Below are 42,917 nucleotides of genomic sequence, written 5' to 3'. Positions count from 1 at the left end.
TCCGAACAGAGCCGTTAAGCCCCGCACTGCCGATGGTACTGGTGTCACGACCGGGAGAGTAGGCGGTCGCCACCCCTAGACAACAGAGAGCTGCTTCGCAAGAGGCAGCTCTTTTTGTTGATATATACTGTAGCTAAGAGTTTTTTGAATTTATACAATGCTCTGACAATGAGTTAATTAATTATTTGCTAAGAAAAATATAACTTAGTTGAGTACCTGCTCTTTTGGGCAAAAATAGGTCGTACGACCACCCACTTCAATTACCTCTATTTCAGTACCGCAGCGAGGACAGAATTTATACGCTTGGGGATCTTCGTAGGGTGAGGTATCCCATTGCCGGGCATGAATCAGAAACGAAGGTGGAAAATCGCGGTAGTTGGCTTCTTTGCTAATAGCTGTTTCAAGAACAAGATGAATAGCATCGTGAATAGCCTGAGTTTGATCGTCTGACAAATCTGCACTGATGCTTGACGGATGCACTCTTGCCTGGAAAAGTACTTCGTCCACAATCCAGTTGCCTAGTCCTGCTGTGGTAGACTGGTCAAGTAATACAGGCTTAATCGGAGAGCGACGCTTTCTAAGTTTGTTGGCTAGCGTACCTACGTCAATTGATAGAGCATCAGGGGCTATCTTTTTCAGTTTTAGGTAAGCATCTATGTCTGAAACTAGTCCAACGCGTTCAAATTTGCGAGGGCATACGAATCCCAAACAGAAGCCATTCTTAAAGTAAAAAACGATGCGTGCGTGCCTAGGACGGTCGATGGAGTTGTGATAATATATCAAATCGCCGGTCATACCGAAATGCATGCGGACGATTACTGAGGGATCATCCGTGTAAACGAAGAGATTTTTTCCAACCCGTTTTGTGCCTAATAAGCGGCGATTGTGGAGGCTTTCTTGTAACGTATTGAAATCCGTCGTCAACAGCTTCTTATCTTCTACAGTGATTGAGTCGATTGGCTGATCAAATGAAGTTGCTTCCAAGTAAAGCCGACGCATCTCGACCTCTGGTAATTCAGGCATATAGATTAGTTGAATGTCAGATATATAACCAATCTGTTAGCGTTTGTTCGTAAAAAGTTGCGGTTACAGTTTCAAAATCAGACTGAATAACTATTTTTGTGCTCCAAACCAGGGTGTAGCGCATCTTGGAAGCGATCTACATTCGGGACGTAGAGATCGTGGACGGTCCGCTGCAGTGGTTCAAACCTTGCTACCCCGACATTGATAAAAGAGAACATGAATCTGATTACGAACAAAGCATGGTGGTGGCACTTTTCCTGCAAAGGATGAGGGTTGCCCTGTTGTGTTCTGTATAACACTATATCAAAAGGCTCACCGTCATCCCGGTGAGCCTTTTTTATTGTCCGAACTTCCGTCTAACGCCTTTCTAGAATGACTATTTCGCCTCAATCAATCCAACAGTATTCTGTTCATACCACGCATCGTCGTATGCTGGCTGATATCATCACGCCTGTAAGCAGCTATTTGCGTATTCGGGATAAGTATCCCAATAGCATTTTGCTCGAAAGTGCCGACTACCATGGCAACGACAACAGCTTTTCGTATATCGCGTTTGATCCTGTTGCGCGGTTTACGTACGATGAAGGCATCATCAGCACGGTATTTCCTGGCCAGGAGGAGACACGTAGAAAAGCTGATCCAGACGAGTTAATGCCAGCGCTACGCAATTTCAAAGACCAATTTGCGGCTCCGTCCTCGGGATACTCGTTTATCTCAAATGGTTTGTTTGGCTACTTCGGCTTTCCGGCAGTCGAAGGGTTTGAGGACATTCACCTGACAGCTCCGGTTCCTGAAGAGAATCGTATTCCCGCAGCGGTTTTTCAGGTGTACAGGTACGTTGTGGCGATCAACCATTTCAAAGACGAACTACACCTATTCGAGCATCAATACTTGCAGAATGGCCAGGAACCGGGCAATAGCAGCATTGATGAAGTAGCCTCGTTCTTGACAAGTCGTAACTACGCGCTGTATTCATTTACGACAACGGGTAAAGAAACCTCTAACTTTAGCGACGACGAATTTCGGGGCGTTATTCAGCATGGAATCGATCATTGCCGTCGGGGAGATGTATTTCAGATTGTGTTATCACGGCGCTTTCAAACGCCATTCAGAGGCGATGAATTCAATGTATACCGCGCACTGCGGTCGTTGAATCCATCGCCTTATCTGTTCTATTTCGACTATGGTAATTTCAAGTTGTTTGGCTCATCGCCTGAGTCGCAGATCGTGGTGAAGAAGGGCGAGGCTACCATTTATCCGATTGCAGGTACATTCCGCCGGACGGGAGATGATTTAAAAGATGCTGAACTGGCTCAAAAGCTATACGACGACCCGAAAGAATCGGCCGAGCATGTGATGCTGGTCGATCTGGCCCGTAATGACCTCAGCCGGAACTGCGATGTGGTGAAGGTGGAAACCTTTAAAGAAGTGCAATACTATTCGCACGTGATTCACCTGGTGTCGAAGGTAGTCGGTCAATTGAATGAGGGCGCTGATCCGTTGCAGATTGTGGCTGAGACGTTCCCCGCAGGTACGTTGTCGGGGGCGCCGAAACACATGGCGATGAAGTTGATTGACCGCTATGAAAACCAGAGTCGCGGTTTCTATTCGGGAAGCATTGGCTACATGGGCTTCGACGGTGAGTTCAACCACGCCATCATGATTCGCACGTTCATGAGCCAGAACAATTCGCTCTATTACCAAGCAGGGGCCGGTGTTGTAGCTAAATCAGTGGTCGAAAGCGAACTACAGGAAGTACATAACAAGTTGGGCGCACTACGGGCCGCTATTCAACAGGCAGAAGGAATTTGAAAAACCAAACCTATAAGGTTTCCAAACAACCTTATAGGTTTAAAATGCAATCTCATGAAAATTCTCGTTTTAGATAATTACGATTCGTTTACCTATAACCTCGTCTATATCCTGCGCGAACTGGGTTATCGTCCCGATGTGATTCGGAATGATAAATTAACGGTTGAGGACGCTTCGGATTACGACAAAATCTTACTGTCGCCGGGGCCTGGTATTCCCGATGAGGCTGGTATTCTGAAGCCTTTGATAGCCGAATATGCCCCAACAAAGTCCATTATGGGGGTATGTCTGGGACATCAGGCAATCGGTGAGGTGTTTGGGGCAACGCTCGAAAATCTGGGCGATGTGCTGCACGGGGTTGCCCATTCGGCTTATGTGCTGGATCGGGACGAACCGTTGTTCAACCAATTACCCGATGATATGACCGTTGGTCGCTATCATTCGTGGTCGGTGGTTCGGGATAGTTTACCCGCAGATCTGCTAATTACTGCCGAAGATGAAAACGGCCGGATAATGGGCCTCCGCCACGCCCGGTTCGACGTTCGAGGTGTTCAATTTCACCCCGAATCGGTACTAACAGTTGGCGGCGTCCAAATGATGAAAAACTGGCTGGTATCGTAGAGCCGCAACATCTTGCGGCTCTACATTAATAGACATATTCTTATGAAAGCAATCCTGAATCACCTTTTTGAATATAAAACCCTAACCACAGCGCAGGCGAAAGAAGTGCTGTTGGGCATTACGCAGGGGCAGTACAACCAGTCGCAGGTAGCAGCGTTCCTGACGGTTTATATGATGCGGAGTATTCGCGTGGAGGAACTGGAAGGTTTCCGTGACGCGATGCTGGAACTCTGTTTACCCGTTGACCTGTCGGGCTTCGACGCTATGGATGTTTGCGGCACGGGCGGCGATGGAAAAGACACATTCAATATCTCTACGTTATCAGCGTTTGTCGTGGCGGGGGCGGGCCAGCGTGTAGCCAAGCATGGTAACCACGGCGTATCGTCGTTGACCGGGTCAAGCACGGTGATGGAGCGGTTGGGCTATAAATTCACCAACGATATCGGTGAGCTACAGCGTAAGATCGAAACGGCGGGCATCTGTTTTCTGCATGCGCCCCTATTCCACCCGGCTATGAAAAACGTGGGTCCGATCCGGAAGGAATTAGGCGTGAAAACGTTCTTCAACGTGTTGGGTCCGATGGTTAATCCGTCGCGGCCAAACAAGCAGTTGGTGGGCGTCTACAGCCTTGAATTGGCCCGGCTTTATGCGTACCTTTATCAACAGACAGACAAGCAGTTTATGGTGCTTCATTCGCTGGATGGCTACGATGAAATATCGCTCACGGGCCCTTTTAAGGCTATCACGAACAAAACCGAGCTGATGTTAAATCCAGTCGACATTGGGTTCGAGCGGTTATCAGCCGAAGCGCTGTCGGGTGGCAAAACGGCGGAAGAATCAGCTCAGATTTTTATGAACGTGCTGAACAACGAAGCAACCCCGGCCCAGACGCAGGCCGTACTGGCCAACGCCGCTATGGCACTACTAGCCGCCGGAAAAGCGCCAACCAATGAAGAAGCCGTAGCGATGGCCCGCGAGTCATTAGTAAGCGGCCGCGCCAGACAATCGTTTGATAGATTGATGAACTAGAGAGATGACCATTTTAGATACCATAGTTACCCGGAAGTGGGAGGAAGTTGCTGAGCGGAAAGCGGCGGTTTCAGAAGATGATCTACGGAAGATGCCCCTCTTCGGCCGCACGGTGAATTCGGCGCGGGCCGCGATTTTGGCCCCTGACTCAACGGGTGTGATTTCGGAGTTCAAGCGTAAGTCGCCATCGAAGGGAGTTATCAACGACCGGGTCGATGTGGCAGAGACTACGCGTGGGTACGTTGCTGCGGGTGCAGCTGTATTATCCGTGTTGACAGATGAGCCGTTTTTCGGTGGAACACCGGCCGATTTGCAGGCAGCGCGCGCTGCTAATCCACAAACGCCAATTCTGCGTAAAGACTTCGTTGTCGACGCGTACCAACTTTTAGAAGCTAAAGCGTGGGGAGCCGACCTGGTGTTGTTGATTGCCTCATGCCTGAGTCCCGATCAGATACGTTCATTGAGCGAATATGCGCACGAACTTGGGATGGAGGTGTTACTAGAAGTACACGACGCCGACGAATTGCAACGTTCTCTCTGCGAAAGTGTTGATCTAGTAGGCGTGAATAACCGAAATCTGAAAACCTTCGTCACGGATATTGATACATCGGTTCAACTGGCCAGTCAAATTCCCGATCAGTACGTGAAAGTAACAGAGAGCGGACTGCACGATGCCGAAACAATGGTGCGGTTGCATGAAGTTGGCTACCAAGCGTTCCTAATTGGTGAGGCATTTATGAAAACAGACGATCCGGCAACGGCTTTGCGTCATTTAGTGACCGATTATAAAGAACAACTTGTTACGTCTAAAAACAGTCATCAAATCGTATGAAGATTAAAGTATGCGGCCTACGTGATGCGGCCAATCTGGAACAAGTGGCGGCCCTGAATCCGGATTTTGTCGGCTTTATCTTCTACGATCAATCGCCCCGGTTTGTCGGCGACGATCTGAATGCAGATGTGGTGAAAGCGCTGCCCCGGTCAATCCGGAAAGTGGGTGTGTTTGTGAATGCCAATCCGGAATACATTCTGCGGTCGGTTAAAAAGTATGACCTACAGTACGTACAGCTTCACGGTAACGAAGCACCTGACTATTGCCGGAGCCTTCAGAATCGGGGGGTTAACATCATCAAGGCCTTCCGGGTCGATGGTGCGTTCAACTTCTCGATGGTGAACAACTACAAGGCCTACGCCGATCTGTTTCTGTTCGATGCCAAAGGTGATCAGCCCGGCGGTAACGGACATACCTTCGACTGGAACGTTCTGAAAAATTACGATAACGAGAAGCCGTTCTTCATCAGCGGTGGAATCGGCCTCGACAACCTCGATCAGCTCGACCAACTGAAAGGCATGAAGCTATACGGCGTTGATGTGAACAGCCAGGTCGAAGTATCGCCGGGCGTGAAAGACGTAGCGAAAGTGAAGGAACTCATCGACCGCCTGCGGCCTATTGAAGAGGAGGAAGAAGCGTAGAGAATGATGTTGATTCTAAATGAGAATGGCTTATTGATTCCGGGTGGCTTGATTGATACCTCATTGCATGAAGTTGAAGAAGCGTTTGTTTTTAGTATGCCATTGTCGTCAAATAGATCACAGCTTTTTGATCAACTGTCGAGTTACATAAATGAGGTAAAAGTTATAATTGGAGAGACATTCACGTACTGGCTGGATGGTAGTTTTACTACGAGTAAACTGAATCCGAAAGATGTTGATATCGTTCTATTTGTAGACTACCGAAAGCATCAACAATTCAATAGAGAACTTGATCAGTTACGGTCGGTGCGAAAACCAGTGATAGACAGTTATTTCGTTCCTGTTTATCCATCAGGCCATCGGAATTACAGACTGTATGAGTTGAGTCAAACAGAGTGGTTGTATGTTTTTGGAACGACAAGAGACTACAAAAACAAAGGAATTCTTTCTTTACAGGTACAGTAATATGGAAATGCAGCCATCAACACAGGAACAAGCTTTACGGTTAACCCGGGTGTTGGAGTTAATTGAGCGTAATCGACGGTTGGTAGATGCGTACAAAGCGCAGGCTCCTGATGACCAACTGTCCATTAATCAGTATACAGCATTACACGATTCATATCTGGCTGAATTAGAAGAGTTAATGAAACCATATGGCGTAACGGTACATTACTCAGCAACAGCTTAAAAATCATGCAAACGACACTTGAACCCCAAACCTCCTTTGAGGTGACCGACAAAGGCTTCTACGGCCATTTTGGTGGTGCATTCATCCCCGAGATGCTGTACCCCAATGTTGAAGAGCTACGCCAAAACTATCTGGACATTATTGCCGATCCGTCGTTTCAGGCTGAATTCTGGCAGTTGCTCACCGATTATGTAGGTCGTCCCACGCCGTTGTTTCTGGCTAAACGGCTGTCGGCGCAGGTGGGCGCAACGATCTACCTGAAGCGGGAAGACCTGTGCCATACGGGTGCGCACAAGATCAACAACACCATCGGACAGATTCTGGTGGCGCAACGGCTCGGAAAGAAGCGTATCGTAGCCGAAACCGGCGCGGGGCAGCATGGCGTGGCTACGGCTACTGTTTGCGCTCTGATGGGCCTGGAATGCATCATCTACATGGGTTCGATCGATATCGAGCGGCAGAAGCCGAACGTCGACCGCATGCGGATGCTGGGCGCTGAGGTACGTCCCGCCAAATCGGGCAGTCAGACGTTGAAAGATGCGACCAACGAAGCCATGCGTCACTGGATTAATAACCCGGTCGATACGCATTATATCATTGGCTCGGTGGTTGGTCCGCACCCGTACCCGGATATGGTGGCGCGTTTCCAGTCGGTAATTTCAGAAGAGATTCGGAAGCAGTTGCTGGAAAAAGAAGGCCGCGAAACACCTGATTATGTAGTAGCCTGCGTAGGTGGCGGCAGTAACGCGGCTGGGGCATTCTTCCATTTTCTGGATGAGCCTCAGGTACGTCTGGTTGCCGCCGAAGCCGCTGGGCAGGGCGTGAATACGGGTCATTCGGCCGCTACAACGGCGTTGGGTAAGCCCGGCGTATTGCACGGCTCGCGCACGATTTTGATGCAGACAGAAGATGGTCAGGTAACCGAGCCCTATTCAATCTCGGCAGGGCTCGACTACCCCGGTATTGGTCCGCTGCACGCTCACCTGTTCGATTCGGGACGGGGCGATTTCTACAGCGTGACCGACGATGATGCCCTGAAGGCAGGTTTTAACCTCAGCAAGCTGGAAGGTATTATTCCTGCCCTCGAAACAGCCCACGCACTGGCCGTATTGAACGAAATGCCGCTTAAGAAAGACGACGTCGTTGTCGTTTGCCTGTCAGGCCGGGGTGATAAAGATTTGAGCACGTATACGAAGTATTTATAGTCGAAATGTCATTATGCTTCGCGTCATTCAGTGGTCATTTGCCTACGGCGTCATTAGATAGTTATTGATTGTCTTTACAACGAATGACTACTGATGACGCCGTAGGCAAATGACCACTGAATGACAGCGTAGCGAATGACCACTTAATGACAGCGAAGCATAATGACAATTCTACAAAACCGCATCACCGACCTGTTTTCTACGAAGAGCGATCGGTTGCTCAACGTTTATTTTACCGCAGGTTTTCCCCAATTAAATGACACGCGGACGGTGCTTCGTGGCTTGCAACAGGCAGGCGTCGATCTGGTTGAGATCGGTATGCCCTACTCTGACCCGGTAGCCGACGGTGAAGTAATTCAGCAGAGCAACGGGGTTTCGCTGGAACATGGCATGACCCTGCGCATCCTGTTTGAGCAACTAGCTGACTGCCGTGATGAGATTAGCGTGCCTATTCTGTTAATGGGCTACATCAACCCGGTGCTGCAATTTGGCGTTGAGGCGTTCTGTCAGAAATGCCAGGAAGTAGGCGTCGACGGTGTGATTCTGCCCGACCTACCGTTCGATCTGTACGTGGCTGAATACAAAGAAACGTTTGAACGCTACGGTATTCTGAACATCTTCCTAATCACGCCGCAAACAACAGACGAACGCATACGCTTCATTGACGAGGCTTCGGAAGGGTTCATCTACATGGTGTCGTCAGCGAGCATTACCGGTTCTGTATCAGGCATCAGCGATACTATGAAGGCATACTTTGAGCGAATAGCGGGCATGAATCTGCGGAATCCTCGTCTAATCGGCTTTGGTATCAACAACCAGGAAACGTTCGACACCGCCAGTGAACACGCCAACGGAGCGATTATCGGTAGTGCGTTCGTTAAACATCTGCAGAAAAACGGACCAGGCGCTGAAGGTATAGATGCCTTCGTGAAAGCGATTAGACCATAGTTAAGGGTAAAAGGCCACGTCATAAGCCGGTAACTGTTTGTTAACACGAGCAGCTACCGGCTTTTTTTTACATTTGATCTTAACGTACCTGATAACCGATGCGCGCTTTACTGTTCATACTTTGTATGCTGACAACCTCTTCTCTTGCTGCCCAGCCAGCACGTAGCTACGACTTGCAGGGCCATCGCGGTTGCCGGGGCCTAATGCCCGAAAACACAATTCCTGCTTTTCTGAAGGCACTCGATTTAGGTGTAAATACGCTTGAACTCGACGTGGTGATTAGTCAGGATGGGCAGGTTGTTGTCTCACACGAACCCTATTTCAATTCGGCGTTTAGTACTAAACCAGATGGTGAGCCGGTAACTAAGGCTGAGGAAAAAAATCTGGTTTTGTATAAGATGCTCTATGCCGAAATCAGGCGGTATGATGTAGGATCAAACGGGAACCCGCGCTTTCCGGAGCAACAAAAACAGAAGGTATTCAAGCCATTGTTGAGCGACATGCTAGCAGCAACAGAAGCTTACCGCACCGAAAAGAACCTACCTGCTTTTGCGTACAACATAGAACTGAAAAGCGAAGAATCAGAATATGACCAGAGCCAGCCCCGCCCGGCAGAGTTCTGTAAGCTGGTCAATGAGGTGTTAGTAAAGGCCAACGTACCTGCCAGTCGCATCATCATTCAAAGCTTCGATTTCGCCATCTTACAAGAGTGGAATCGGCAACTTAAGGGGCAAACGGTGCTGCCTGTTCGGCTGGCGGCGCTGGTCGAAAACGTTCGGGGTGTAGACCATAACCTAAAAAAGCTTGGGTTTAAACCCGCTATTTATAGCCCCAATTACAAGCTTATCGGGCGAGAAAGCGTGCAGAAACTGCATCGGCAAGGTATTCAGGTTGTGCCCTGGACAGTGAATAATGTGGTCGATATGCGTAAGATGATCAATATTGGTGTAGATGGTATCATTACTGATTATCCTAACCGTGCAGATGAACTCTAAACCAAGGAGGCAAGGCCCGTGTTTGTACTTAGACTAACAAACGGTTAAGTTTATAATCTAATAGCCTGATCGTACTGCTTGTATGACCTTTCTAAACACGACGCTCAGTTGGCTGCTCAGCCGACGCCTGCCCCGAATCGAGGGGTTAAAGGCCCGGCCCGGCGACGCGCAACAAATCGTATTCCGATCATTGATCGGGCGGGGGCGGCGTACCGAATGGGGGCGAAAACATGGGTACGAAGACATACACTCAGTTCGTGCTTTTCAGCAACAAGTGCCCGTTTCCAGTTACGAAGACCTGTTTCCGTACATTGAACGGATCATGAAAGGTGAGCAAAACGTACTGTGGTCGTCGCCCATCCATTGGTTCTCGAAATCGTCGGGAACAACCAACGCCCGTAGTAAATACATTCCTGTTTCGTCGGAAGCCCTTGATGATTGCCACATCAAAGGTGGTAAAGACATGATGGCGCTTTACATCGCCAACCGGCCCGAGACTCGTGTTTTTGAAGGCAAAGGTTTATCGATTGGTGGAAGCCTGCATGCCAATCCGTATGGTCGTGATAGCGCAACGGGTGATATTTCGGCGGTGGTCATGAAAAACCTGCCTGTCTGGGCTCAGGTTGTGAGAACACCTTCGCTGGATGTGGCCCTGATGGACGAGTGGGAGGCCAAAATCGACCGGATGGCCCAAATTACTGCTCAGGAAAACGTAACCAGCATTTTGGGCGTACCTACCTGGACAATGGTGCTTATTCAGAAAGTGCTTGCCCAAACTGGTAAAGAAAACATTCTGGATGTATGGCCTAACTTCGAAGTATTCGTGCACGGCGCTGTTGCCTTTCAGCCGTACCGAACCCTGTTCAGTGATCAAATTTTTGGTGGTCAAAACGTTGGCTTTCAGGAAGTTTACAACGCGTCGGAAGGGTATTTTGCCATTCAGGACGATATGACCCGGGCCAATGAGATGATGCTTATGCCTGACTATGGCATCTTTTATGAATTTGTGCCCGTAGAAGACGCCGACAAATCATTCCCGAAAGCATACACGATTGAAGAAGTAGAACTGAACCGGAACTACGCGCTCATTATCTCCACCAATGCCGGTTTATGGCGTTACCGGATCGGCGATACCGTTCGGTTCACGTCGTTATATCCGCACCGCATTCGGGTAAGCGGGCGGACCAAGCATTTTATCAATGCGTTTGGTGAAGAGGTGATTGTAGAAAATGCCGAAATGGCCATTACGCAGGCCTGCAAAGTAACCGGCGCAGTAATCTCTGATTATACCGCCGGGCCTATTTACATGCAGCATAACCGTGTGAGCGGGCATCAACAGGGAGGGCACGAGTGGGTGATTGAGTTTGCCCGTGAACCAGGTAGTCTCAGCCATTTTACACAGGTGCTCGACGATACCCTCCGGCAGGTCAATTCAGATTATGATGCCAAGCGCTACCATGATCTGGCGCTAGTGGCACCGGTTGTTCACTCGGTACCCGCAGGTACGTTCTATGCCTGGATGAGGCAACGCGGTAAGGTGGGCGGACAACATAAAGTTCCTCGATTAAGCAATTCTCGCGAGTATGTCGATGATCTGTTGGGTGGTATGAGTTTCCGGTTACAATAGTAGCCCTAAGTTTCTTTATCAGTAGCCTTGTTGTTAGTTTAGCACTTTGGCTTTGATAACGAACTATGGCTGGCTTATTAACTCCACCTACACGCATTGAACAATTCGGTAATAGTAAGTTTTGGCTTGCGATCTTTTTGATCATACCATTCTTCACCTTTGTTTTCCTACTTGTCCGTTACTCCCAAAATATTCCGGCTACTGATGACTTTGTAGCTACGTTACAATTTATTTACAGTTACTTATATACAGATACATCTGACAGCCAGCATATCCGGCTTATTTTTTCGCAACATAACGAACACCGTATTGTCATTAGCCGCTTACTGACGGTTGCTTTTCATGCATTGACAGGCGAAGTAAACCTGGCGCATTTTCTGTTTGTTGATGCTCTTTTTCTGGCCGGCTTATTAAGTGTTCTGGTAATTATTTACAGATCTATCAGCCCATCATTATCCTGGTATCATTATCTGTTGCCCTTCTTGCTGTTGCTGAGTCCGCATTCGTACGAAACGTTTCTGTTCATTTCGGGAGGGTCACAATCATATCCGGTTCTTTTCTTTACAGCCCTGTCAATCTGGCTATTACACCGGGCATCATTGCCCAAATCAGTCGGCTGGTCGGGGCTATTTGGGCTGTCGGTTCTGGCGGCGGGACTAGCCACGTTTTCGTTCGGAAGCGGCTTTTTGGTATGGGCAGGCGGGGCGGCTTTTCTTTTCTTCAAACGCCGAAATAGCTGGCTGTTTATCTGGGGATTAATGGCGTTTCTGGCTATCAGCTATTACTTCATTGATTTTTACCGGCCCAGTAACAATCTGGCCATGACAGACCCATTTGGTACACAACTCATTGCCTTTCTGAAAGGGGTATTGCTCTTTCCAGGTGCTGCTTTCATTGTTCACTGGCCAAATTTTACGGTTGTCAGCATTCAGGTAGTTGTCTGTTATCTGATAGGCTTGGTAAGTTGGGGGTATGTTGCCTACTTGCTGATATCGGGATATGGCCGTCAGAACCCACTTTTGTTTTCGTTATTGGGTATCTCGCTGGCAGTGGGCGTTTTGCTCTCGTTGTCGCGAATCGGTGTGGGAAGCGGGTTTCTGTTTACATCGCGCTATATGGTATTCACCAGCATGACCCCAATTCTGCTGTATGCTATCGCCCTGGATCAGCGGCTTCGTTTGGTCAGAAATGCTAGCTGGTTGCCCATAGGGGCATTTCTGCTGTTTGTCGGTTCACTTTGGACTAATTTGCCCTTTATCGAAGCCATTTACGAAAAGCGACAAGCGGGATTCGCTGAATGGCAACGTACGGGAAAACTAACCCTATACATCGAAGACGACAAACAGGCCGAGGCAGATAAGACACTTAGGCAGGTAATACAGAAAGGGTTATTCCGACCCAACGAAGCGTTGCCATCAGAATAGCCGGTCAACCCCGCACCAGTTTTTTTTCCTTTAGATAATCGTTGGTCAGCACCGTTTTGCCGGGGTTCAATACGACTTGCTTCAGCACTTCACAGATAAAAACGTCGTGGTCACCGCCATCTACACTGGTCAGCACGCGGCACTGAACGTACCCAACCGCTTCGGTTAGGTAGGGACAGCCACGGTCATCAAAAGCATGCGGAAGCCGGGCAAACTTATCAATACTCCGTCCCGACTGACGGCCCAGTTTGCGAATCAGGCCGGTTTGGTCTTGAGCCAGCAGATTTACGTTCAGCAGTCCGCTTTCGCGTACCAGTTCAATGGTGTAATCTACTTTGTAAAGAGCTACCGCCAATCGACTACCACCCAGGGCTGTTTGCATCACCCAGGTGGCAATATTGGCGTTCTGGCGTTTGGTCAACGTACCTGGATCAGCAACCGAGGTGATCGAGTGCACGTCGTAATTTTTATATTTCAGCAGGCGTTTGGGCATGGGTTTGGCGATTGATGAGGTAACGGCGGGTATCTAGAATGAACAGCGCGAATACAGGTCCATATTCCAGGAGTAGCAGTGTTTGATCTTCGCTGACGGGCGTGGTGCGGTAAGCCGAGTAAGAGAGCCAGACCAGTGCTGACCACACCAGTACATACCGAATGCTGTATGCGCGTGAACTGGCAAACACAGAAACGGCTACCAATGATGTGATGTACCAGGGGTGAACTGTGGTGGCCATGATCAGATAAAGTGTCAGCATCCAGAGCGAACGTACCTGAACAGGAAACGATTTGGCAAAAGCCAGCACCGTTAATCCAATGGTGGTCAACAAAGACAGCCATAGTCCAACTCGACCCAGTACATTGTATCCCTGAAGCCAGTAGCCCGCCTGCCGGATCACATAATAGACACTGGCATTGAACTCAAATTTTCGAAAGTAAAGATCAATGCTTTCCAGCATGTTCATCAGCAGCGATACGTTGAAAAAGGGAATGAATAGTACGGCTAAAAATCCGCCGGTGATAAACGCGTAACGCAACCCTTTCTGCCAGCCTATATGCGCTATAACAAGCGGCAACAGCATGAGTGGCAACAGTTTGGTAGCAATAGCCAGTGAAAGCGCTAATGCCGATAACACCTGCTTGTGTTGCTGCCAGTAGTAAACGGCCAGCAGCGTAAAAAAAATCATGACTGCCTCGAAATGAACATTACCCGTCAATTCAAGAATAATCAACGGATTGAGGCCATACAGTAAAGCCAGATTTGGGTTGTGCCCGTTCTGAGTCAATAGCTTCGTCATCAGCCACAACGTCCCCATTTCGGCCAGCATAATGGGTAACCGCAGGGCTATTACACCGCCCGCTGCATTACCCGGCGATAGCCAGGCCGAGAAGGCAAAGAAAAGCTGATTGACAGGTGGATAAACGGTATAGTAATTCGGGGAGTTTAGCAGTTGATACAAGGCCGGGTCGACCTTAACGGCCGGCACGATGCCACCGGCCATCAGCTCAACGGGTAAATAGCGGAATGGGTTAATTCCCTGGAGAAGCAGTTGACCATCCCACATAAACCGCGCATAGTCGTCGGATAACCGGGGCATTGCCAATAACAGCAACAACCTGAAAACGAGCGCCGACCCAAACAAGAAACGATCCGGAGAGGCGGCATGGTCATTCATGCGGCGTAGTATTGGCTGCACGCGTAGGCTATAGCCCCACATCAGCAGCGTATACAGCCCAATCAGCATCGGAAACTGCCCGCGGGGCGTGGTGTAGCCAAGTAATACGAACAGGCAGGCAGAAAGAATAAGCCATCCCCAGCGCGTGGCCGAAGTAGCAAATAGGGTGGGAGTAGAGGTCATGCAACCGCACCAGCCGCGCGACGCTCGGTGTTTGGCAAATCAGAATCAACTGACCGGGGCCGTGCCGACGTACGAACTGTGTGCAGGAGCGAATATACGAACACCATACCGAAGCCCGCCGTTAGCATACAGTGGAAGAACAGCATTCGGTAATCGCGTAGGTAAATTCCCAGCGTAATGCCCCCAACGAAATAGAGTAGCATGGCTCCCTCCAGTAGTGTAAGCCACGGGAACCCCGAGGCCATGTACACATTAGACCGCCAGGTATCCGAGCCTTTCTGCACATTGAATTTCGGTGTACGAACAAAGGGCGTTTTCCGGCCTATGTACCCTTCAATAACGGCGATGGCATTGTGAAGCGACAAGCCCATCATCAGCGATGAATAAGACAAAAAGTACCACGGAAATGATAGTCGATTCTGGGTGTTCGATCGCCAGAATGGGATGCCGTAGAACAGTAGTAGAATGAGTAGATTGACCTGGAAAAAGTTGATCAGGAAATAAACGGTAGCCCATTCGGGGTGAAGGCTACGAATGTATAAAACCGGCACGCTTAAAAATGCCAGCATAAAAACCAGCAAAAAGGTTGAGCTGCTGAAGAGGTGAAAAAAGGCGTGCAGCTTATTGACGACAGGTACGTTGGGCGATCGTAATACGCTCATCATCAAACGGCGTGCACACTCGGCAGCCCCTTTCATCCAGCGATATTGCTGCGATTTCAGGGCCGCCATCGCTACCGGGAGTTCGGCGGGTGACCCGATATCTTCCCGATACACAAATTTCCATCCTTTCAGCTGGGCACGGTAGCTAAGGTCAAGGTCTTCGGTCAGGGTGTCGCTGCTCCAGCCACCGGCGTCATAAATGGCCGCTTTACGCCACACGCCGGCCGTGCCGTTGAAATTCATGAAGAAATCGGCGGCATTACGACCTCCCTGCTCAATAAAGAAGTGGGCATTCAGCCCAAAAGCCTGCAATTGAGTCAACAGTGAGTAATCTTCGTTGAGGTGCGTCCAACGGGTTTGTACAATACCTACCGAAGGCGCGGCAAAATGCGGAATCGTTTTGAGCAGGAAATCAGGATCAGGCACAAAATCAGCGTCGAAAATGGCGACGAACTCGCCCATCGACCGGTCAAGACCGTAGGCTAAAGCACCCGCTTTGAAACCTACCCGCTCGGGTCGTCGGATGAGTTGAATGTTTACGCCGCGTGCCCGATACTCGTCTACTTTCTGTCGGCTCAATTCAATCGAATCGTCAGTTGAATCGTCGAGTACCTGAATTTCGAGTTTCTGGGCTGGGTAAGTCAATGCGGCTACGGCATCAATAAGGCGTTCCACTACATAACGTTCGTTGTAGAGCGGCAACTGAATAGTAACGGTTGGCAGGTTTGCCCAGGCAACAGAGTCAGGTACAACCGTGTCGGCGCGCTGTTTTCTGCCCGACCGCAGGTAGATGACAATCAGGCTCAACTGTCCCAGGTTGTAGGCAAACAACAAGAGGAGCGAAAGGGCGTAAAGCGTAAGAATAAACTGTTCCATACATTCAGACAAAACCGTCTGCTCATGTTCATAGCGTTGATGATCAGTCAAAAAGCTATTTCTCAGCCTTGCGACTATATTTCGCAATCGTACTCAAAATTTTGTAGCCAGCCAATACTGTGCCGCGCAACGTACCTGAGATTTTGGAGTGCCCAATCCGGCGACGATACCGCACGGGGACTTCCACACTTCTAAGGCCAAGTTTTGCCGCTTTCACCTGCATCTCTACCGTCCAACCATAGGTAGTGTCCTGCATATCGATGGCCAGTAAACTCGAATATCGAATAGCCCGGAAAGGCCCTAAATCGGTAAACTGAACATCGTAAAGCAGACGAATAAGGCGGGTAGCCAACCAGTTGCCAAAAACCTGTTGCGGCGTCATTGAACCACGTTGCCGTTGCCCCAATGCCCGCGACCCAATAACAAGATCGGCATCTTTGGCCAAAATAGGGGCAACAACGGTAACCAATTCGGCCGGATAGTCGGAGTAGTCAGCATCGAGGAAAACGATGATGTCGGGTTTTTGTTGGCGATTGTGAGCGTATGCAATTCCCCGCAGGCAGGCACGCCCGTATCCCTGCCGTGGTTCATCTAAAACGGTTGCTCCGGCGGCGGCCGCCTGAACCGCCGTTTGGTCGTTGGAATTATTGTTGACTACAATTACTTCGGCGACAATATCCATCGGAATTTCTCGGATAACATTGCCGACCGAATTTTCTTCGTTGAACGCTGGAATAATAACCAGAATGACGGGGGTAGGTGATGGTTGCACAATCCTATATACGTAAAAATGCCGGTAAAGGTTAACCCTTTACCGGCATCATAGCACAGTGTGCCTGGTTTATTCAATCTCAATCACCACGTTTTTAGAGGCCGGATGAGCAACGCAGGTCAGAATGTATCCTGCTTTTATTTCCGATGCTGACAGGCCGTCTTCTTCATCCAGTTTTACCTCGCCGGATACGCACTTACCCAAACAAGCCGTACACATACCTGCCTGGCAAGAGTAAGGCAGATCGATATCCTGCTCAAGGGCAGCTTCCAGAATGGTTTGATGGGGTTCAACGGCAAATTTATACTCGTTGCCTTCGTATAACACCGTTACATCTTGTATGCTGCTATCTTCATCATCAATGTCTCCTTCCACGACTGCTCCCACGGCCTGCGCCGTATTAGCTGTCTGGAAGCTTTCGCGATGAATTTTTTCGGCCGGAATGGAGAGCAAATTCAGTGCCGAACGTACCTCGTCAATCAATCCGTCGGGGCCACAGAGGTAGTATTCTGCCTGGCGTAACGAGTCTGGTTTATGGGTTTCGAGCAGTTTCAGTAAGTTCGATTGATTGATGCGCCCCGAAAAGCCGGTCCAGTTAGGAGTGGGCTGACTAAGCACGTGGGTTATGGTTAACCGATCGGTGTAAACGCCGGCAATAGCGTCGAGGTGCGCCTTATAAATGATCTGCTCCTCGTTGCGGTTACCGTAGATAAGCCACACTTCGCTTTTTGGTTCTGAATGCAGGATCGACTTCATCATCGAGAACAGCGGAGTAATGCCACTGCCTGCTCCAATGAGTACATATAACCGGCTGGCCGAAGCGGTAAGCACCGGAGTGAACGTGCCCATAGGCTCGAGCGTTTCCAGCACATCACCTTCTTTGAGTCTGTCGCACAGGTAGTTTGACACCAGACCACCAGGCACCCGTTTTACTGTAACCGACAATGATGCGTCGACGTGCGGTGAACTCGACATTGAGTAAGAACGACGTACCTTTTGGTTACCAATCGTCAATAAGAAAGTCAGAAACTGGCCCGGTTGGTAACGAATAACTTCATTGATAGGGTGCCAAAACTGAATGGTGATGGCATCGGGAGTTTCCCGGACCACTTCTTTTACTTTTAGGTAATACCGATTAGCCATGACTGTGTAACGCCCATCAGACAAGCTTTGTTGATGGTTTTTTAATTGCAAATGTCGTGATAAATCAAATAATATAGCGTCGGAAGTAAGTCGCTCGATTACATAGCTTGGGTGTATTTTTGTTGCAAGCCGTACATGTTGTTATCATATGATTTTTCTTTCGTCTCAATTTTTATCTGATTTATTTCCTCGCACGATAATTGTGAAGAAAATAAACAAGGCCTATTCGGATATATATACATTCTTCAGAATAAGGACCTCGCTAACCCAAACCATAAGATTAACTCTGTTCAACCCGGTGACAGCCTCCCGTCGGTTGACCAGGATTAGTGTGCATACAAAAATCCAACTACATTAAATATGCAACAATCTTTTACGATTGGGAGGCGACTTGTGTTCTTGTTTTTTCTGCTGGCAAACTTTACGCTTGCAGTTCCTGTATCAGGTCAGGGGTACGTCGATGATGGAAAGCGGTACGCCATGTATACGCTCTATCACTATGGAGACGTTGATGGTAGCATGCAACGGCGTCAGATCAGAGGTATGGAAGATGCCTTCGCCAATGGTTGTAACTCCGTAGTTATTGGCATTGGCTGGGATGTTTTGCAACCCAGTTTGAATAGTGCTCCCGATTGGGCCTACATTGACCGGTTTGTTGAGGTTGCGCTACGGCATAACGCCAAAATCGCCTTACGCCTGCGTACAGGTCGACGCGACCGTACGGGTTTCTGGCCCGAAGAACAGTCGATGCGGGATACGCGCGGCAAGGCTCTGGAATTGGAAGAAGCAACCCATTTTCGGTTTGGCTACACACCCGCTATTGATAAGGTTCAGGATTTTGCGCGCTCGGTCGCCCAGCGCTACAAGTACCTCAATGATCAGGGGCACCTACTGTTTATGTCAGTCACGTTTAACCCACAGTGGGAAAACGAGTACTGGCATACCAATTATCCCGACCAGTATAAGACCGCCTACGACTATAACCCGCTGACTATCGCTGATTTTCAGCGGTGGGCGCTGGATAAGTACAGCGGTAGCCTTGAGGCGGTAAACAGGGCCTGGGGTACCGACTACAAGTCTATCTCGGCCATTCAACCAACCTATCCGGATGCCAACAACATGGGCGGTTTTCAGGGGAAGCGCGGGCAAGACTGGTATGTCTTTCGTCACATGCAGTTTAAGGCCTTCAATGACCGTTTTACCAGAACGGTTAAAGCAGTAGACCCTACCATTCGTGTTGTTAGCGAACAAGGTAGCGTATATGACGCCAATAGTGCTAACAGGGGCACTTTAGGCTTTAAAAGTCTGGCCGAATTGTCAGACGGTATTAAGGTAAACGACGCGCCAACGTATGTTCATCAGTTTTCGATGGACCTGCTTCGGAGTAACATGAAGCCCGGTGGGTGGGTGATCAACGAAGTCGACGGTATGTCGTTCCGGGAACCGGGCGCTACAGCAGCTTTGGCCGAGCAAATCGAAACAAGCTATAAGTACGGTGCCAAGATCATCACCTTTGCCAACTACTTTCTCGATTATAACCAGGAAACTCAACTTCGGGAGTTACTGGCAGGGATGAAAGCGAAGCGATTACTGGAGCAACCTGTGCCTACCATAACGCCGGCAGGTACAATGACCTATAAGCTCTCGAGTATTATTCAGAGTAACATTTACGAGGCGGGTGTATTTGGTCAGTGGAACGCAATTAGGGGTGGAGGTGAGCAAAAACCAGTGCGCATCTTACTTGATGAGGATGTGCTGACGACGGGCCCGACGCCCACGGAAAACCAACCTCCTACGGTTGCCAACAGAGTGCCAAACCAAACGGCATTGGTTAATAAGTCGTTTTCATTTAAAATTCCAGATAATACGTTTGCCGATGCTGATGGGCAAATTACGTCGGTTTCACTATCAGGATTACCAGTTGGGTTGAATTACAACGCGACTTCGCGCACCATTAGTGGAACGCCGGCTCTGATTGGGTCGAATGAAATCACGATCACGGCCACCGACAATAAGAACAGCAGCGTTACCGATTATTTTGTACTGGTGGTGAAACGGGCTACTCTACCGCTTCAACTGCTAGACCCGGTTGTGAATTGTAGCACCGGTCAGTTTGAGTTTCGATCAACAGAAGGAGATGGGTCGCCCATTGAGTACGCGGCCGATAACCTGTATTCCTGGAACACCCAAACAGTATACACATTACCTGAGCAACTGCGGTCTGGCAGTGGGCTCACTATTCGAGCCCGGCAGAGTGGTGCTGAGTTTTCAATAACCTACAACACCACTTGCCCGGCACCAACGCAGAATAAGCCGCCAGTGGTGAATATTCCGCTTGGCGATCAGGGTACGGACGCCGGTAAACCCTTTATCATTATACTACCGGCAACCATGTTTACTGACCCCGACGGCACAATTGCCTCGATCAGTATGTCGGGTTTGCCTTCGGGTATTACCTATTACCCGTCTAACCGGGTGCTCGAGGGTACCACAAGCAGCGTAGGCGTTTGGCCGATTACCATTACGGCCACTGATAATCAGGGAGCAACGGTAACAACCACCTTCAAATTTACGGTAGGTGCCGCGCCAGTAGAAAAACTATTGAAGTTACTGGACCCAGTGCTGGACTGTGCAACCGGCCGGTTTGAATTTCGATCGGCAGAAGGCGACGGAACACCCGTAGAATATGCCGCTGATGATCTGTATTCGTGGAGTACGCAATCGGTGTATACACTGGTTGACCAATTCCGGTACAATAAACGATTAACGATCAGAGCCCGGCAAAGCGGCGTAGAGCAGACATTGTTTTACACCACTACGTGCTCGGTTGCCAACAAAGCGCCCGTAGTTAATGTGCCGATAGCCAATCAATTGGGCACCGTGAACAAAGCAGTGTCGGTGCTGATTCCTACAGGTACGTTCTCTGATCCTGACGGCCAAATTGCGTCGGTATCGGTTAGTGGTCTACCAGCTGAACTAACCTATGATGCTACAACGCATTTGATTACCGGCACAGTAGCTAATACCGGTAACTGGACCATCACGGTGGTAGCAACCGACGACAAGGGAGCAACCGTGTCAACAACATTTACGCTCACTATTGGGCTGGATACAAAACCACTCCGCTTGCTTGAGCCATTACTGGACTGTGCTACGGGTTTGTTTGAATTCCGGTCAGCCGATGGTGATGGGTCGCCGGTAGAATATAGCATCGATCGACTAATAACGTGGACAACGCAATCGTCATTCACGTTGGCAGAAGCGCAGCGAAGAGGTGATCAACTCGATATTAAAGCGCGGCAAAATGGCCAGGTTGTTTTTTCTGTTTTCTACCCGGCCTGTCCGTTACCAAACCAGGCGCCAACGGTGAAGAGGCCGATTATGAACCAAACCCTGACGCAATTTCTGAATACCACCCTGGTTGTGCCGGCAGGTACGTTTGGTGATGCCGACGGCACCATTGACTGGATTGGTCTGACAGGCTTGCCGCCGGGTCTTACCTTCGCTGCTAATACGCTTATAATTAGTGGTGCACCAACCTTAACCGGTACATGGACTGTTACGGCTACCGCTACCGATAACCGGGGGGCTACGGTCTCCACTACGTTTATGGTATCGGTAATTGCGCAGCAGAAACCGCTTCGTTTGCTGGCTCCGGTACTGGATTGTAACACAGGTAGGCTGGAATTTAAAACCGCCGACGGCGACGGAACCCCCATCACGTACAGCATCGATCAGATTCTTAACTGGACCAGCCAACCGGTGTATACGCTGGCTGAAGGACCCCGTTATGGCACATCGCTCATTCTGAGAGTACGACAAAGTGGCGGTGAGCAAACAATGGCCTACACAACTACCTGCGAGCGACCCAATAAGGCGCCTGTTGTAGCGGCTGCGTTGGCCAATCAGGTGCTGACGGTCAATGTGCCCGCATCGATAGCCATACCGGCAGGTACGTTCACAGACCCCGATGGAACCATTGCCTCGGTAACGCTCACAGGCCTACCGGTTGGGCTGAGTTATGACCCCGCCAAGCGACTGATTCAGGGAACGCCAACCCTGATAGGAACCAGCCCGGCTGTGGCCAAGGCAACAGATAATGGCGGTGCTTCAGTGAGTGACACGTTCCTGATCACTGTGCGGGTAGCCCCTCGGTTTGCGGTGACAACCACGTTGCTCGATGCACAGGGTAAGGTGTTGAAAGACCTGATCGATGCCGATTTGCTCGATAGCAAGAAGATGCCTGTGCTGGCCAACCTGAGTTGTCAGCCTAAGGTAACAACGGGTAGTGTATTGATGGAGTTAACCGGAAAAGCGCGTCGTACCGTGTATGCTAATGCTGCACCTTATCTGCTGTATCCGTCGGGACAGGGTTTTAAACCGGAGGTTGGTTCATACCAGTTCAAAGTGTCGGTATTCTCTGGACCCAACGGCACAGGTACGTTGCTGGGCACAAGCACGGTTCGGTTTGATGTCGTGCTCGCTAACGAAGAAGGGTAACGCGGATCAGAACATACAAAGTTTATCATGCCTGAACCTTGCATATAAGGTTCAGGCATGGTAACTGACCAGCCCATCGATAGGAACCTGGACAAATTGGCCCGGTAGCAGTTGATGGTCTGTCAGTACCTCGCGAAGCCAGTCGGCAAAATAGTAAGCAACCGACCCAACAAAATGGATAGGCGTCTGGTCATATTCAGGCATTCGTAGCACGTAGAGTTGCACAAAATCAGTGAAGGCCGCTCTAACTAGTTCGCGTACGAATGCATGGCTGCGATGGGCCGACAGGAAGGGTACGAAATGCGCAAAATAGCGGTTGGGATAGGGCTTGTTATACGCATGGTCCAGCACCGTTAGCCGGTCCAGCGGAAACTGATCGGTAAAGGCCTGGTAAAGATCGGGGGGGAGTTGGCCGTGTAAAAAAGCCGTAACCAGGCGTTTTCCCAGATTACCGCCACTACCTTCATCGCCCAACCAGAAACCCAGCGCGTAACTGGGCGTTGTGAGTTGATGACCATTAAAAAAGCAGACATTAGCGCCCGTACCCAGAATGCAGACAATACCTGGCTCAGTACCGGCTGCTCCTCTGGCCGCCCCCAGCATATCACTGGCTACGTTGATGGTTGATTCGGTTGGCAACGTAGCTTTAATGGCATTGGCCATGCGGTCGTTACTGGCTGGTCCAGTGCAGCCTGTACCGTAGAAATGCACAACTACACTGGTTGTCAGTGGCGGCAGATTAGGTAGTAACTGTGTCTGTAAGGTTTGCCTGAGCTGGTCTTCATCCTGAAAATAAGGATTTAGCCCGTCAGTGCGAATAGCTACTGTTGGCTGACCGTCGACAACCAGCCGCCATTCTGTTTTTGTAGAGCCGCTGTCGGCAATTAGTATTGCATTCATTCGTTAGTTAGATAAGAATCCCTACGGCTTTAAACCGTTGAAAGACAAGCTCAGTATGGGGGGCGTCGGCCAGTTCGTCGGTGAGATCCTGCCCGGCCCAATGCTCGTAATGTTTGCCGTTTCGCCAAAGTCTCGACGTACCTACGTCATAAATCAGACCCTGATAGGCGCACCATATTTCGTCGCGGTCATTGCCATTACGCAGGGCAAGTTGCGATCGTGAATAGTGGGGTAAAGTAGGTGGAAGTACCATAGGGTGTACCGTTTAGTCAACTCGTGCAAAAATAACAGGAAGTACCTTTGTCAATTTACTGATTATACATGTACCTTTAACGTTCGAGTCAGATGCAAAAAAGGCTTATGAAAAAGACACAATATACCCTCCTGCTTGCGCTTAGCACCGTATTCTATGTCCTGACAGGATGTGGGAAAAAAGAACCTGTTGTTCCGGTAGCTGACCGGATCAAAAATAATTACGTGGCCGCATCTGTACTCGAAGGCAGCACAACTGTGTATACAGCAGGTGGTGCTTCGAACACCAAACCCGGTTACTCACAGTTCAGGCTGAATTTAGCCAGTCCGCCAGCCGTAACCTATACCGCTCTAGACGGCACCGTTTTCACCGGCACCTATGCCGTTGTGGGCGATAACCAAATCGTTTTGAGTAGCTTGACACCGCAGCCTACCGGTACGAATGGTACAATTACGTTTACTATTTCAGAACTGGCCGACGGCACCGTGACGCTTACTCGCACAACGCCCGACCAGAAAACAGGCAACACAACAAACGTATACCGGTTGAGGAAGAACTAACCAACCGCAACTTATTCTATACTGAAGCCGTTCCGTTAAACTGGAACGGCTTTTTTGTTATGACTACACTTGATACCCTTGGCGAACTCGGTTTGATCGATCGCATTCAAAAAGAAACACCCGCCGCCTTACAACCCGGCACCATTCGTGGTATTGGCGATGACGCCGCTGTTTTCGCCCTGTCTGATTCGGAATTTGGCCTGCTGTCGACCGATATGTTGCTCGAAGGCATTCACTTCGATCTGACCTATATGCCACTCCGGCATCTGGGCTTTAAAGCGGTGGCCGTGAACGTATCAGACATTGCGGCCATGAACGGATTGCCCACGCAGATCACCGTTAGCCTGGGCCTGAGCAGTCGATTTACGGTCGAGGCCATTGATGAACTGTACGCAGGTATTCGGGCCGCCTGCGAAGCGTATAAGATCGATCTGGTGGGTGGCGATACTACGTCATCGCGCTCGGGGCTGGTTATTTCGGTGTCAGTGCTGGGGCAGGTGGCTAAAGACCGCATTACTTACCGCAACACGGCCCAGCCTAACGATGTAATCTGCGTGACGGGCGATCTGGGGGCGGCTTATCTGGGCCTTCAATTGCTGGAACGTGAAAAGCAGGAATACCTGGCCAATCCCGATATGCAACCCGCCCTCCCGGAAGAACGCGCCTACCTGATTCAGCGGCAACTGCGCCCCGATGGTCGTACCGACATCATTCACGAACTACGCGACCTCGACGTTATTCCAACGGCTATGATCGATATTTCTGACGGACTGGCCTCTGAACTGCTTCACCTTTGCACGCAGTCGGGAACAGGTGCAGTGATTTTCGACGAAAATATTCCGCTGGATGACCAGACGTACCTGGCCGCCGAGGAGTTTAAAATCAGCCCGATCACGGCGGCGCTTAACGGTGGTGAAGACTACGAACTGCTGTTTACGGTGAAACCGCAGGAATTCGAAAAATTGCAGAATCACAGCCGCATTACCGCCGTGGGCTACATGACCAACACGCCCGACCGGATTGTGCTGGCCACTAAAGCCGGTCAGCAAACGCCAATTCGGGCGCAGGGCTGGAAACGGTAATTACTTGTACCAACCCGCATACATGACGTAATTGTTAGCGGTGCGCATAAACACCTCGGCCTGCTCGGGCGAAACGGCTTTGAGCAGGCGCGCGGGGTTACCCGCGTAGATACTGCCCGGCGGCACAATGGTGTTTTGTGTAACAATAGCCCCGGCGGCAATGATCGACCCGGTCCCGATCACGGCTCCGTCCATAATGATCGCGCCCATACCAACCAGCACCTGATCTTCTATAGTGCAGCCATGAACCACTGCGTTGTGGGCAATGGAAACGTAGTTGCCAATGGTGGTAGCCGTTTTCTGATACGTACAGTGAATCACGGCCCCATCCTGCACGTTGCAACGATTGCCCATCGTAATCTTGTTTACATCGCCGCGAACTACGGCGTTGAACCAAACGGTGCATTCACGCCCCATAATGACTTCACCAACAACCGTTGCGTTGGCTGCCAGCCAGCAAGAGTCATCAAATTGTGGGGATATGCCCCGTACAGGTGCAATTAAGGCCATATTGGTAGAGAGTAAGGTGGCAACTCAGGTACATTGCTGAGGCCCGCTGCCGTAAAGGTCGCAAACAGAGGCGTTGGCTCTTCACGATCGGGACATAAAAAAGCGGTGCTGACTTTTCAGTCAACACCGCTTACACCTCTATATCGCCCTCACTATTTTTTGTCGGTTGCTTTCTTCACCAGCTTTTCCAGCGAATCGGCGACATCATCGACAATGCGGTTGGTTTCGCGACGTACCTGACGGAAATCACTTTCTGACGAACGTTGCACTTTGTAAGCCTGATCGGTCAGTTGGCGGCGCTTTTCCTGAAGATCTTTCTGGGCATCTTCGCGAGACTTACGGGCCGACCGGCTTTCGTTAGGTACGTCAGCTTTCAACTCGTCCATCTGCTTGTCGAGCTTCGAGATTTCTTCGTCAATCTCGCTCATCAACTCCTGACGGTTTTCGTTGAAGCGATCGTTGTTTCCACCCCGGTTGTTCGAATTGGAATCATTCTGCCTCTCGTTCCGGTCGTTACTCATGTTCCGATCACGATCCTGATCGTTCTGATTGTTCGACCGATCTGACTGCGAATAAGACCGATCCTGATCATTCCGGTTTTGACCATTCATCATCGATGAGTTGTTGTCATACCGGTTCATGTTCCGATCATCTGAACCCTGACGCCCATCCTGCTGATTGCGAGAATTGTTGTCACGGTTGTTCATTCGATCGTTATTGTTGTTGTACTGATCGTTATACTGACCTTGTGAACGGGAGTTTTGATCCTGGCGATTCATGTTCCGGTCATCGTACGAATTCCGGTTGTCATAAGAATTCCGGTTATCATTCCGATCCATGAACGAGTTGCGGTTGTCGAAACCACCGTTATACGAGTCACGGCTGTTATTGCGATCACGATCGTTGTTGTTCCGGTCGCGATCATCATACCGGTCATTGTATGAATTACGGCTGTCATTACGGTCATCATACCGGTTCGATGAACGATTGTTCATATCCGAACTATAACGGTCTGCATTCGAACGGTTGTCTCGGTCATCGCGATTGTTCCGATCGTCGCGGTCACGGCTATCGCGATCATCCCGATCATCGTTGCGACTGTAACGGTCGTTCGATTCATAGCGGTCATTATCGCGGCTGTAACGATCATCACGACTGTACCGAGAGTCGTAACGTTCGTCATCGCGATCATCGTCCCGGTCAGAGTTGGACTCTGATTGGTAACGGTTGTTATACGATTCTGAATTACGGCGGCTATTGTTGTCAGAGCCTGAGCGGTAGCGGTTGTTATAAGAACCCGACTGTTGTCGGCTCGACGTGCGATCATCGTCGCGATCGCGGTCATTGTTGTTACCCGAGAAGAGTCCCTTCAGCCCTTTTTCGTCGTTGTTGCGGTCACGATCACGGTCATTTCGGTTCGAGCGATCATTGTCCCGGTCATTGCGAGAGAAAAGGCCGTCGCGATCGTCATTTCTCCGCCGGTCATTGTCCCGGTCAGAGCGTCCCTGACTAGCTGTAGCCGGAGCCCGGTTTACTGAATTAGAGTCTTTATAAAGCCAGCCTTCTACGGTGGCGCAGGACGATAAACTGGTAATGGCGGCCAACATGGCACCTACTACCCACACCTTCTTTTTCATAACGTTGCTATTTGGAATGAAAAAGTGGCCCAAAATTGGTGCCAACACCAATTTTGGGCCACTGAGGGCGTTTTGCTTTGCAAGCGGTGTAGAATTATTCTACAAAAACTGTAGAATATATTACCTACCTCACGGTTACGGTATTCCGGTTAAGGGGTGTACTAGAGCGTTTGATCATCTACGGTGGCATCGGGAGCGTTCTTCTTCACCGACTCAATGCCGTTTTCGCGGGCTGCTTCACTTTCGTACAGTTCGCTCGAGCCAATGACTTGCCCATTACCTGCCTTTAAGCTGAAATACGGTTTTCCGTTTGCTGACTCTTTCCGCTCGAACCGGCCGTCATCCTGCGCGTTTTTTCGAACCGATTCAATTCCATTTTCGCAAGCCGACTTCGACGAGTACCCTTCGCTACTTAGAATAGTTTGCCCGTTCCCTGCTTTCAAACTGAACTGAACTTCGCCATTAGTACGGGTGGTCATTACAAATTTTCCCATGGTTTATTTAGAGGTTTAGATACATCGGCAGACAGTTACATATGTTGTTATACTGTCTGCCTGTTTGAGAAGCAAGTTACTATAATGGAGCACTCTATGGCGTAATGGTATACGTATTTCCCGTTTTTTTAAGCGTAATGTTGTTACCTCGGGGTGTTCCGAAGTAGTTGTTGGTGTTGAATGGAGCCAAACCTGCAGCAAATGAGCCGTTTACGGTGTAGGTTTTCTTGTCGGTAATGCCTTTAAATATAATCGTGTACGGCATGGCTGCAGTGCCGGTTCTATAGGCTGCAACAACTAATAATTCTTCATCAGGCGAAACGGGTTGAATATCAGTCGATAGTACACCGGTATCAGATGGGCCAATGGTACCTCCCTGTGGGTTAGACGTACCTGAGTACGAACTTTTCCGGTATAAGTATAAATCCAGATCGGCTGTGGCCGGCGATTTAGTATACGTCAGCGTAATGTTCAGCCCCCCGGCATCGGTTATGGTATTGTCGGGGGTTGCGGGGGTAAGCTCTGTTTTTTTGCTACAACTGGTTAGAGTAAGCGCAGTGAGGAGGGTTAATGACAGGAGCGGATAGATCTTTTTTTTCAACATAATCCAAAGCGAGTTAGTAGATGAAACAGATACATACAGGCTTACATACCTTGCGGTTTGTAGGATTGTAAAGTAGGCTGTTCTCTCTTAAGTCGCTCTGCCTCATTTATCGTGTGGTCAGTAACGTACCTGATCGGTCGAAAATGACGCAAGCTTACCGATCTGCCTTAGCGTTTGCCGGTGCGGTGTTTTTCCAGCAGACGTATCGTGTGCTGCAGTGATTTGGTGTCGCCCCATTCCTCGTGACCGGGAACCACAATTTTAGCCGTACCGAACTGTGCCATTACCCGCCGCATAGAGGTAGCCCACTCGTTCAGATTGGCATCGCCCACGAAGCCCATGCCGAACGCAGCTACGCTTTTTACGAAACAGCCGCCGTGCAGAATCTGCTGCTGTGGCAGCCAAACCACCATGTTGTCGCTTGTGTGGCCTTCGCCGGGGAAATAGCACCGAATGGGTACGTTACCAATGGTGAAGGTTGTGTCGGCCGGTAAAATGCCTTCAGGGGATACGTACCCATCCTTTACTGCCAGTTGGGCTGTTCGCGCTGTACTCACAACACGAACGCCTGCTTTCTGTAGCTCGCCTGTGCCGCCAACGCGGTCGCCGTGAGCGTGGGTGACAATGCACAACCGCACGGGCTGACGCAGACTGTCGGCCACCCATTGCAGCAACTGCTGTGTATTGTCGGTGTTCTCTCTTGTGTCCCAGCCTGTATCGACCAATACAACGCCATCATCTGTTTTGATGATTAGCCCGTTGGAGGGGGTGAAGCTTTTCTGATATTCGCCATACGTAACGTGCACATACACCCGTTCGGTCAAAGGCGTAACCGTGAGTTTAGGCTTTGTAGTAGGCTGAGCCTGAACAAAGCCAACGAGAAAAAATGGGACAAGTAACGCTAACAGAATACGCATCAGGAGGGTAGAAATTTGGAGTACGTTCGTACCGCCAAATAACGCTAATTCCTGACTTGGCAGTGATAGGTGGGTAAACAAATAACTAATTTTTAACTCCAGCGAGATAGCTAAAGTACACCTCTTCATGTTACCTATTACAGAAAATAGACAATGTGTACGGATTCAGCACTGCCTGCGTTCTACGAGTAAATCCTACATCTAAGTGGCTACGGTTCGTCTCGTCTGCTATTGCTTTATACTGTGTTTTCCTATGCTTGCACAGGCACAACTTCAAAGGCCATATGGAAAGCCTGTTCGCTGGGCAGTTACCGGCGAGGTGGGTGGGCTGAGCCCCCTTTTATCGTTGAACGCGGAATATGCCCCTGTTCAGTTCAGAAAAAGTTTCCTGGTAATTCGAGGTGGCGTTGGCCACCTGTTCACGAACTACAGCATTCTGACATTGCCCCACGCGCTAACCTGGAACGTGGTATTGAATGGCCAAACAAGAGGCTGTTTGCCCCGAGAGCCTCGAAATTCATTCTTTGCTGAGGTTGGTCTTGGCAGTGTTTATCTGCCGGGGGCTATGGAAGGCGTTACGTATCGATGGAGCCCAATCTTAGGCGTTCGTCGCTATTTTGCTTATAATGTAAGAGCAAACGGCTTTTGGAAAGTCCAACTAACCCCGGTTGTTTCCGGGCAATGGGTGCCTTGGGGAGGAGTAGGACTAGGTCTGCTCATCGATTAAGGTGTCGCTACAAACTCATTTGTGGAGCCAGCCCGCATGATCAAAAATGGAGAAAGCTAACCTACAAAGTAACCTTTTACCTGATTGACAGTTAGACTCTTATCTGTAAAACCAAACCCTTTGCTTGTATGAAAACCCTACTTTTTAGCTTTTGCGCGACGCTTGTCTCTGCTGCTTGCTCTTGGGCACAAGTAGCCACTTCTACGCTGAATAACGATCTCTCTTTTCGCCAAGCGTTAACGTCAGTTCAGTACCCGCTTCTGGTTGAGCCATCGACAAAAGAAGCAAAGGTGTACGTCAATTTTACGATCACTAAAGCCGGAAAGATTGATGAGGTTAAGCTCCTGAAAATGGGTTCTTTTAGCAATGCATTTGTCGGCGAAGTGAACCGAATAATTGCAGATTTGCCTCTCCAAAAGTCAAATTATGCGGGTGAGTATGTGCTTCCCGTGGTTTTCGAAGCGAAAATCAAATCAGGCGATTACCAACCAACGGCATCAGACCGGGCCGCCTTTGATAAGACCTTTATTCAGCTAAGGCGTCAGAAAACGGTGCTTGATGAGCTATACGTATTCGCGAAATAAACTGACCAGTCAATGGCTTTTTCAGCTGTTGGCAATCGTTAGCAAAGCTTGGAAAAATAACCAGAAGGCACGCAGTTCAGAATATCCATGCAACCTGTCAAAGTAATTGATACCATTGAGTTATTTCCCGTTTTGCACGAGCAGCTGGTTTCGCTTTTGGAAGAACTAACGCCCGATCAATGGCAGTCGCCAACGGTTTTGCGTGGTTGGTGCGTTAAAGACATTGCGTCGCATATCATAGACGGGCATTTTCGGCGAGTGGCGCTATACCGGGATCGATACATAGATCCGAATCCACCCCGTATCGATTCTTACCAATCACTGGTCGATTACCTCAATCAGTTGAACCATGATTGGGTGATCGCTACCCGACGGATTAGCCCGGCTCAATTGCTTGATTGGCTTAGGCAGGTGGGACCTGAGGTCTATCAGCTTTTCAAGACATTGCCGCCCCATGACGCGGCCACATTTTCGGTGGCCTGGGCGGGCGAAGAATCGTCACAAAACTGGTTTCACATTGCCCGCGAATACACCGAGTTATGGCACCATCAGCAACAGATTCGTTTGGCTGTCGACCAGACGGAGCCGTTGATGAACGCGGCGCTATACCATCCTGTAATAGACACCTTCATGCGGGCGCTGCCGTACACCTACCGGTCGGTAATGGCTCCCGAAGCAACGCGGATCAGGTTTACGCTTACCAATCTGACAGGCTCATGGTATCTGTACCGGGCGGCTACTGACTGGCAGTTGGTTACAGACATCGCTGATCAGCAGCCGGTTACGGATGTGTCAATCGACGGGCAGCTAGCCTGGCGTTTGTTTACAAAAGGCCTGACCGACGCTGAGGCCGCATCATCGGTTACCATCGAGGGTGATCAATCGTTAGGCAATCCGGTACTGCGGATGCTATCGGTAATGGCTTGAACCACTCGTAACAGGCTCGTTTACAGCCCTAACTCACGGCGGAGGGTGCTGTCGGCGGGGGTGTTGTGGTTCCAGTAATCAGATTGGAGGCTTTTCTGAAGAACGGCACGCGAGGTCAACACCTTGTCTTTGGTCTTGTAGGTGTCTTCCCAACCGGCAATTTTGTGCGGAAAAGCGGCCTCGAAAATAACCGTTAACTTCCGACCATCCTCTTTATAATCAAGCGTATAGGCTTTGCAGGGGCCGACAGCTATGCCAAGTATGTAGGTACGTGTCCACGCAGCACCCTGCGCCGAATCGAGGGTGGCGGTGACAGGCAGCGATTCCAAGCGTTTATGACGAAGGCGAGCGGCCTGCGTGCCGGGAATCAGGTGAATAGCGCCGGTGGGTAGCTTATCGGGGTTTAGCCGGATACGGTTCCAGAGTTCATCTTCCAGCAGTGCCTTATCTACGGTATAATCTTCGGCTACTTCCTGCTCAAAATACGACCGGCCCGATACCGCGTAACCGTTGTTCTTGTAGCTCACCTGTACATAGCTCTGCCCGCACCATTCCTGCCCCGATGTGGTGACTTTCAGCGTGTTCGGGAATTTTGGCGAATCGATTGGCGTGAAGACCGACGTGAACAGCGAGTAGTCATAAACGCCTGTCACGAACCGCCGAATATAGTTGGTTTTCAACACCGGAATGGCCAGGCTACGGCTTTCTTCTGATTCTGATTTTACCTGTTTATCGGTCCGAAAATCTTCGGTCACGAACACTAACACGGCTTCACCCGTTCGGGCGGCTCCGTATTGCGCCTGATCGAGGCGGTAGGTGTTCAGTTCGGCTTTTCCGCCAAACCAGTACGCCCGAAATTCGGGCGACGATGCCGGTGACGGGGCTGGCGGTGGGGTAGGGCCTTTCTGGTAGACGGTGGCACCCATAAAGATGGCAAGGCCCACGGCCAATGCCATCACAATATATAAAAAGTTGCGTTGAACGAACATAGAATCAGGTATTTAGCGTAGAGACGCAATATCTTGCGTCTCCTCGTGCGTCAGCAACCTACATATGCCTAACAACGGTTGCAGGCCATACCCAAATTGCTGACGCACGAGGAGACGCAAGATATTGCGTCTCTACAACAAACCGATATCCATTATGCATAGACTACGTCTACTTCTTCTTATTTGCAGCACGTTCACCGTTGTTTATTCTGGATTTGCCCAGATCGAAAAGGCACCTACCCGTAAGGCTACTGATGGCGGTGGTCCATATAACCGGCTCATCATTCGTGGCGTTACGCTGATCAACAGCACGGGCGCACCACCGGTTGGCCCGGTCGATATCGTGGTAGAGAAAAACCGGATTGCCCAGATTCAGCAGGTGGGCTATCCCGGCGTGCCGATCGACCCGAAACGGCGGCCACAGGCCAAAACGGGCGATCAGGAACTAAATTGCGAGGGTATGTACCTGATGCCCGGCATGATCGATATGCATGGTCATATTGGCGGCAAAGACCAAGGTACACCGTCGGAATACGTGTTTAAACTATGGATGGGGCACGGCATCACCACCATTCGCGACCCATCGGCGGGTAACGGACTCGATTGGGTGCTGGAACACCGCGCCAAAAGCGAACGTAACGAAATCATTGCGCCACGCATTAAAGCCTACACCAGCTTTGGGCAGGGCAGCAAAGAGGCCATCACCACGCCCGAACAGGCCCGCGCCTGGGTACGTCAGAATGCGCAACGCGGTGCCGATGGGATCAAGTTTTTCGGGGCCGAACCCAACGTATTCAAGGCTGCACTGGAAGAGAACAAGAAGCTGGGGTTGCGGTCGGCCTGTCACCACGCCCAACTGGAAGTGGCGCGCATGAATGTGCTGGCCACCGCCAAAGCCGGACTAACCTCGATGGAACATTGGTATGGCCTGCCCGAAGCCCTCTTTGCCGACCGTACCGTGCAGGATTACCCCGCCAACTACAACTACAACAACGAGCAGGACCGGTTTACCGAAGCAGGGAATCTCTGGCAACAGGCCGCCAAACCCGGTACGCCCCGCTGGAATGCCGTGATGGATTCGCTGATTCGGATGGATTTTACCCTCGACCCGACCTTTAACATCTACGAAGCCAACCGCGAACTGATGCTGGCCCGCCGCGCTGAATGGCACGACGAATACACGCTACCCAGTCTGTGGCGTTTCTACGGCCCAAGTCGCATTTCGCACGGGTCGTATTGGCATGATTGGGGCACCGAGCAGGAAGTAGCCTGGAAAAAGAATTACCAGCTCTGGATGCAGTTCATCAACGAATACAAAAACCGGGGTGGCCGCGTCACCACGGGTTCCGATTCGGGCTTCATCTACCAATTATATGGGTTTGCCTATATCCGCGAGCTGGAACTGCTGCGCGAAGCGGGTTTCCATCCGCTCGAAGTGATTCGGTCGGCAACCATAAAAGGAGCCGAGGCGTTGGGCATGGCTGATCAGATTGGCTCTGTCGAGGTGGGCAAGCTGGCCGATTTCGCCATCATGAAAGAGAACCCACTGGCCAACCTGAAAACGCTATACGGCACCGGTGCCATTCACCTCAACGAAAAAAACGAGGTGGAACGAATCGGCGGGGTGACCTACACGGTGAAAGATGGCATTGTCTACGACGCCAAACAGTTACTAGCCGACGTTCGCCAAATCGTAGCTGATGCCAAGGCAAAAGAAAACTTCGAGATTCGTCAACCCGGTGTGCCCGCCAAACCCGCCAAAGTGGGTTCGGGACAGTGATCGGTAAGGGTGACTACTTCGGTGGGTTTTTTACGGTGAAAAGCCGTTGCTGGCTACCGGCCTGGCCTTGGGTGGTCAGGCCGTTTACCTCGATCAGGTACGTTCCGGTCTGGTCAGACGTCGAGAAGGTGAGTTGGGCGTTGCCCTGGGCGTCGGGTTTCACGTCCGGGTTCCAGTACAGCAAAGTACGGGCGTCGGGAAGGCGACTGGTTTGCTGATTGGCATTGTCGTAGCGGGGGGCGTAAAATTCCCGTTGCAGTTGCAGGCCATCGTAGTCGAGTTTCAGCGTCTTATTGTCGAGCGAAAAACCAGCCAGATCACCTTTATAAGTCATAAAACTGATGACGCCCGGAAACGGATTCGCCCCCAACAGGTATTGATTGGTAATAACATCCAGCTGACTGATTTTCAGTGGACTAAACTCAATGAGTCTATCTATGTTGAAGATCGGAACCCCGTCTATCAGTACCAGCGATGGCTCTTCGAAAAAGGTGCCTTCGTAAGGGCTGTTCGGAACAAAAAGCCGGAATCGTCCCTGCCGCTTGCGGGGAGCTACGCCTCGTACATACTCGCGCAAAACTTCTTCCATACGCGGGAAACGGGTATACACATCCAGCTTGTACGATTCACCAGGAACACCGTAAAAAGCCGTACTGTCGACCGTCGGAACGCGAAACTGACTGGCTGGATCGCCCGGTCGCCGAATGTCGCCAAATGACGAACGTACCTGCATGGCCACGCTGCGGTTTACCACCACATCGGCCATTGATTCCGACACAGAGAAAGCCGGTAACCGGCTACCCGAAAGCGTTTCTGAAAACGGGTTGGTAATCGAGATCGTATAGAGGCTGTCCTGAGGATTAGTCTGCACAATCAGGTATTTAGGGCCGTAGAAATCATCGAGCTCGAACCGAATTTGTCCGGCCGAATTGCTTCGGTTGGCATACAGGCGCACGGGTTTACCTGGTGGCGTTAGGTACGTTAGCACGTCGGAAACGGGTGCTCCTGTGGCGGGGTTGGTCACCGTTCCCTGCACAATGAGCCGGTTATGTTCAGGAATAAACAGTCGGTTCACTGGTTTACCGCTCAGCACGTCGTTCCAACGAAACCTACGCCAGCCGTGGGTGAGCATCAGGTTATCGGCGGCCTTCGTCTGTTCCGGCGTTTCGGGTTGCAGGTAGTACGTCGGTGATTCAATATCGCCCCGCAAATCGGCGGTTAGCCAGAGGTAACTCAGGATGTTTTCGGTACTGGCCGTCACCAGTGAATCGACCCGGTACACGGCCACCGATAATGAGGCCTCGCCGGTTTTTGACCCAGCCGCCTGCACCGCTGCCGAAAGGGTTACCGTGGCGCGAGGGGCATACTGGTTCTGATTGGTTTTCAGCTCAATAGCTAGTGGCTGATCGGGGCGTTTGAAATACAGGCGTTCACAAACGGGCTGGCGGTTAGCATCGAAAATGGTCAGGTGCGAAATGCCGTCGCCCAATGCTTTTTTGTCAACCAAAAAGGCGGTTTCGCCCTGAATGGCCCGCCTCTCAGCCACTTTGATGTCGTTCCGGGTGTGCGCAAACAGATACACCTCCGATGCGCCTTCGATCGTGGTGGCTACGGTAATTTTTAGTCGACTATTTCCTTCTTCGCTAACGTGCATCGCGTAGCCCTTCGCCTGTGCCACAGGCAGCGGTTGGCTGCTAACCACGCCCTTGTCATCACGAAGAACTACCCGATAGTTGCTGTTGATGGCAGGCGTTACCGGGAACGTACCTATCCCGAACTTATGCGTGCTGAACCGGGCTAGGGTGTCGTTCGTATTCGAGAGCAACCAGCCGCGAGCGGCTACGCCCCGGCCCGAGGCATCGGTTACCCGGAAGGCCACATTGCCTGGCAAGCCCTGCACCAGTTGCCCGCCTTCGGGGAAAAGCTCAATCGTATGCCGGGGTGTTTCGGTCAATACGGGCAGGCCCAGCGGCCGGAACGGATTAACAATCGTCAGTGCTTTTTCGAAGTAAAAATCGGCGCCAACGTTTTTCATCCAACTGGTATAGGCACGCATCAGGTACGTACCTGAGTTCAGCGAAGCGGGAACAAACAGCGACCCGTTACCGCCATTGGCCGTGAGCGCCACTTTGGTTTGTAAGGCTGGTTTTCCGTCTTTATCCAACAATTCCAGGTACGTTACTTTGCTGAGGTCGAGTGGTTGGTGGAAGGTGCCGTCTACGTAATAAATCTTGAACCAGATCAGCTCACCGGTGAGGTAAACCGACTGGTCGGTGTGTACAAACAGCTTTTCTTGCAACGACTGTCGCCGATATTGGTCGAACGACTGAATAAGGGCGCTGGCCGGTGTTGGTAACTGCGCAACCGCCGATAAGCTGGTCAGAGTCAGCAGGCAACGAAGCGAAACGGATAGAAGTCGTAGTCGGGCGGTCATCAGCGTTATTTCCAGAAATCGGGCTGTTTGTTGGTGCCGCCTTTCAGACGGCAATCGATGCATTCAACGGTACTGGTTTGGTACGTCCCCTCCTGAAAAGATACAACGGCTGGCCGAAGCCGACGGATCTCGGCCTCCGACATATCCACAAGTGCACAGTCGCCAATGCCGGGTAGATTTGGCCAGTTTGGGAGTTGCGTGCTAGCAATGAAAAGGCGTTTGGTTTCAATCGATCCAACCCGGAAGAAGCCCATAACCAGGTCGGCGGGGTTAGAAGTCGAGCGAATATTGCCGGTTACCTGCGCGGGTTGCGGGTCGAAAATAGAGCCGATGTTCTGAGTCAGTTTGCCTAGTTGGTCGTAATACGTATACCCCGCTTGTGTCAGCCCGATTTGCCTGACCAGAATGCTGTACTTGTACGTTAGTCTGGGCGACGTACTCGGAACGAACACCAGCGGGAACTGACTCACTACATCGTTGCTGAGCCGTTTGGTAGAGGTTGTTATAATGCTGGTTGAATTTTCGGTACTCCAGCATTGGTAGATCAACTCGGCACGCGGGACAATCTCATTGTTCTTAAGTTCGAGGTAGGCGAAAAATGGGGCTCTATGTTCCCAGGTAACGTCGTATTCCCACCGGTAAAAGCGGGTGTTATTGGTTGGGTCATGGGTGTTCAGGTTAATCTGAACGCCATCGCTTTGTACGCGCCAGCTCAGGCTGTCGATGGGTGGGGTTTGCACTACAGGCACGTAGTCAGAATAGTAGTCGGTGCCTTTTGCGGTGCGGATGTGCAGCCGGTAGGTGTCGCCCACGCGCGGGGTTACACCGGCCAGCGTATACGTACCTGCGTTGCCTTCGGTGAAAGGGTAAACGGCCTTGGTCTGGTTTTCGATGGTTACCTGCGCTTTGGTTTCGGCAACGGGCGCTTTGGTCTCCGATAGATTCTGGGTACGTGTCAACCGGATGGTCGACGTAGTTCCCGGCGCGCTGTTGAAAAAGCCATTGACGACCAAGTAATTATCTGGTGAAACGATCTCGGGGGGGCGGTACAGGTCAACGCATCCGGTTGCTGCCAACAGGCCTACATACGCCAGTAGTTTTGTGAATGAGTTGTTCATCAGAATCTGAAGTTGTAGGTCACCGATGGAATTGGCTGGCCAAAGATGGATAACTGATACCCGTTGATACGGCCGTTTTCCGATTTAAAATAGACTGAATACGCATTTCGCCGCCCAAACAGGTTGTAGACCGAGATGGTCCAGGAACTGTGGGCCAGCTTTTTTACTTTATGATTTCCCTCAATGTTCATGGCCAGATCGGTGCGGATGTAGTCGGGAATCCGGTACTGATTTCGGTCTGAATAAAGCAGGCGGGGGGCATTGTCGAGCGTAAATTTGCTGACGGGCAACGTAATAGGCCGGCCGGTGCTGTAGGTGAAATTAAGCGACAGGCTGAATCGGCGGCTGAATTTGTAATTGCCTACCATCGTCACGTCGTGTGGTTTGTCGTAGCTACTCGGATAATATGAACCGTTGTTGATCAGTTCGTCGGTACTTAGTCCGCTAGTGCGTAGCAGGGTGCGGGCGTAGGTGTAGCTCAGCCATCCGTTCAGCTTGCCCGTTGCTTTTTTTGCCATCAGTTCCACGCCATAGGCCACCCCGTCGGCATTGACCACATCGGTTTCGATATGCTGGTTTAGAATCAGTTCAGCTCCGTTCCGAAAGTCGAGCATGTTTTGCATGGTCTTGTAGTAGACTTCGACCGACGTTTCGATGGTGTTGGCTCGGGCATTTTTATAAAAACCCAGCGAATACTGGTCGCCGATCTGTGGTTTGATGTTGGCGTCGCTCAGTTTCCAGATGTCGGTGGGCGAGATAACGGTGGTGTTCGACAGCATCTGAATGTACTGGCGCGTTCGGTTGTAGCTGGCTTTGAGCGAAGCCGTAGTTGAGAACGCGTACCGGAGGGCCAGCCGATATTCGGGGCCGTGGTAGGTCGAAATAGCCTGCCCATTGCCATAGGCTACCGTGTCTATGATGGAGTTGACCGACCTGGGAATCCCCGGCGCATACTGGAACACCGAATTTGGCCCCAAAGCCGTATACACCGAATAGCGCAACCCGGCGCTGATCGACAGGTTGGCGTCGATATCGTACCGATCGCCAACGTAGATAGCGCTTTCCCGACCCTGTTCGGTGGGCACCACATCGGGCACAACAAGTGATTCGGGGCCTTTTGGGCCAAACGTACCCGGTGAAATCCGGTACGTCATGGTGCTGATGCCCATATCCAGCGTGTGCTGGTTGGTAGGGTAATAGTTGAAATCAGCTTTGGCTTGTATATGCCTGATTGCGAACGCCAGTTGATAGGCATTCACGGGGTTTTTCTCGCTGGTGACGTCGTATTCGTAGCCGCTATAGCTACCGGTAAATACGCCGTAAAGCTTGTTGCTGAAGGTGTGTTTCCACTTCAGAACCGCGGCCTCGTTTTTATATTGATAGGTGGTATCGTTCAAAAGCCTGAATCGATCGTGGCTTAGATAGCCGGTCAGGTACAGCGTGTTTTTCTCGTTTATGTCATGGGTGATGTGCAGATTCAGGTCATAAAACTGGGCACCGCTCTGGCTAAAGGCGCTGTTTTTCAGTTGTTTCAGCAGCCAGTCGGAATAGGTTGACCGCAACCCGAGAATAAACGACGTTTTATCTTTCAGTAGCGGCCCTTCCAGCGTCAGGCGCCCGGTAAGCAGACCAATTCCGCCCGAGCCAACCAGCTTTTTCTTGTTGCCATCGCGTGTTTGCACGTCGAGCACCGACGAGAGCCGCCCGCCAAACCGCGCCGGGATAAAGCTTTTGAACAGCTCGGCGCTCTTGATCATGTCGGGGTTGAAGGTGGAGAAGAAGCCGAACAGGTGCGACGAATTGTAGATCGGTGCGTCGTTGTAGAGGATCAGGTTCTGGTCGGTAGCGCCCCCGCGCACGTTGAGGCCCGTTGCGCTTTCGCCCACCGTTTTCACCCCCGGCAGGGTCTGAATAACGCGCAACAAGTCGGCCTCGCCCAGGGCGCTGGGCATCTGCTTGATACTTCGGATATCGACCCGTTCCTGACCCATTTGCAGCCCCGACACGTTTTTGTCTTTTTCCGCTTCGATCACGACCTCTTTCAGGGCAATCACATCGTCGGTCATTTCCAGATCGAGCTTGCCATTATCGTATAGAATAATTCGGCGTTGGGCGTCTTTCAGGCCAATGCTTTGCAGTTTTAGCTCATGCCGACCGCGCGGTAGCGTAATCGAGTAATACCCAAACTGGTCGGTTGCGGTGCCGATGCGCGGGTTTTCCAGGTAGATAGACGCCCCTACAATCGGCTCGCCCGAGGCAGCGTTGCGAACGTACCCGGCCAGTGTAGCGCGCCCCGATCGAATGGGCTGGGTACGTTTCCCGACTTCATACACTTTCGTTTCGGGCACCACTGCTTTCTTCTGGCTTTCGGTCAGGTACGTTGTCATGGCCGAGTCGCTACCGATCCCAAAATTGCCCCGCTCAAAAAAGCCAATCGGTAAATCGGTGCGGATAACCCGGTTCAACGTAATGTAAACCCGCCCCTCATTGTCGAGGGCATAGCCGTAGTTAGTGCCTTCAAATACACGCTGAAGCACCGTGCGGAGGGGTTGATTCTCAACGCGAGCCCCAATCAGCACGCTATCGGCATAGGTAGGGTTGTAGTAAAACCGGTAGGGCGTTTGAGCTTCTAAGCGCTGCACCAGCTGTTCGAGGCGCAGGTTCTGAAAATCGCCGCTAATGGGTTTGTTAGCAGTTGTCTGTGCATAAGCCGGTAGCAGGAAGCCCAATAACCCCAATGAAAGGGCGATAATACGGTAGAGAGGGGACATCGTTAGCGGGTTAATTCGTCGTAGTGTCGGGCTAGTTGAGTAAGTGCCGCTCCCAACTGTTCCCCTTTAAAAATCAGATCATTGGCGCGAATGTATTTTCGCAGCTCCTTGCTCTGGTCTTTGAAAATGGATAGAATAGCCCCTTTCGAATTCGCGTCACGATAGCTCCCCTCTTTCAAGATAAAGAAACGGTCTTTCTGCAGAAAGTCGGCTTTGTACGTACCACTCGATATGTCTTCGTGAATGGTTTTGATTCGCCGTGCCAGTGCTTTTGTCTTTCCGTCGTACAGCATTTCGTAGAAACCCGTTGTCAGTCCGATGGCCGAACCGCCTTCAGTGGGAGCAACGAGGCGGATAAACGGGTTAGCGTTGATTGAAAACCTGCTGACTTGTTCGTTGTGTAACCGCACTTTAAATCCGCTTCCTACCGGTTGCACTACCAGTTGGTCGCGTACAATATCGTATTGCATGCTCACCCCCTTGTAGTAGATCCCATTATAGGTAACTGCACCTGCCTGCAAGCTGTCGATGGAATAGAAAGGGTGTCCCTGAATCTGATGATTGTGAGCAATATACTCGTTCCCGTCGTACACATGGGCCTGCTTACGGGTGGCCTGCTCGTAGGTGGCTATAGCCTGCTGACGGGCCACTCTGACAAATAAACTATCCTGTGCGGCTACCTTATTTTGCGTACTAATGGACAGGAAAAGAAAGAAAACGAAGCAGACGTGCGGCATAAAGAGGAACGTTTTCTAGTACAGATTGCCAATAACAGCCTGAATGGCTAAACAGACGGCTACCTAACGGCGGTCGTGCTGATAAAATGCAGATTAGCCTCATTCATACCCTTGTCTATAAGGAACATAGAGCGAAGTATTTGCACAGTGTGTTGAGCCCAGTTGCTCTATAGGTATTAGTATTTGTGAAGCTGGCGCGAGTGTATACTCGCGCCCCTTATGTCGCAAGCATCTGCTTGTTGCCCGACAGGGCAATACGGTATAGGCTGACCAAGTGGTAGGCTTAGAAACGGCTTCTTTTCGCTACCGTATTGTGCCTTAGCGCTATGCAAGCGGATTGGTCCGGCGTCCCGGCTTGCGACAAAAACGCGAGGATTTCCTCATGCCAGCTACCGTAACCGATTTGCGGGCGCAAACATGTGCCTTAGTAAAGCAGAATTACGGGTAATAAGCCGGGGCTGCCACTGTAGTTGCTGGCGCTGCTGTACAGATAATGTTCGGGCTCATCTACGAAGCCCGCTTTGACCGGGTTTTGATGTATGTACTCCACCTTCTGATCGATGGCTTCATTGCTACTCAACTCGATTGGGTGAAAACCCTGCTGCCAGATTTGGTATCCGTTGTTACTGCTATTCTGTCGACCGGCCCTCTGAAAAAACCACAATAGCCAGTCGCGCCTACTTTCCATAACATCCTGATCAATTGCTTCATACAGGGCTTTAGCCGTGTGTCGTTTCATGTCGCGCATAATTGCGTCGATGGGGTTTTTATGCGTACCGACGATCACGTGGATATGGTTTGTCATCAGGCAATACGCATACACTTCCAGCCCCTTTTCACGGATACAGTGGCGCAGACTATCCACAACAATATCCTTGTAATGCCGCCTGGTAAAGACATCAATCCAGTTGACGATGGTCGTGGTGACAAAATACAATTTAGTGTTATCTCTAACCTTATACTTACGGCTCATAGCGATGTGGTTTCGCCGCAATATATTGACTGACAATGGCTTTCTAAAACAAGCAGTTTGCCAAGCCTCAGCAATCTCCGCTTTCTCGGCCCCCGCAGCGCTGGCGCGAGCATGTGCTCGTGCCTTTCATGTCGCAAGCCGGGACGCCGGACCAATCCGCTTGCACAGCGCGAAAGCGCAATGCGGTAGCGAAAAGAACCTGTTGCTAAATCAACCACTCGTCAGCCTCTACCGTATTGCGCTTTCGCGCTGTGCAAGCGGATTGG

The 42,917-nt window shown here is 50.6% G+C and carries 38 protein-coding genes; 19 read left to right on the top strand and 19 right to left on the bottom strand.

All coding sequences use genetic code 11. From position 1 onward, the window contains the following. Window positions 1-204 precede the first annotated feature (204 nt). Complete coding sequence (locus tag ACAW87_RS25080) at window positions 205-1,023, bottom strand: Fpg/Nei family DNA glycosylase (RefSeq protein ID WP_370726413.1); 819 nt, start codon at window positions 1,021-1,023, stop codon at window positions 205-207. A 372-nt stretch (window positions 1,024-1,395) separates the two neighbouring features. On the opposite strand from ACAW87_RS25080, the gene ACAW87_RS25075 reads away from it, so the two are divergent. The 12 genes from ACAW87_RS25075 (at window position 1,396) to ACAW87_RS25020 (ending at window position 12,845) form a co-directional block, all read left to right on the top strand. Further along, window positions 1,396-2,835, top strand: a complete 1,440-nt coding sequence (locus ACAW87_RS25075; RefSeq protein ID WP_370726412.1) for an anthranilate synthase component I family protein — start codon at window positions 1,396-1,398, stop codon at window positions 2,833-2,835. A 54-nt stretch (window positions 2,836-2,889) separates the two neighbouring features. Next, on the top strand, window positions 2,890-3,456 hold the full coding sequence (locus ACAW87_RS25070) for an anthranilate synthase component II (protein ID WP_370726411.1): 567 nt from the start codon (window positions 2,890-2,892) through the stop codon (window positions 3,454-3,456). Window positions 3,457-3,498: 42 nt separating this feature from the next. Continuing rightward, entirely contained in the window at window positions 3,499-4,485 is a 987-nt protein-coding gene (gene trpD, locus ACAW87_RS25065; protein ID WP_370726410.1) for an anthranilate phosphoribosyltransferase, read from the top strand. A gap of 4 nt (window positions 4,486-4,489) precedes the next feature. Continuing rightward, on the top strand, window positions 4,490-5,317 hold the full coding sequence (gene trpC, locus ACAW87_RS25060; RefSeq protein WP_370726409.1) for an indole-3-glycerol phosphate synthase TrpC: 828 nt from the start codon (window positions 4,490-4,492) through the stop codon (window positions 5,315-5,317). Next, a complete protein-coding gene (locus ACAW87_RS25055; RefSeq protein ID WP_370726408.1) occupies window positions 5,314-5,958 on the top strand; it encodes a phosphoribosylanthranilate isomerase in 645 nt (214 codons plus the stop codon). The genes trpC and ACAW87_RS25055 overlap by 4 nt, the downstream gene beginning before the upstream one ends. Window positions 5,959-5,961: 3 nt before the next feature. After that, window positions 5,962-6,423: a DUF6932 family protein gene (locus tag ACAW87_RS25050; RefSeq protein ID WP_370726407.1), complete on the top strand. Its 462-nt coding sequence runs from the start codon at window positions 5,962-5,964 to the stop codon at window positions 6,421-6,423. Then, window positions 6,362-6,646, top strand: coding sequence for a hypothetical protein (locus tag ACAW87_RS25045; protein WP_370726414.1), 285 nt, complete (start codon window positions 6,362-6,364; stop codon window positions 6,644-6,646). The genes ACAW87_RS25050 and ACAW87_RS25045 overlap by 62 nt, the downstream gene beginning before the upstream one ends. A gap of 5 nt (window positions 6,647-6,651) precedes the next feature. Then, window positions 6,652-7,851: a tryptophan synthase subunit beta gene (gene trpB / locus ACAW87_RS25040; RefSeq protein WP_370726406.1), complete on the top strand. Its 1,200-nt coding sequence runs from the start codon at window positions 6,652-6,654 to the stop codon at window positions 7,849-7,851. 162 nt (window positions 7,852-8,013) lie between these two features. Continuing rightward, the gene (trpA, locus tag ACAW87_RS25035) at window positions 8,014-8,799 is read left to right on the top strand and encodes a tryptophan synthase subunit alpha (protein WP_370726405.1); all 786 of its coding nucleotides are present in this window, start codon (window positions 8,014-8,016) and stop codon (window positions 8,797-8,799) included. 125 nt (window positions 8,800-8,924) lie between these two features. Beyond that, window positions 8,925-9,794, top strand: a complete 870-nt coding sequence (locus ACAW87_RS25030) for a glycerophosphodiester phosphodiesterase family protein (protein WP_370726404.1) — start codon at window positions 8,925-8,927, stop codon at window positions 9,792-9,794. Window positions 9,795-9,876: 82 nt separating this feature from the next. Next, window positions 9,877-11,421 carry a GH3 auxin-responsive promoter family protein gene (locus ACAW87_RS25025; protein ID WP_370726403.1) on the top strand — a complete coding sequence of 515 codons (1,545 nt, stop codon included), beginning with the start codon at window positions 9,877-9,879 and terminating at the stop codon, window positions 11,419-11,421. Window positions 11,422-11,558: 137 nt separating this feature from the next. Continuing rightward, window positions 11,559-12,845, top strand: a complete 1,287-nt coding sequence (locus ACAW87_RS25020) for a hypothetical protein (RefSeq protein ID WP_370726402.1) — start codon at window positions 11,559-11,561, stop codon at window positions 12,843-12,845. Between the two features lie 4 nt (window positions 12,846-12,849). Here the strand turns inward: ACAW87_RS25020 and ACAW87_RS25015 are convergent, their stop codons facing one another. The 5 genes from ACAW87_RS25015 to ACAW87_RS24995 all read right to left on the bottom strand — a co-directional run bounded on the left by ACAW87_RS25015 (window position 12,850) and on the right by ACAW87_RS24995 (window position 18,154). Continuing rightward, a complete protein-coding gene (locus tag ACAW87_RS25015; RefSeq protein WP_370726401.1) occupies window positions 12,850-13,338 on the bottom strand; it encodes a flavin reductase family protein in 489 nt (162 codons plus the stop codon). Next, a complete protein-coding gene (locus ACAW87_RS25010) occupies window positions 13,313-14,701 on the bottom strand; it encodes an MptA/MptB family glycosyltransferase (protein WP_370726400.1) in 1,389 nt (462 codons plus the stop codon). Before ACAW87_RS25010 ends, ACAW87_RS25015 begins: the two co-directional genes overlap by 26 nt. Continuing rightward, window positions 14,698-16,239, bottom strand: a complete 1,542-nt coding sequence (locus ACAW87_RS25005) for a cellulose synthase family protein (protein WP_370726399.1) — start codon at window positions 16,237-16,239, stop codon at window positions 14,698-14,700. The genes ACAW87_RS25010 and ACAW87_RS25005 overlap by 4 nt, the downstream gene beginning before the upstream one ends. 55 nt (window positions 16,240-16,294) lie before the next feature. Continuing rightward, window positions 16,295-17,011, bottom strand: coding sequence for a glycosyltransferase family 2 protein (locus tag ACAW87_RS25000; protein WP_370726398.1), 717 nt, complete (start codon window positions 17,009-17,011; stop codon window positions 16,295-16,297). 69 nt (window positions 17,012-17,080) lie between these two features. After that, window positions 17,081-18,154 carry a 2Fe-2S iron-sulfur cluster-binding protein gene (locus ACAW87_RS24995; protein ID WP_370726397.1) on the bottom strand — a complete coding sequence of 358 codons (1,074 nt, stop codon included), beginning with the start codon at window positions 18,152-18,154 and terminating at the stop codon, window positions 17,081-17,083. A gap of 360 nt (window positions 18,155-18,514) precedes the next feature. On the opposite strand from ACAW87_RS24995, the gene ACAW87_RS24990 reads away from it, so the two are divergent. Beyond that, complete coding sequence (locus ACAW87_RS24990) at window positions 18,515-22,654, top strand: putative Ig domain-containing protein (protein WP_370726396.1); 4,140 nt, start codon at window positions 18,515-18,517, stop codon at window positions 22,652-22,654. A gap of 51 nt (window positions 22,655-22,705) precedes the next feature. On the opposite strand, the gene ACAW87_RS24985 is transcribed toward ACAW87_RS24990, so the two are convergent. Together ACAW87_RS24985 and ACAW87_RS24980 are read right to left on the bottom strand one after the other, a co-directional pair. Continuing rightward, a complete protein-coding gene (locus ACAW87_RS24985) occupies window positions 22,706-23,554 on the bottom strand; it encodes an N-acetylglucosamine kinase (protein ID WP_370726395.1) in 849 nt (282 codons plus the stop codon). Between the two features lie 7 nt (window positions 23,555-23,561). Further along, window positions 23,562-23,807, bottom strand: a complete 246-nt coding sequence (locus ACAW87_RS24980) for a cytochrome b5 domain-containing protein (RefSeq protein WP_370726394.1) — start codon at window positions 23,805-23,807, stop codon at window positions 23,562-23,564. A gap of 107 nt (window positions 23,808-23,914) precedes the next feature. Here ACAW87_RS24980 and ACAW87_RS24975 point away from each other — a divergent pair, with 107 nt between their 5' ends. Next, window positions 23,915-24,367 carry a hypothetical protein gene (locus tag ACAW87_RS24975; protein ID WP_370726393.1) on the top strand — a complete coding sequence of 151 codons (453 nt, stop codon included), beginning with the start codon at window positions 23,915-23,917 and terminating at the stop codon, window positions 24,365-24,367. Window positions 24,368-24,426: 59 nt separating this feature from the next. Continuing rightward, window positions 24,427-25,449: a thiamine-phosphate kinase gene (gene thiL / locus ACAW87_RS24970; protein WP_370726392.1), complete on the top strand. Its 1,023-nt coding sequence runs from the start codon at window positions 24,427-24,429 to the stop codon at window positions 25,447-25,449. Here thiL and ACAW87_RS24965 read toward each other — a convergent pair whose 3' ends face one another. The 5 genes from ACAW87_RS24965 to bla form a co-directional block, all read right to left on the bottom strand. Next, the gene (locus tag ACAW87_RS24965) at window positions 25,450-25,959 is read right to left on the bottom strand and encodes a gamma carbonic anhydrase family protein (protein ID WP_370726391.1); all 510 of its coding nucleotides are present in this window, start codon (window positions 25,957-25,959) and stop codon (window positions 25,450-25,452) included. A 152-nt stretch (window positions 25,960-26,111) separates the two neighbouring features. After that, window positions 26,112-27,596, bottom strand: a complete 1,485-nt coding sequence (locus ACAW87_RS24960) for a hypothetical protein (RefSeq protein ID WP_370726390.1) — start codon at window positions 27,594-27,596, stop codon at window positions 26,112-26,114. A gap of 161 nt (window positions 27,597-27,757) precedes the next feature. Further along, entirely contained in the window at window positions 27,758-28,090 is a 333-nt protein-coding gene (locus ACAW87_RS24955; protein WP_370726389.1) for a YegP family protein, read from the bottom strand. 94 nt (window positions 28,091-28,184) lie between these two features. After that, complete coding sequence (locus ACAW87_RS24950; RefSeq protein WP_370726388.1) at window positions 28,185-28,694, bottom strand: hypothetical protein; 510 nt, start codon at window positions 28,692-28,694, stop codon at window positions 28,185-28,187. A 167-nt stretch (window positions 28,695-28,861) separates the two neighbouring features. Continuing rightward, window positions 28,862-29,611, bottom strand: coding sequence for a subclass B1 metallo-beta-lactamase (bla, locus tag ACAW87_RS24945; RefSeq protein WP_370726387.1), 750 nt, complete (start codon window positions 29,609-29,611; stop codon window positions 28,862-28,864). 253 nt (window positions 29,612-29,864) lie between these two features. On the opposite strand from bla, the gene ACAW87_RS24940 reads away from it, so the two are divergent. From ACAW87_RS24940 to ACAW87_RS24930, 3 genes are all read left to right on the top strand, one after another. Continuing rightward, complete coding sequence (locus ACAW87_RS24940) at window positions 29,865-30,338, top strand: hypothetical protein (protein WP_370726386.1); 474 nt, start codon at window positions 29,865-29,867, stop codon at window positions 30,336-30,338. Window positions 30,339-30,466: 128 nt separating this feature from the next. Next, on the top strand, window positions 30,467-30,922 hold the full coding sequence (locus ACAW87_RS24935) for a hypothetical protein (RefSeq protein WP_370726385.1): 456 nt from the start codon (window positions 30,467-30,469) through the stop codon (window positions 30,920-30,922). Between the two features lie 87 nt (window positions 30,923-31,009). Then, a complete protein-coding gene (locus ACAW87_RS24930) occupies window positions 31,010-31,849 on the top strand; it encodes a maleylpyruvate isomerase N-terminal domain-containing protein (protein WP_370726384.1) in 840 nt (279 codons plus the stop codon). A 20-nt stretch (window positions 31,850-31,869) separates the two neighbouring features. Here the strand turns inward: ACAW87_RS24930 and ACAW87_RS24925 are convergent, their stop codons facing one another. Continuing rightward, window positions 31,870-32,838 (bottom strand): hypothetical protein, encoded by a 969-nt coding sequence (locus ACAW87_RS24925; protein WP_370726383.1) that lies wholly within the window; start codon window positions 32,836-32,838, stop codon window positions 31,870-31,872. 154 nt (window positions 32,839-32,992) lie between these two features. Between ACAW87_RS24925 and ACAW87_RS24920 the strand changes: the two genes are divergently transcribed. Beyond that, on the top strand, window positions 32,993-34,618 hold the full coding sequence (locus tag ACAW87_RS24920; RefSeq protein WP_370726382.1) for an amidohydrolase family protein: 1,626 nt from the start codon (window positions 32,993-32,995) through the stop codon (window positions 34,616-34,618). A gap of 13 nt (window positions 34,619-34,631) precedes the next feature. Here the strand turns inward: ACAW87_RS24920 and ACAW87_RS24915 are convergent, their stop codons facing one another. The 5 genes from ACAW87_RS24915 to ACAW87_RS24895 form a co-directional block, all read right to left on the bottom strand. Beyond that, window positions 34,632-37,115, bottom strand: a complete 2,484-nt coding sequence (locus tag ACAW87_RS24915; RefSeq protein ID WP_370726381.1) for a hypothetical protein — start codon at window positions 37,113-37,115, stop codon at window positions 34,632-34,634. Then, a complete protein-coding gene (locus tag ACAW87_RS24910) occupies window positions 37,058-38,170 on the bottom strand; it encodes a DUF4249 domain-containing protein (RefSeq protein WP_370726380.1) in 1,113 nt (370 codons plus the stop codon). Before ACAW87_RS24910 ends, ACAW87_RS24915 begins: the two co-directional genes overlap by 58 nt. After that, window positions 38,170-40,941, bottom strand: a complete 2,772-nt coding sequence (locus ACAW87_RS24905) for a TonB-dependent receptor (protein WP_370726379.1) — start codon at window positions 40,939-40,941, stop codon at window positions 38,170-38,172. The genes ACAW87_RS24910 and ACAW87_RS24905 overlap by 1 nt, the downstream gene beginning before the upstream one ends. A 2-nt stretch (window positions 40,942-40,943) precedes the next feature. Beyond that, a complete protein-coding gene (locus ACAW87_RS24900; RefSeq protein WP_370726378.1) occupies window positions 40,944-41,678 on the bottom strand; it encodes a hypothetical protein in 735 nt (244 codons plus the stop codon). 424 nt (window positions 41,679-42,102) lie between these two features. Beyond that, a complete protein-coding gene (locus tag ACAW87_RS24895; RefSeq protein WP_370726377.1) occupies window positions 42,103-42,651 on the bottom strand; it encodes an REP-associated tyrosine transposase in 549 nt (182 codons plus the stop codon). Window positions 42,652-42,917: the final 266 nt, after the last annotated feature.

The sequence above is a fragment of the Fibrella aquatica genome (assembly GCF_041321135.1).
Taxonomy (GTDB): domain Bacteria; phylum Bacteroidota; class Bacteroidia; order Cytophagales; family Spirosomataceae; genus Fibrella; species Fibrella aquatica.
Note: the sequence above shows the minus strand (reverse complement) of the source record. Positions and strands in the feature narration are given on the sequence as shown.

Excerpts from the sequence above, each read along its gene's own strand:
- ACAW87_RS25015 (WP_370726401.1), bottom strand. The coding sequence starts at position 13,338 with ATGCCCAAACGCCTGCTGAAATATAAAAATTACGACGTGCACTCGATC.
- ACAW87_RS24965 (WP_370726391.1), bottom strand. The coding sequence starts at position 25,959 with ATGGCCTTAATTGCACCTGTACGGGGCATATCCCCACAATTTGATGAC.
- ACAW87_RS24985 (WP_370726395.1), bottom strand. The coding sequence starts at position 23,554 with ATGAATGCAATACTAATTGCCGACAGCGGCTCTACAAAAACAGAATGG.
- ACAW87_RS24910 (WP_370726380.1), bottom strand. The coding sequence starts at position 38,170 with ATGAACAACTCATTCACAAAACTACTGGCGTATGTAGGCCTGTTGGCA.
- ACAW87_RS25010 (WP_370726400.1), bottom strand. The coding sequence starts at position 14,701 with ATGACCTCTACTCCCACCCTATTTGCTACTTCGGCCACGCGCTGGGGA.
- ACAW87_RS24960 (WP_370726390.1), bottom strand. The coding sequence starts at position 27,596 with ATGAAAAAGAAGGTGTGGGTAGTAGGTGCCATGTTGGCCGCCATTACC.
- trpB (WP_370726406.1), top strand. The coding sequence starts at position 6,652 with ATGCAAACGACACTTGAACCCCAAACCTCCTTTGAGGTGACCGACAAA.
- ACAW87_RS24990 (WP_370726396.1), top strand. The coding sequence starts at position 18,515 with ATGCAACAATCTTTTACGATTGGGAGGCGACTTGTGTTCTTGTTTTTT.
- trpC (WP_370726409.1), top strand. The coding sequence starts at position 4,490 with ATGACCATTTTAGATACCATAGTTACCCGGAAGTGGGAGGAAGTTGCT.
- ACAW87_RS25050 (WP_370726407.1), top strand. The coding sequence starts at position 5,962 with ATGATGTTGATTCTAAATGAGAATGGCTTATTGATTCCGGGTGGCTTG.
- ACAW87_RS24950 (WP_370726388.1), bottom strand. The coding sequence starts at position 28,694 with ATGTTGAAAAAAAAGATCTATCCGCTCCTGTCATTAACCCTCCTCACT.
- ACAW87_RS24900 (WP_370726378.1), bottom strand. The coding sequence starts at position 41,678 with ATGCCGCACGTCTGCTTCGTTTTCTTTCTTTTCCTGTCCATTAGTACG.
- ACAW87_RS25075 (WP_370726412.1), top strand. The coding sequence starts at position 1,396 with ATGACTATTTCGCCTCAATCAATCCAACAGTATTCTGTTCATACCACG.
- ACAW87_RS24980 (WP_370726394.1), bottom strand. The coding sequence starts at position 23,807 with ATGGTACTTCCACCTACTTTACCCCACTATTCACGATCGCAACTTGCC.
- ACAW87_RS24940 (WP_370726386.1), top strand. The coding sequence starts at position 29,865 with ATGCTTGCACAGGCACAACTTCAAAGGCCATATGGAAAGCCTGTTCGC.
- ACAW87_RS24915 (WP_370726381.1), bottom strand. The coding sequence starts at position 37,115 with ATGCATCGATTGCCGTCTGAAAGGCGGCACCAACAAACAGCCCGATTT.
- ACAW87_RS24905 (WP_370726379.1), bottom strand. The coding sequence starts at position 40,941 with ATGTCCCCTCTCTACCGTATTATCGCCCTTTCATTGGGGTTATTGGGC.
- ACAW87_RS25080 (WP_370726413.1), bottom strand. The coding sequence starts at position 1,023 with ATGCCTGAATTACCAGAGGTCGAGATGCGTCGGCTTTACTTGGAAGCA.
- ACAW87_RS24935 (WP_370726385.1), top strand. The coding sequence starts at position 30,467 with ATGAAAACCCTACTTTTTAGCTTTTGCGCGACGCTTGTCTCTGCTGCT.
- ACAW87_RS25025 (WP_370726403.1), top strand. The coding sequence starts at position 9,877 with ATGACCTTTCTAAACACGACGCTCAGTTGGCTGCTCAGCCGACGCCTG.
- ACAW87_RS24975 (WP_370726393.1), top strand. The coding sequence starts at position 23,915 with ATGAAAAAGACACAATATACCCTCCTGCTTGCGCTTAGCACCGTATTC.
- ACAW87_RS24920 (WP_370726382.1), top strand. The coding sequence starts at position 32,993 with ATGCATAGACTACGTCTACTTCTTCTTATTTGCAGCACGTTCACCGTT.
- trpA (WP_370726405.1), top strand. The coding sequence starts at position 8,014 with ATGACAATTCTACAAAACCGCATCACCGACCTGTTTTCTACGAAGAGC.
- bla (WP_370726387.1), bottom strand. The coding sequence starts at position 29,611 with ATGCGTATTCTGTTAGCGTTACTTGTCCCATTTTTTCTCGTTGGCTTT.
- ACAW87_RS25070 (WP_370726411.1), top strand. The coding sequence starts at position 2,890 with ATGAAAATTCTCGTTTTAGATAATTACGATTCGTTTACCTATAACCTC.
- ACAW87_RS25045 (WP_370726414.1), top strand. The coding sequence starts at position 6,362 with ATGTTTTTGGAACGACAAGAGACTACAAAAACAAAGGAATTCTTTCTT.
- ACAW87_RS25030 (WP_370726404.1), top strand. The coding sequence starts at position 8,925 with ATGCTGACAACCTCTTCTCTTGCTGCCCAGCCAGCACGTAGCTACGAC.
- thiL (WP_370726392.1), top strand. The coding sequence starts at position 24,427 with ATGACTACACTTGATACCCTTGGCGAACTCGGTTTGATCGATCGCATT.
- ACAW87_RS24930 (WP_370726384.1), top strand. The coding sequence starts at position 31,010 with ATGCAACCTGTCAAAGTAATTGATACCATTGAGTTATTTCCCGTTTTG.
- ACAW87_RS25055 (WP_370726408.1), top strand. The coding sequence starts at position 5,314 with ATGAAGATTAAAGTATGCGGCCTACGTGATGCGGCCAATCTGGAACAA.
- ACAW87_RS24955 (WP_370726389.1), bottom strand. The coding sequence starts at position 28,090 with ATGGGAAAATTTGTAATGACCACCCGTACTAATGGCGAAGTTCAGTTC.
- ACAW87_RS24925 (WP_370726383.1), bottom strand. The coding sequence starts at position 32,838 with ATGTTCGTTCAACGCAACTTTTTATATATTGTGATGGCATTGGCCGTG.
- ACAW87_RS24895 (WP_370726377.1), bottom strand. The coding sequence starts at position 42,651 with ATGAGCCGTAAGTATAAGGTTAGAGATAACACTAAATTGTATTTTGTC.
- trpD (WP_370726410.1), top strand. The coding sequence starts at position 3,499 with ATGAAAGCAATCCTGAATCACCTTTTTGAATATAAAACCCTAACCACA.
- ACAW87_RS25005 (WP_370726399.1), bottom strand. The coding sequence starts at position 16,239 with ATGGAACAGTTTATTCTTACGCTTTACGCCCTTTCGCTCCTCTTGTTG.
- ACAW87_RS24995 (WP_370726397.1), bottom strand. The coding sequence starts at position 18,154 with ATGGCTAATCGGTATTACCTAAAAGTAAAAGAAGTGGTCCGGGAAACT.